52 protein-coding genes, 4 tRNA genes and 2 pseudogenes are annotated in these 57671 nt (G+C 41.4%); 29 read left to right on the top strand and 29 right to left on the bottom strand.

What is annotated here, in order from left to right; genetic code table 11:
• Positions 1-55: 55 nt before the first annotated feature.
• The 8 genes from B1202_RS06720 to B1202_RS06685 all read right to left on the bottom strand — a co-directional run bounded on the left by B1202_RS06720 (position 56) and on the right by B1202_RS06685 (position 8677).
• The gene (locus tag B1202_RS06720; protein WP_078189792.1) at positions 56-394 is read right to left on the bottom strand and encodes a chaperone modulator CbpM; all 339 of its coding nucleotides are present in this window, start codon (positions 392-394) and stop codon (positions 56-58) included.
• A 10-nt stretch (positions 395-404) separates the two neighbouring features.
• Positions 405-1367, bottom strand: a complete 963-nt coding sequence (locus B1202_RS06715) for a DnaJ C-terminal domain-containing protein (RefSeq protein ID WP_078189848.1) — start codon at positions 1365-1367, stop codon at positions 405-407.
• Positions 1368-1508: 141 nt separating this feature from the next.
• A complete protein-coding gene (locus B1202_RS06710) occupies positions 1509-1973 on the bottom strand; it encodes a DUF2147 domain-containing protein (protein ID WP_078189791.1) in 465 nt (154 codons plus the stop codon).
• 188 nt (positions 1974-2161) lie between these two features.
• On the bottom strand, positions 2162-2626 hold the full coding sequence (locus B1202_RS06705) for a DUF2147 domain-containing protein (protein ID WP_078189790.1): 465 nt from the start codon (positions 2624-2626) through the stop codon (positions 2162-2164).
• Positions 2627-2911: 285 nt separating this feature from the next.
• Positions 2912-3364, bottom strand: a complete 453-nt coding sequence (locus B1202_RS06700) for a DUF2147 domain-containing protein (protein ID WP_078189789.1) — start codon at positions 3362-3364, stop codon at positions 2912-2914.
• Positions 3365-3608: 244 nt separating this feature from the next.
• The gene (gene hslO / locus B1202_RS06695) at positions 3609-4484 is read right to left on the bottom strand and encodes an Hsp33 family molecular chaperone HslO (RefSeq protein ID WP_078189788.1); all 876 of its coding nucleotides are present in this window, start codon (positions 4482-4484) and stop codon (positions 3609-3611) included.
• 50 nt (positions 4485-4534) lie between these two features.
• Positions 4535-6376: a monovalent cation:proton antiporter-2 (CPA2) family protein gene (locus tag B1202_RS06690; protein ID WP_078189787.1), complete on the bottom strand. Its 1842-nt coding sequence runs from the start codon at positions 6374-6376 to the stop codon at positions 4535-4537.
• A 78-nt stretch (positions 6377-6454) separates the two neighbouring features.
• On the bottom strand, positions 6455-8677 hold the full coding sequence (locus B1202_RS06685; protein ID WP_078189786.1) for a primosomal protein N': 2223 nt from the start codon (positions 8675-8677) through the stop codon (positions 6455-6457).
• A gap of 150 nt (positions 8678-8827) precedes the next feature.
• Between B1202_RS06685 and gspF the strand changes: the two genes are divergently transcribed.
• The 4 genes from gspF (at position 8828) to B1202_RS06665 (ending at position 11697) form a co-directional block, all read left to right on the top strand.
• The gene (gene gspF / locus B1202_RS06680; protein ID WP_078189785.1) at positions 8828-10033 is read left to right on the top strand and encodes a type II secretion system inner membrane protein GspF; all 1206 of its coding nucleotides are present in this window, start codon (positions 8828-8830) and stop codon (positions 10031-10033) included.
• 57 nt (positions 10034-10090) lie between these two features.
• A complete protein-coding gene (gene gspG, locus B1202_RS06675) occupies positions 10091-10507 on the top strand; it encodes a type II secretion system major pseudopilin GspG (RefSeq protein WP_373683025.1) in 417 nt (138 codons plus the stop codon).
• A 283-nt stretch (positions 10508-10790) separates the two neighbouring features.
• On the top strand, positions 10791-11126 hold the full coding sequence (locus tag B1202_RS06670; protein WP_078189783.1) for a hypothetical protein: 336 nt from the start codon (positions 10791-10793) through the stop codon (positions 11124-11126).
• A gap of 232 nt (positions 11127-11358) precedes the next feature.
• A complete protein-coding gene (locus B1202_RS06665; protein WP_078189847.1) occupies positions 11359-11697 on the top strand; it encodes a tRNA-binding protein in 339 nt (112 codons plus the stop codon).
• Between the two features lie 83 nt (positions 11698-11780).
• Here the strand turns inward: B1202_RS06665 and lnt are convergent, their stop codons facing one another.
• Together lnt and B1202_RS06655 are read right to left on the bottom strand one after the other, a co-directional pair.
• A complete protein-coding gene (gene lnt / locus B1202_RS06660) occupies positions 11781-13340 on the bottom strand; it encodes an apolipoprotein N-acyltransferase (RefSeq protein WP_078189782.1) in 1560 nt (519 codons plus the stop codon).
• Entirely contained in the window at positions 13337-14176 is an 840-nt protein-coding gene (locus tag B1202_RS06655) for an HlyC/CorC family transporter (RefSeq protein WP_078189781.1), read from the bottom strand. Before B1202_RS06655 ends, lnt begins: the two co-directional genes overlap by 4 nt.
• Before the next feature lie 200 nt (positions 14177-14376).
• Between B1202_RS06655 and tusA the strand changes: the two genes are divergently transcribed.
• The 4 genes and pseudogenes from tusA (at position 14377) to B1202_RS06635 (ending at position 20033) form a co-directional block, all read left to right on the top strand.
• Complete coding sequence (gene tusA / locus B1202_RS06650) at positions 14377-14634, top strand: sulfurtransferase TusA (protein WP_078189780.1); 258 nt, start codon at positions 14377-14379, stop codon at positions 14632-14634.
• A 133-nt stretch (positions 14635-14767) separates the two neighbouring features.
• A pseudogene (locus tag B1202_RS06645) lies at positions 14768-17332 on the top strand (type VI secretion system Vgr family protein); the annotation flags it as partial.
• 1159 nt (positions 17333-18491) lie between these two features.
• Positions 18492-19418 carry a hypothetical protein gene (locus B1202_RS06640; protein ID WP_143221583.1) on the top strand — a complete coding sequence of 309 codons (927 nt, stop codon included), beginning with the start codon at positions 18492-18494 and terminating at the stop codon, positions 19416-19418.
• Between the two features lie 222 nt (positions 19419-19640).
• On the top strand, positions 19641-20033 hold the full coding sequence (locus B1202_RS06635) for a hypothetical protein (RefSeq protein WP_078189778.1): 393 nt from the start codon (positions 19641-19643) through the stop codon (positions 20031-20033).
• 241 nt (positions 20034-20274) lie between these two features.
• On the opposite strand, the gene B1202_RS06630 is transcribed toward B1202_RS06635, so the two are convergent.
• A complete protein-coding gene (locus B1202_RS06630; RefSeq protein ID WP_078189777.1) occupies positions 20275-21987 on the bottom strand; it encodes an electron transfer flavoprotein-ubiquinone oxidoreductase in 1713 nt (570 codons plus the stop codon).
• 194 nt (positions 21988-22181) lie between these two features.
• Here B1202_RS06630 and B1202_RS06625 point away from each other — a divergent pair, with 194 nt between their 5' ends.
• The 5 genes from B1202_RS06625 to B1202_RS06605 all read left to right on the top strand — a co-directional run bounded on the left by B1202_RS06625 (position 22182) and on the right by B1202_RS06605 (position 26623).
• Complete coding sequence (locus B1202_RS06625; protein WP_078189776.1) at positions 22182-22790, top strand: DUF1285 domain-containing protein; 609 nt, start codon at positions 22182-22184, stop codon at positions 22788-22790.
• 49 nt (positions 22791-22839) lie between these two features.
• Positions 22840-23727, top strand: coding sequence for a glutamate racemase (gene murI / locus B1202_RS06620; RefSeq protein ID WP_078189775.1), 888 nt, complete (start codon positions 22840-22842; stop codon positions 23725-23727).
• Positions 23728-23849: 122 nt separating this feature from the next.
• Positions 23850-24878, top strand: coding sequence for a DUF4062 domain-containing protein (locus tag B1202_RS06615; protein WP_078189774.1), 1029 nt, complete (start codon positions 23850-23852; stop codon positions 24876-24878).
• A gap of 65 nt (positions 24879-24943) precedes the next feature.
• A complete protein-coding gene (hemH, locus tag B1202_RS06610; protein WP_078189773.1) occupies positions 24944-25966 on the top strand; it encodes a ferrochelatase in 1023 nt (340 codons plus the stop codon).
• A 12-nt stretch (positions 25967-25978) separates the two neighbouring features.
• Positions 25979-26623, top strand: a complete 645-nt coding sequence (locus B1202_RS06605; protein ID WP_078189772.1) for an MBL fold metallo-hydrolase — start codon at positions 25979-25981, stop codon at positions 26621-26623.
• 94 nt (positions 26624-26717) lie between these two features.
• On the opposite strand, the gene B1202_RS06600 is transcribed toward B1202_RS06605, so the two are convergent.
• A complete protein-coding gene (locus B1202_RS06600) occupies positions 26718-26903 on the bottom strand; it encodes a DNA gyrase inhibitor YacG (RefSeq protein ID WP_078189771.1) in 186 nt (61 codons plus the stop codon).
• Positions 26904-26986: 83 nt separating this feature from the next.
• On the opposite strand from B1202_RS06600, the gene B1202_RS06595 reads away from it, so the two are divergent.
• From B1202_RS06595 to B1202_RS06585, 3 genes are all read left to right on the top strand, one after another.
• Positions 26987-27637 (top strand): DUF938 domain-containing protein, encoded by a 651-nt coding sequence (locus B1202_RS06595; RefSeq protein ID WP_171262609.1) that lies wholly within the window; start codon positions 26987-26989, stop codon positions 27635-27637.
• Positions 27638-27643: 6 nt separating this feature from the next.
• Positions 27644-28849, top strand: coding sequence for a TIGR03862 family flavoprotein (locus B1202_RS06590; RefSeq protein WP_078189769.1), 1206 nt, complete (start codon positions 27644-27646; stop codon positions 28847-28849).
• Positions 28850-28922: 73 nt separating this feature from the next.
• Complete coding sequence (locus tag B1202_RS06585) at positions 28923-29333, top strand: GFA family protein (protein WP_078189768.1); 411 nt, start codon at positions 28923-28925, stop codon at positions 29331-29333.
• Between the two features lie 127 nt (positions 29334-29460).
• Here B1202_RS06585 and B1202_RS06580 read toward each other — a convergent pair whose 3' ends face one another.
• Both B1202_RS06580 and B1202_RS06575 read right to left on the bottom strand, forming a co-directional pair.
• Complete coding sequence (locus tag B1202_RS06580) at positions 29461-30036, bottom strand: hypothetical protein (protein ID WP_078189767.1); 576 nt, start codon at positions 30034-30036, stop codon at positions 29461-29463.
• Between the two features lie 9 nt (positions 30037-30045).
• Complete coding sequence (locus B1202_RS06575) at positions 30046-30822, bottom strand: class I SAM-dependent methyltransferase (RefSeq protein ID WP_078189766.1); 777 nt, start codon at positions 30820-30822, stop codon at positions 30046-30048.
• Between the two features lie 116 nt (positions 30823-30938).
• On the opposite strand from B1202_RS06575, the gene B1202_RS06570 reads away from it, so the two are divergent.
• The 4 genes from B1202_RS06570 (at position 30939) to B1202_RS06555 (ending at position 34059) form a co-directional block, all read left to right on the top strand.
• Positions 30939-32210: a hypothetical protein gene (locus B1202_RS06570; RefSeq protein WP_078189846.1), complete on the top strand. Its 1272-nt coding sequence runs from the start codon at positions 30939-30941 to the stop codon at positions 32208-32210.
• A gap of 124 nt (positions 32211-32334) precedes the next feature.
• On the top strand, positions 32335-32526 hold the full coding sequence (locus B1202_RS06565) for a hypothetical protein (protein ID WP_078189765.1): 192 nt from the start codon (positions 32335-32337) through the stop codon (positions 32524-32526).
• 97 nt (positions 32527-32623) lie between these two features.
• A complete protein-coding gene (locus B1202_RS06560; protein WP_078189764.1) occupies positions 32624-33577 on the top strand; it encodes a 2-hydroxyacid dehydrogenase in 954 nt (317 codons plus the stop codon).
• A gap of 56 nt (positions 33578-33633) precedes the next feature.
• Positions 33634-34059: a hypothetical protein gene (locus tag B1202_RS06555; protein ID WP_078189763.1), complete on the top strand. Its 426-nt coding sequence runs from the start codon at positions 33634-33636 to the stop codon at positions 34057-34059.
• A gap of 30 nt (positions 34060-34089) precedes the next feature.
• Here the strand turns inward: B1202_RS06555 and B1202_RS06550 are convergent, their stop codons facing one another.
• From B1202_RS06550 to B1202_RS06515, 8 genes are all read right to left on the bottom strand, one after another.
• Positions 34090-34599: a hypothetical protein gene (locus B1202_RS06550; protein WP_078189762.1), complete on the bottom strand. Its 510-nt coding sequence runs from the start codon at positions 34597-34599 to the stop codon at positions 34090-34092.
• A 111-nt stretch (positions 34600-34710) separates the two neighbouring features.
• Entirely contained in the window at positions 34711-35199 is a 489-nt protein-coding gene (locus B1202_RS06545) for a hypothetical protein (protein ID WP_078189761.1), read from the bottom strand.
• A 261-nt stretch (positions 35200-35460) separates the two neighbouring features.
• The gene (locus B1202_RS06540; protein WP_078189760.1) at positions 35461-36108 is read right to left on the bottom strand and encodes a hypothetical protein; all 648 of its coding nucleotides are present in this window, start codon (positions 36106-36108) and stop codon (positions 35461-35463) included.
• A 351-nt stretch (positions 36109-36459) separates the two neighbouring features.
• A complete protein-coding gene (locus B1202_RS06535; RefSeq protein ID WP_078189759.1) occupies positions 36460-36849 on the bottom strand; it encodes a hypothetical protein in 390 nt (129 codons plus the stop codon).
• A 388-nt stretch (positions 36850-37237) separates the two neighbouring features.
• The gene (locus B1202_RS06530; protein WP_078189758.1) at positions 37238-37900 is read right to left on the bottom strand and encodes an EcsC family protein; all 663 of its coding nucleotides are present in this window, start codon (positions 37898-37900) and stop codon (positions 37238-37240) included.
• Positions 37901-38040: 140 nt separating this feature from the next.
• Positions 38041-40110: a glycine--tRNA ligase subunit beta gene (gene glyS / locus B1202_RS06525; protein ID WP_078189757.1), complete on the bottom strand. Its 2070-nt coding sequence runs from the start codon at positions 40108-40110 to the stop codon at positions 38041-38043.
• Positions 40110-41093, bottom strand: a complete 984-nt coding sequence (gene glyQ, locus B1202_RS06520) for a glycine--tRNA ligase subunit alpha (RefSeq protein ID WP_067666981.1) — start codon at positions 41091-41093, stop codon at positions 40110-40112. Before glyQ ends, glyS begins: the two co-directional genes overlap by 1 nt.
• Positions 41094-41161: 68 nt before the next feature.
• On the bottom strand, positions 41162-41638 hold the full coding sequence (locus B1202_RS06515; protein WP_078189756.1) for a hypothetical protein: 477 nt from the start codon (positions 41636-41638) through the stop codon (positions 41162-41164).
• A 151-nt stretch (positions 41639-41789) separates the two neighbouring features.
• Between B1202_RS06515 and B1202_RS06510 the strand changes: the two genes are divergently transcribed.
• Entirely contained in the window at positions 41790-42581 is a 792-nt protein-coding gene (locus B1202_RS06510; RefSeq protein ID WP_078189755.1) for a tetratricopeptide repeat protein, read from the top strand.
• A 120-nt stretch (positions 42582-42701) separates the two neighbouring features.
• Positions 42702-43814: an HPP family protein gene (locus B1202_RS06505; RefSeq protein WP_283774105.1), complete on the top strand. Its 1113-nt coding sequence runs from the start codon at positions 42702-42704 to the stop codon at positions 43812-43814.
• Positions 43815-43932: 118 nt separating this feature from the next.
• Here the strand turns inward: B1202_RS06505 and B1202_RS06500 are convergent, their stop codons facing one another.
• A complete protein-coding gene (locus B1202_RS06500) occupies positions 43933-44190 on the bottom strand; it encodes a PspC domain-containing protein (protein WP_078189754.1) in 258 nt (85 codons plus the stop codon).
• Between the two features lie 302 nt (positions 44191-44492).
• Between B1202_RS06500 and B1202_RS06495 the strand changes: the two genes are divergently transcribed.
• Entirely contained in the window at positions 44493-45146 is a 654-nt protein-coding gene (locus B1202_RS06495; RefSeq protein ID WP_228145137.1) for a hypothetical protein, read from the top strand.
• A gap of 123 nt (positions 45147-45269) precedes the next feature.
• Here the strand turns inward: B1202_RS06495 and B1202_RS06490 are convergent.
• From B1202_RS06490 to B1202_RS06465, 6 genes are all read right to left on the bottom strand, one after another.
• Positions 45270-45345, bottom strand: a tRNA-Lys gene (locus B1202_RS06490).
• A 262-nt stretch (positions 45346-45607) separates the two neighbouring features.
• A tRNA-Lys gene (locus tag B1202_RS06485) sits at positions 45608-45683 on the bottom strand.
• 49 nt (positions 45684-45732) lie between these two features.
• Positions 45733-45808 (bottom strand) — tRNA-Lys (locus tag B1202_RS06480).
• A gap of 21 nt (positions 45809-45829) precedes the next feature.
• Positions 45830-45905: transfer RNA gene (locus tag B1202_RS06475), tRNA-Lys, on the bottom strand.
• A gap of 140 nt (positions 45906-46045) precedes the next feature.
• The gene (locus tag B1202_RS06470) at positions 46046-47887 is read right to left on the bottom strand and encodes a long-chain-acyl-CoA synthetase (protein WP_078189753.1); all 1842 of its coding nucleotides are present in this window, start codon (positions 47885-47887) and stop codon (positions 46046-46048) included.
• A gap of 185 nt (positions 47888-48072) precedes the next feature.
• Complete coding sequence (locus tag B1202_RS06465; protein WP_078189752.1) at positions 48073-51501, bottom strand: Rne/Rng family ribonuclease; 3429 nt, start codon at positions 51499-51501, stop codon at positions 48073-48075.
• Positions 51502-51895: 394 nt separating this feature from the next.
• Here B1202_RS06465 and B1202_RS16760 point away from each other — a divergent pair.
• The 6 genes and pseudogenes from B1202_RS16760 to dmpG all read left to right on the top strand — a co-directional run bounded on the left by B1202_RS16760 (position 51896) and on the right by dmpG (position 57503).
• Positions 51896-52204: pseudogene (locus B1202_RS16760) on the top strand (hypothetical protein).
• A 55-nt stretch (positions 52205-52259) separates the two neighbouring features.
• The gene (locus B1202_RS06460) at positions 52260-53231 is read left to right on the top strand and encodes an RluA family pseudouridine synthase (RefSeq protein WP_078189751.1); all 972 of its coding nucleotides are present in this window, start codon (positions 52260-52262) and stop codon (positions 53229-53231) included.
• A gap of 151 nt (positions 53232-53382) precedes the next feature.
• Positions 53383-54051: an HAD-IA family hydrolase gene (locus B1202_RS06455; protein ID WP_078189750.1), complete on the top strand. Its 669-nt coding sequence runs from the start codon at positions 53383-53385 to the stop codon at positions 54049-54051.
• A gap of 690 nt (positions 54052-54741) precedes the next feature.
• Positions 54742-55539 carry a 2-keto-4-pentenoate hydratase gene (mhpD, locus tag B1202_RS06450; RefSeq protein ID WP_078189749.1) on the top strand — a complete coding sequence of 266 codons (798 nt, stop codon included), beginning with the start codon at positions 54742-54744 and terminating at the stop codon, positions 55537-55539.
• 36 nt (positions 55540-55575) lie between these two features.
• Positions 55576-56472: an acetaldehyde dehydrogenase (acetylating) gene (locus tag B1202_RS06445; RefSeq protein ID WP_078189748.1), complete on the top strand. Its 897-nt coding sequence runs from the start codon at positions 55576-55578 to the stop codon at positions 56470-56472.
• A gap of 11 nt (positions 56473-56483) precedes the next feature.
• Complete coding sequence (dmpG, locus tag B1202_RS06440) at positions 56484-57503, top strand: 4-hydroxy-2-oxovalerate aldolase (protein WP_078189747.1); 1020 nt, start codon at positions 56484-56486, stop codon at positions 57501-57503.
• Positions 57504-57671: the final 168 nt, after the last annotated feature.

The raw sequence follows: 57671 nt of genomic DNA, 5'->3' as shown, positions 1-57671 counted from the left end.
TCCTCTACAAGAAAAAAGAAAAACGCCCTGCAGGACAGAGCGTTCACGAATACATTTAGTGCGAATGAAGCTGTTGGTGTTTCACTTGGCGACGTAGTTGTTGGACTTCATCAATTAGGTCGAGCATCATGGCGACCGCAGTAAAACTGGCATCGAAATCTCGTTGAAGCCGATAGGCACGCCGTGCGCGAGATATATCATCGCCAAAAAATTGATGAATCCTGTCTTCTGAACGGCTAGGCAGAATATCGTATTCGAGTAGTTGCAGAACCCATTCTGGACTTTGCCCACAGGCAGAGGCAAAGTGTTGTAGATCAAAACTACTTTTTTCGTCTACGATTTCAGTCTGTTTACATCCGTCACAGACAATTTCACGATAATGAATTGTTGTCATGGTGCTCTCCTTAAGACTGTCGTGGATTAAATGACGGAAAAGCTTGAGCAAAAGCCGCATAAGCTTGTTGCTCTTGTTCTGTTTGTGCAGCTGGTATCACTATATTTAAAATCAGGTAAAGCTGTCCGGGTGTTTTGTTTGGTATCCCTTTGTCCTTTAATCGTAGCTGCTGTCCAGTACGCGCATTTTTAGGAATCTGTAGCTCTAATGTTTTGCCATCAGGACTGGTAAATGCAATTTTTTGACCCAATGCAGCTTCCCATGGACTGATATTCAGTTGTTGGAAAATATCCGCACCTTCTACACGGGTTTGCTCGGTTTGTTTATACAAAATTTCAATGTATAAATCGCCAGCGGCTCCACCGTTATAGCCGGCTTGCCCTTGGCCGGAGAGTCGAATTTGTTGACCTGATTTCATACCTGCAGGAATTTTAACTTGCAGGGTTTTACGTTGCACTTCAGGCTCACCATGTGCATTCAGGCTTGGAATCTGTAAGGTGATATTCTGGGTTGCACCATGAAAGGCAATCTCTAAATCCACTTCTAAACTGGCGTGTTGGTCTTCACCACGGAAGCTCTTGGTTTGGCGGTTTGCACGTTGATACTGATAGTCACCGCCACCAAAACCTTGCCCAAAACGACCAAACAAGTCTTCAAATCCACTAAAGTCCGCATGCTGACCATCACTCGTCGATTGGTGATAAAACTGAGATTGGTCAAAACCACCTTGGTTGCCAGCATTAAACCCAGCATATCCTTGTGGATGATCGAGTTCAAAATCATATTGTTTTTTCTTTTCAGCATCGCTCAAGGTGTCGTATGCAACATTAATCGCTTGCATGCGCGCTTCAGCATCAGCCTCTTTACTGACGTCAGGGTGATATTTACGCGCCAATTTTCGATAGGCTTTTTTAATTTGATCTGCCGAAGCATCTCTGGCGATCCCTAAAGTTTGATAGTGATTGTCTGGCATACTCTCTGTATAAATATTGATCATGTTTTAATCAATATAGAAGGGTTCATCAAACTGTCATAGGGGCAAACTGCAGCTTATTGTTTCAAAACATGACAATAAAAAAGCCTCACGAGGAGGCTTTTAAAAACACATTTAAAATTAGTATTTTATCCAAGTGACACTACGACCAATCACAGATACACCAACATAACCACGTAAAGTTAAATGTTTTCCTGAAGCACTAAGTCTTGCTTTGCCTTTATAGATTTTTCCACCAATCGGGTCCAGAACTTTACCGTTTTGGAATTCACGTGGATTTTTTGGATCTTGTTTAAAGTCCCAAATAAATGGCAAGCCGATAAAAGGTTTATTTTTCAATTCACCTGGGCAGTTATAGCAGACGCCCATTTTTTCAGTACCTGGGACATTACGAGTGGTGACAATGATGCCTTCATAGCTTCCATCGGCCTTTTTGCGAATTTCAACGTCTGCACGTGAATATCCTGTGCGGTCATCGACGGTTTTCCATTTCCCCACAAGCGGATCGGTTTCCGCAGCGATTGACAATCCTGACAAAGTGCTAAGTACTATTCCGGCAAATAATTGTTGATATATTTTTTTCATTTCATCCCCTGAAAATTCAGAATTGTGTTTTTAGAGTAAGTTGCCTAATTTATATATAAAGTCCTACAAAATCAATGTGATAGTTTGTGATGTATTTGGCAGAATTTTTTAAAACACTGCTTTAATATGGAGTTTTTACTCTAAATTTTAAGTTAAAAAAGGCCTTTAATGATTTAAAGGCCTAGTGCTTAGTTTTTGACCCAAGTGACATTGCGTCCAATTGCAGAGCCTTCAGTACGACCATTGATGATTAAATGCTTGCCATTATTCATCAAACGAGCGCGTGCATTGTAGTGCTTGCCTGATTTGGGGTCGAGCATCACTCCACCCACAAATTCATTGGGCTTTTCTGGATCAGCGCTTAGGCCGCTTAAAGTGGTTAAACCGACCATGGGTTTATTTTTCTGAGCACCGGTGCATTGCGTGCATTTCGAAACATTTGCCGTTCCGGGTACGCTTCGGCTTTGGATAATGGTGGCCGAATACAGCTCATGCTTATCTTTGCGAATCACCACATCGGCAAGGGAATAACCTGTTCGATCATCAATGGTTTTCCATGTCCCCACTAAGGGGTCAATCGCTGCAATAGCAGAGGATAAACTGCAGATGGAGAACATGCCGAATAGGATAGAAGAGAGGAGTTTAACAGCCATACAATTACCCACATTACACAAAAAACGGATGCCAAAAACTTAAAGGCATAAAAATATTATGGGTTTAATGTAGCCTGAAATAATATGAACATTCTAGTGATTTTTTAAGAATTGGTATTTATATTTTGAGCCAAAACATGAACGTGTTGGCGCTAAATGAGGTTTATGCTGAACGTCTACGCACTAGTAAAATAGTCGGAATTCATCTTAAATGTCGATTGTTATCGGCATGATGACCTCGTCTGGAGTTGAGTTCATCATGCCAATGAAAGCCGAATGGTCGCTTTAGTTGACGCGGATCCAAGATACCGTCCGGCCGAGAAGCGTGGTCCCGACATAACCTCGAAGTGTCAGGACATTGCCGCGCGCATTCAATTGCCCTTTACCTTGATAGGTATTGCCTGAAAGTGGGTCGATCACCTTGCCATCGGTATAGGCATTCTCTTTTGCATTATGTTTAAAGCCTGAGAATATCGGTAAACCAATTAAGGGTGCATTTTTGAGTTTACCTTCGCATTTTTCACAAATCGTGGTGACAGGGCGGTTGGGGATAGCATGCACTTTGGTGATTTTACCGCTATAGCTGCCGTCTTTTAATTTGGTGATTTGGACTTCAGCACGGGCATAGCCTGTTTTGTCATCTATGGTTTTCCATGTCCCGACAAGGTCTGCTGCATGTGCTGTTATTGGGCCAAAGCAGAACATGGCTAAAAGAATAGCGAGTGTTTTGAGTTTCATATTTTATCCAATTTTTTACATTATTTTTCTATTAAAAATAAAGCTTTGTTGGTTTTTTTGACTTTATTTCTGGCGCGATTCTACTCGAAAAAAAATTGATCGCAAATACAGCTGATCATGTTGATGCTTTATAGTTCGAACCCATTCGACTAAGCGCAAGAAAGTAGCTGGTCTCAATTTTGCGGGGACAATAAAAAAGCACCCCGAAGGATGCTTAGATTTAGGCTTTTAATCATGCAATGATTTAGCTAAGGTGTTGACCAAAAAGGGATAAAGCTTCTTCTGCCGTAAAGGTATATTTTGTATTACAGAATTGGCAGTCCATTTCAATTGGGTTTTGAAACTCTAAGGTTTCACGAACTGCAGCAACACCAATTTGTTCAAGTGCTGTCGCACAGCGTTCTTTTGAACATGTGCAGCCAAATTTTAAGGCTTCAGTTTCAGGTAGACGAACTTCTTCTTCGTTATATAAACGATATAAAATTTCATTTGCAGATAAAGACGTTAACTCTTCTGCTTTTAAAGTCTCAGTCAGCATGGTTAACCGTGGCCATAGGTCTTCATCGACACGGCGTTGTTCTTCTTCGCTGTTACGCGGTAATAACTGAATCAGTAAACCACCTGAACGGCTGTTGCTGCTCGCTAAGACGATACGTGTCGGGATCTGTGCAGAGAGATCATAATATTGCATCAAGCAACCCGCTAATGTCGGTTTGTCTAAAGGTACAATCCCTTGATAACGCTCACCAAATTCAGGCTCGATATTAATGAAAAGTACTGGGTTTACCAAGGCTTTCAGTACCGTGCTGCTGTCTTCAGCGGTTTGAAAGTGCGGGTCTTCTTCATAATCTGCAAGTGCGCGAACTTCACCGAGATGATTGCATTCCGCCATTGCCCATTTAAAAGTGCCTGCAGCCTGAATTTGTAAGCTAATACGACCTTTAATTTTTAAGGTACTGGCCAACAAGGCAGTCGCGCTGAGCATTTCACCCAAGAGAATTTGTACAGCAGGTGCATAGTCACGCTGTGCAAGAATCGTTTGTAGGGCTTCTTCAAGATGAACCACTTCTCCACGAACAGGGCTATCTTCAATAAAAAAGCGTTGGCGTAAATCTGACATAAAATTCTCCATAACCCTGCTTTAATGGTGACGATATTGTAAAACACAAGTCATTCATTATCATCTCTTGTGACATCAATACGATGACGTTGTAAGCTGCGTTGTAAATCAACACCTGTAGGTTTTTCACGGGCTTGCGCATCGCTTTCAAACAAATGTTCCAGTTCAGCTAAAGCGTTACGATGCGTTTCATAAATCTTTTGTTCATCGGTATAGATTTGCTGCTGTTGAGTCAGCAGTTTTTCATCATAATCACGGAACAACTCGATACTTTTATAGGCATCTTCATCGCTGATGCCTAAGTCGCACAGCATGTGATAGGCCATTCCTAAAGAGGATAAATAGGTTTCACGCCAAATATACTCAATCCTCAAATCACGCAGCAAATGCACTTGATGACGGTCACGCGCACGGACCAATAATTTTAACTGAGGGTAATTCAGGCGAATATGACGCGCCACATTCATCGAGTCTTCAATATCATCAATAGCAAGGACGAACACTTTGGCATGTTCAATGCCCGCAGCGCGTAAAATATCTGGTTGTGTGGCATCGCCATAATATAGATGACCACCATAATTACGTACGAAATCGACTTTGTCTAAGTTGCTATCAATGGCGGTAAAAGACAAATGCTGTAAATGTGCCACACGAGCAATGATTTGTCCAAAACGTCCAAAGCCCGCAATAATCACAGGATTATGTTCATCCGGAATGTCGTCATATTCTGGGATGGTTTTAGGATTAAAACGCGGCAAAATTTGTGATTGTATTAACCAGTACAACATTGGGGTCAACACCATCGACAAGGTGACGATGAGGGTTAATGGCTCCAAAATGGCTTGTTGTACGACATTTTCACTTTTCGCCACACTAAAGACCACAAAGGCAAATTCACCGCCTTGAGCCAAACAGGTCGCCAGTAAAATACTGTTGCGCCATGAATTTTTAAGATAACGCGCAATCGCGGTAAGTGACGCCATTTTGATGAGCATCAGTGCCAATGCACCACCGATAATGAACCATGGCATTTCAACGAATAATGACAGTTCCGTGGTCATGCCCACGGTCATAAAGAACAGACCAAGTAAAAGCCCTTTAAACGGAGCAATACTGGCTTCGAGTTCATGGCGGAATTCCGAGTCGGCCAATAGCACGCCAGTCAAAAATGCTCCGAGTGTGGTACTGATGCCAAGTACATCCATCAACACCACGACACCCAGCACTATAAATAAACCGACAGCGGTGATCAGTTCATGCGCACCACTTTTCGCGACGAAGCGGAAAAACGGTCGCATTAAGTATCGACTAAATAAAAATAAGCCTGAAAAAGTCGCAATGATGGCGGCGAAATAGGCGATTCCATGATGTGATGATTCTGTTCCTGCGAGCAGGGGGATGACTGCAATCAGCGGAATTGCGGCCATATCTTGAAACAGCAAAATCGAAAAGGATTGTTGCCCATAGGTGGTGTTTAATTGCTGTTTTTCACTCAGCATCTGCAAAACAAAGGCAGTAGAAGAAAGAGCGAGAGCGAAACCGATAACGATACTGGCTGCAATGCCTTGTTGTAAGGCAAAAAAACTACCTAGCGCTAAAAGCAGACCGGTCAGACCAACTTGTAAACTCCCCATGCCGAAAATAGAACTACGCATGCTCCATAGTCGCTGTGGACGGAGTTCGAGTCCGATCAGGAACATCAGTAAGATCACGCCAAACTCAGCGAGCTCTTGGATCGCTTCGGGATCACTGGCAATGTTAAAGACATCGGGGCCGAGCAAAATACCGGTGAACAGATATCCCAATACCGTTGCAATACCAAAGCGCTTGAGCAAAGGGACAAGCAATAAGGATGCGCCAAGGAAAATTGTGATCTGTAACAGTAGTGACATTTACTCGTCCTAGAGTTGTATTTTTGGTCGAAAGTTGCAATTCAGTATGACTGATTTTTCAGACTGAATTGTACGCGTTTAACTGAGTTCCTGTGGGTCTATATCGAGGCTCAATTTCATATTTGATGGCTTGTTATGCAAGATGTTTTGCCACCAATAACGCAGATAATAATGTAAGCGCGCACGATCTGTAGACAGTAAAACCATGTGGGATTGATAACGTCCCGCTTTGCGCTCCATCGGGGCAGGAATTGGCCCCCAAATGTCAATAATTCCAGCAGAGTCCTGACGCAGCAATTGGGCATGTTGCTGTAAAAATTCAGTATTGAGTTCTTGGTTTTTGGACTCACAGCGCACCAATGCGGCATAGCGAAACGGTGGCATTTGTGCCATTTCCCGTTCTTTCATAGTTTCTTTGGCAAATTTTCGATAGTCTTCATTGACCAAGATATTCAAAAGCGGATGGTCGGGTCTTAAGGTTTGTAAAAACACATCGCCTTTACGTTCACCACGGCCGGCACGACCTGTGACTTGTACAATGAGCTGTGCAGTACGCTCGATGGCACGGAAGTCCACACTCAGCAGACCTGAATCGATATCTAAAATCGCCACCAAGGTGACGTAAGGGAAATGATGTCCTTTGGCCAGCATTTGTGTGCCGAGTAAAATGGCAGGTTCGCTTTTTTGAATCTTGTCATAGATTTTTTGCCAGCTGCCGACCCGACTGGTGGAATCACGATCGACCCGTATAACGTCATGCTGCGGAAATAGCTCATTTAGGCTTTCTTCAACCTTCGCTGTACCCATACCCACGGATTTCAGTTCTCGGTGATTACACTGTGGACAATGCTCTGGCATACGGTGAATGGTGCCGCAGTGGTGACAATGTAGGTGTTGATAGGGTGTGCGGTGTACCGTGAAATTGGCATCACAGTGCGGACATTTGGCCTGCCATGCACAGCTTTCACAAATTAAAACTGGGGCATATCCACGACGGTTTAAAAACACTAACACCTGTTCTTTTTTTTCAAGGCGCTTACGGATTTCACCAATTAATAATTGGCTGATTCCATGCTGTTTCTGTGCCACTTTCAAATCAAGGATGTGCATTTTCGGCATGACCGCGGTGCCTGCACGTTGGTTCAATTCCAGTACGGTCATTTTTCCTTGTTTCGCCAGTGCATAACATTCGATGCTAGGCGTGGCAGAACCTAAAATTACGGGGCATTGTTCCAGATTCCCACGGTAAAGTGCGACATCCCGAGCGTGATAGCGAAAGCCTTCTTGTTGTTTAAAGGACAGATCATGCTCTTCATCAATCACAATTAAGCCCAAATTAGGTAGTGGTGTATAAATCGCAGAACGCGTGCCTAAGATAATAGACGCCTTACCCGTTTGTGCAGCTTGCCAAGCTTGCATACGTTTTGAATCGTTCAACCCCGAATGTAGCAAGGCAATATTGCAATGAAAACGTGATTGGAAACGGCTGATGGTCTGTGGGGTGAGTCCAATTTCAGGCACTAAAACCAAGACCTGTTTGCCTTGCTTTAGAACCTCTTGCATGATTTGTAAATAGACTTCGGTTTTACCACTGCCGGTCAGACCATCAAGTAAAAATGCCTGATATTGATTCCGCGCTTTTAACACCCGATCAATGGCTTTCTTTTGCTCCGGATTTGCTGTGAGTGGCATCTGCGCCATGCTCATGGGCATCGGGCTAAAGTCCTGTTCCGCCAAGACACATTGGCAGATACCTTTTTTCTCTAATGCTTTGAGTGTGGCGGTTTCCACACCTGCCAAATTGAGTAAATTTTCCCCAGTTCCAGTTGGATGTAATTTTAAAATTTTATAGGCTTCTTGTTGTCGTTCCGAGCGCTTAATTTTGTCTTCGGCATGGAGGTCGAGGAGATTCCATGTACGTGCCAATAAATTATAGGGTTTCCCTTGGCGTAACAGCGTTGGAAGGGCACTTTGCATTACTTCACCAATTGGAAATTGGTAATACTGTGCAGACCATGTCAATAAATTTAAAACTTTCTCATCTAAAATGGCGCGATCATCAAGAAGTTCGGTAATGGCCTTGAGTTTAAAGCTTGAATCGAGTGGTGCATCGGGTGCAATTTTTTCCACGATGATGCCGGTCAAATTTTGCCGACCAAAAGAGACAGCAACGCGTGCACCTACTTCAGCTTGTTGGTATTGCTCTTGGCTTAAGCTGTAATCGAAGCAGTCGTATAAATATACCGGAACGGCGACTCGAACGCGGTAAATAGGTGTTGCAATGCTCGCTGAATTTGCCATAAAACGTGGATAAGTTCCTGATTAAATTTCGTCGTGATCGTAAAGGAGTTGTGTTAGAGTGAGCTCATATTTTATATCTAAGAATATGAATGATTTTGATGGTCAGACGCAACTGCGCTGATAGAAATTTTGGAAAATTAGAGCATTACAATGCCTGCATATCAGTTTACTGCCATAGACGCTTCAGGGAAGCAGCAGAAGGGTGTACTTGAGGGTGATTCTGCGCGTCAAATTCGTCAACAGCTCAGAGATCAGTCACTCATTCCAGTTGCTGTCGATCCGATTGAGCAAAAAGACAAACACGCGCAGCAGCGCTGGTTTCAAAAAGGGCTGAATGCCTATGACTTGGCTTTATTGACTCGCCAACTTTCAGTTTTGGTTGCCGCTGCGATTCCATTAGAAGAAGCGATCCGTGCTGTGGGAAAACAAAACGAAAAAGCCCATGTGCAAAATCTGTTGATGTCGGTGCGTTCTAAAGTTTTGGAAGGACATTCTTTAGCCAACGCACTACAACAAGCAGGACGTTTTCCTGAACTGTATATTGCCACGATTGCAGCAGGTGAGCGTTCAGGTCATCTCGATCTCATACTCGACCAACTTGCCGATTACACCGAAAACCGCTTCGCCATGCAAAAGAAAGTGCAGGGTGCGATGATTTATCCGATCATCCTGATGTTAATGTCTTTCGGTATTGTGATGGGACTCATGACCTATGTGGTCCCAGATATTGTCAAAACCTTTGATCAAAGCAAAGATGCCTTGCCGTGGATAACGGTCGCTTTAATGAAAGCCAGTGACTTTATCCGAATGGCCTGGCCATTTTTATTGGTCGGTAGCGTGGTCTCGATTTTTCTCTTGGTTCGATTCCTCAGAACAGCGGCGGGACATTATGCGTTTGACCGTTTGACCTTGAAACTACCGTTATTTTCCAAACTGTCTAAAGGCATTAATGCCGCTCGTTTTGCCAGTACCTTGTCGATTTTAACCAAGTCTGGCGTGCCTTTGGTCGATGCTTTAAAAATTGGCGCAGCGGTCAGTAATAATTGGGTGATTCGAGATTCGGTCAACCTTGCGGCAGAGAAAGTAACAGAAGGTGGTAATTTAGCAACACAGCTTGAGCGAAGTGGTTATTTCCCACCGATGATGGTACAAATGATCAAAAGTGGTGAAAGTTCAGGCGAATTAGATCGGATGCTCGAACGTGCGTCGACAATGCAAGACCGAGAAGTGACGACCTTAATTTCAACTTTATTGGCGTTGCTTGAACCGCTGATGTTGGTATTTATGGCGAGCATTGTACTGGTGATCGTGATTGCTGTGATGCTGCCAATTGTGAATATGAATAATATGATTTAAGACATTCTAACAATGATGTGAACAGAGATTTATAACATGCAAGTGAAGACAAAAAATATGAAGCAACAGGGTTTTACTTTAATTGAAGTAATGGTGGTCATTGTCATTTTAGGTGTTTTGGCAGCGCTGATTGTACCGAACGTGATGGGTCGTGGTGAAAAAGCCAAAGTCGATACCACTGCGATTACTTTAAAAAGTGTCGCTGGCTCATTAGATCAATACAAAATGGACAATGGTAAATTCCCTTCAATGCAAGACGGCGGATTAAATGCTTTGGTCACTAAACCTGAGTCTGCTAAAAACTGGTTGCCAGGTGGCTACATCAAAGGTGGCTATCCAAAAGACAGTTGGGACAATGACATCCAATATGTGATTCCCGGTTCTGAAGGCCGTCCTTATGATCTTTATTCATTTGGTGCGGATGGTCAGTCTGGTGGTGAAGAAAATGATGCCGATATTTACTATAAACACTAACTGAGAATAATTATAAATTCAGTTTTAATGGAATTAATCACTTCACTTAATAGGATGTTTCAATATTGAGTGAAGTGATAATAAATCTTAATTATAAAATTAATATTAAGTTATTGAATTTGCTTTAAATTACATAATATAAAATATGTGATATTTATAATAAGAATTATTCCCAATTTTATTGATTACAATAATCGCAAAATATGAATAAATATAGGCTTTTCATTTAAATAAAACCGAGCATAATATCTTTTATGGTACTTTTTTAGCCATGGAGGATAGTATGAAAGCATTATTATTAACGGATGAAATTAACCAATTTCATTGGTCTATGCTGAAATCTGTTCTTTTGATTTTAAGTATTCTGCCGATCAGTCAAGGCATTGTGTATTTATGGCAAAGCACTGAGGGCAGTAGCCAAATTATGGTGGGCTTCTTTGCCATGAGCTTAATGAGTTCATTACTGGCTTTAAGTTTTTGGTCTGCATTAAAAGCGACTGTGGCAAATTTAAAACAAGAACATGCATCTGCCATCGAACAAATGGTTGTTCGTCTTTATCGATATATTCCAATGGTGTCTTTAGCTGCCATGCTTTCCTATTTAGTAACGCAGTTATAAACCACAATCAAACCTTCCAAACTGGAGCTTGCTCCAGTTTTTTTATGTCTCGTGCAAATGAACAGTTAGCCTAGATCAAAGCGTACATTAATGTGATACGCGCTCTAAGATGACCTTACTTTGTCCGTTTAGACGCATCGAATGTCTGTTTCACATATCGTCAGCCTGAATGAAATTTTTATAATGCATAGATAGCCAGATGAAGTACAACAAAGAAAAGAAAGAGGGAAAAATGCAACAGATCGATTGGCAAGATTTTATGAAAGTTGAATTACGTGTAGGGAAAATTGTGCAGGCTGAAGTCTTTGAGCAAGCGCGTAAACCCGCGTACATTCTCCATGTGGATTTTGGAGAGGAACTGGGCATTAAAAAGTCCAGTGCACAAATTACACAGCTGTATCAGCCGGAAAATCTATTGGGAAAATTGGTCGTTGCCGTCGTGAATTTTCCAAAAAAACAAATTGGGCCGATCCAGTCAGAGTGTTTGGTCACAGGTTTTCATAATGCAGAGGGGCATGTTGCTCTTTGTGTACCCGATGCAGAGATTCCCCTCGGCACTAAGTTGCTTTGAAAAAGTAAGATGAGCTGGCACGTTGAACGTTTATCAATAAAAAACCGAGCCAAAGCTCGGTTTTTTGATCTTTTGTAGCGGAATTAACGGCGTGATTTAAAAGAAATATCAACTTTACGTGGTCGATAAATCCAACCGAGAACCAATAGCAAGAATGAGAAAATCAACACAGGCCAATCACTTAAGCGAGTGTAAAGCGTTTCGCCTTGCATGGCAGGTAAATCACCACGCAGTACTGCATCTTTATCCATCGGTGCCTGTTTCACAATGTGACCATTATGATCAATAAAGGCAGTAATACCTGTATTGGTTGCACGGATAAACCAACGGCCATTTTCTTTGGCACGCATTTGAACCATTTGTAGGTGTTGATGCGGGCTCGCTGTTCCAGTAAACCATGCGTCATTGGAAATAGTCACTAGGTAGTCACTTTGACTGGCATTACGGCGCGTTAAGTTGGGATAAGCCACTTCATAGCAAATCGCCGCACCTAAATCATGACCTTTAACATTCAAAGGCTTTTGGTTGTTTGCGCCACGTGAAAAGCCACTCATCGACGGGTCATTTTGTAGGGCAGGTAGTACCCAACTTAACATCCCTGAAAGCGGAATGTATTCACCAAAGGGGACTAGACGTTGCTTCTTGTATAGACCAGAAGATTCATCACCAGTTGCCATGATGGTGTTGTAATACATAGGGTGTTGGTTTTGCTGTGATTCTGCCAAATCCCAATAGGGAATACCTGTCACCCAAGCCGTACCTGTTTTATTGGCTTGGACTTTCATCGCATCCAAAAATGGCTCAATATCGGTTTGGAACATTGGAATGGAGGATTCTGGCCAAACAATGACATCACGGCCCCATTCGGTCCGACTTAATGACGCATATTTCATTAAGGTTTGAGCTTGGTATTCTGTTAACCATTTTAAATCTTGTGGAATATTGCCTTGAATTAAGGAAACACTCAGCGGTTTTTCATTTTTAGGCTGAACAAATTGCAGTTGCGCTGCACCCCATGCGCCGAGCAAAACAAGGGCAGAGGGAACAATCCAGAAGATGCGTTTACGCAGGATTTCAACCAATGCACAGGCCAATACAATGACCGCAAAAGATACCCCAAAGATCCCGAATAATGGCGCATAGCCATCGAGGAATCGTTCAGTAAAGGCATAACCTGCAAACAGCCATGGAAAACCGGTAAAGACCCAAGTTTTACTCCACTCGAAAAACACCCACAGTGGCGCAAAGGTCAGTGGGGTTTCTGGAAAGAAGCGGCGGTAGAGCCAACTCTGAACTGCGGTAAACAGCCCCATCACAATCGCCATAATGGCAATCATCAAAACACTGAGTGCTGAATTGGTATCACCATAGACATGGATCGAAGTATACAGCCAAAAAGCCCCGACAAACCATAAGCCAAAGCCATAAGCTAGACCAATGAAAAACGATTGTTTAGGGGCACGCTGACTTAAGCATGCATATAGCAGGGCTGGAGATAAAATTGCCAACCACCAATAATGATAAGGTGCCAGCGACAAGCTGAAGATGGCACCTGAAAATAATGCAATCAGCAAAGGATAGATGAAAGGTAGCTGTTTTTTTTGTTGTGAGTGGTTTAGCAGCTTATCAAAGTAGGTTCTCATTTACGGACAGCTCGGATCAGATGAATAGTACGTGCATCTGCCTCCAAAATGGTAAATTCCCAGTTTTCAAGTTCAATCACTTGACCTTGTAAATCACTGACCAAGCCCATTTCTTGTAGCAGTAAGCCGCCCACAGTTTCTACTTCATCATCTGAAAAATCAGCATCTAAAAGATTGTTAAAGTGTTCAATTGGTGTAAGTGCTTGAACCAACCATGTATTTGCACTTAGTGGGTCTTCATCTGGAATGATAAATTGAGCTTCTTCATCGACTTTGTCGTGTTCATCTTCAATTTCACCCACAATTTCTTCAAGAATGTCTTCTAAAGTCACTAAACCTGAAGTTGTGCCATATTCATCAATCACAACAGCGATATGGGTTTGGGTATTTTTTAACATCCGTAAAACTTGGTCAGAACGCGCGCTCTCAGGTACAAATAAGGGTTGACGCATTAATGCACGAATATCGACTTTGGTGGTCGGTTCTGTCAAAAATGGCAACAAATCTTTGGCCAAGAGAATACCGACGACATTGTCAGGTTGGTCTGAGGAAAAGACGGGGAAACGTGAGTGTGCAGATTCAACAAGTACATGCAAAATATCCAATAGCTCATCATCTTCTTGTAAGCTGATCATCGCAGTACGGGGTGTCATGACCTCGCGGATTTTAGTTGCAGGTAAGTCGAGTACCCCTTCGAGCATGGCAACTGTATCGGGTTCTAAGAAGCGACGTGAATCTTGTACTAACTTCAACAGTTCGTCACGGGTTTCTGGTGCAGTGCCCAGCCATTTACGTAAGCCGCGCATGCCCCACGACGGGCCGGATTCCTCTTGCATGATCTTTCCTAAAGACTCTTAATATCTAATAAATGATGATTTTATCATACCGTAGAAAATACAGTTGTCTATTGTTAATGTTGATCTAGATGATGAGCGATCAAGTCATTTTAAGACGCTATCGTTTGCATTTTTCAAGCTAACATTCGGTCGTCAGGATTATGCTAAAATAGCCCTAGATTTTAATACTGAGTTTTCTAATGTCTGAGCCTTCTGTGCCCCCATCAATTCAATTAAACACCCGTGGCTTACGTTGCCCTGAGCCTGTGATGATGTTGCATCAAGCCATTCGTAAATCAAAATCGGGCGATATTGTTGAGGTTTTTGCAACAGATAATTCGACTTCTTGGGATATTCCGAAATTTTGTATGCATTTAGGTCATGAGCTTTTGCTTCAAGAAGAACGTCTTGATGAAAATGGAAATAAAGAATTCCATTATTTGGTTCAGAAAGGTTAATTTAAGAGATTGTAAAAAATAATAATTATTAAGATGTTACATTTTTATTAATAAAATAGGCTGGTCAAGTCTGATGGCTAGCCTATATCATTCGCAGCATAATTATACAAAGTTTAAAAAACAGACTTTTAAAATGTTAAATTCGATTGCTCTTATACTTGAAAAATTAGGCTTATCCGCCCAAAAACGTGCCATTCATGTGCAATTTTCCAACCCTGCGTTGAATGAAGAGCTTTTTATTCAACGTATTGATGGGGAGCATGTCTTAAACCAAGGCGTGCAAGCGACTTTGATTTGCCTATCTACTAATGCACTTATTCCACTAAAACAATTTATTGGCGCACAAGTTGCCGTTGATCAAGTGACAGATCAGGGTGAACTCTTCCGTACTACGGGTATTATTACCGAAGCCACCCAAGGCCAGAGTGACGGTTCACTCACGCTGTATAAACTCACTTTAGAAGATGCAACGTCGCTATGGCATAAACGCCGCAACAGCCGTGTGTTTATGAACAAATCTGTTCGCGATGTCAGTGAAACTCTCTTTAAAGAATGGCAAAGCAAAAGTCCGCTCTTTGCTGCCAGTCTAACGCTAGATCTAAGCGGTTTAGGCCAACACTATGACGTCCGACCTTTCATCATGCAATCGAATGAAAGCGATTATGACTTTTTAACCCGACTTTGGCGCAGTGAGGGTATCAACTGGCTCATCGATGAAGCGCAGCTGAAAGTGCCGCATTCTTCAGCGCCAATTGAAAAACAAAAACTCCGCCTGATTGATGACAATAGCCAATATCAAGCGCTCAGCCGTCGTAGTATCCGCTTTCATCGCTCTAGCGCCACTGAAAAACAAGACAGCATCACCAGCTTGATCGGTGAACGTAGCATTCAGCCGACTGCGGTCCATGTACAGCGCTGGCAAGCCGATGGACTCAGCCAAGAAGAAGGCGCAGGCTCAGTTCAAAGTAAACATCAGCATAGCCAAAGCCAAGACAATGCCAGCTTAAGTCTAGAGCAAGCATGGCATGTCAGCCCTGCATGGATGCAAGACTTAAAAGGCGAAGACCAAGCTACCGCTTCATCCAATAGCCAAATTGAAAAACTGAATCAAAACCTAACGCGCTATCACGAGCTGCAATCTAAAAAATTCAATGCGCAATCGACCGTGCGTGATACCCAAGTGGGTTATTGGTTTGAACTGAATGAACACCCTGAAATTGATCAACACAGTGGTGCAGACAAAGAATTTTTAATTACAGAAAAGAAATTCTATAACCAAAATAACTTACCCAAAGACCTCACCGAACAAGTCAATCAACTGATTGAACAAAGCCAGTGGAATATTAAACCCATCCATGAACAGGCCGAGCGTCAGGCCAATCAGCTCACATTACAACGCCGCAATATTTCGACTGTTCCTGAATATAACCCACTCGAACACCGTCCAAGCACCCATCCGCAACGTGCTAAAGTCGTTGGGCCAAGCGGTGAAGAAATACATGTCGATGAATGGGGGCGTATCAAAGTCCGCTTCTTATTTACCCGTGGAGATGACCACAGCCATGATGGCGGTGCGGGCAGTAATGACAATGATACGGACTCTGCATGGGTAGATGTACTGACTCCATGGGCAGGTGAAGGTTATGGCGCACGCTTCTTGCCACGCATTAATGAAATCGTGGTCATCGATTTCTTTGACGGCAACATCGACCGACCATTTGTGGTGGGGCGTATACATGAGGCACAGCGCAGTCCGACCCAATTTGATGGTAAAGGCAAACTGCCAAACACCAAAAAACTAGCTGGAATAAAAAGTAAGGAAGTCCAAGGGGAAGGCTTTGGACAACTGCGCTTTGATGACAGCACAGGGCAAATCTCAACACAATTACAAAGTACCCATGGTGCCACCCAGCTCAACCTAGGGAACCTCAGTCATCCCAAAGAAACCGCAGAAAGTGCAGGGCGAGGTGAAGGTTTTGAACTGAGAACCGACCAATGGGGCGCAGTACGTGCAGGACAAGGGCTTCTTGTCAGCACACACCCACAACAACAAGCAGCGGCAATGCACCTCGACGCACAAGCGGCGAAAGAACAAATCGAAGCCAATTTAAACAGCAGTAAAGCCTTAAGTGAAGTGGCGAAAAATCAACAAACTGACCCACTTGAAGTCTTAGATAACCTGAAAAACTTCCTTGGCCAAATCGAAAAAGGCAGTAAAGAAAAAGCCGACGCTTTTAAACAAGCCTTAATGATTTTATCTGCACCAAACTCAATTGTTGTGAGTAGTCAGGAAGATATTCATCTTTCAGCAGATGGGCAGATCAGCCAAAGTGCAGGCGATAGCATCAATATCAGCAGTCAAAAATCCTTAATTGCCCATGCACAAAGCAAGATCAGTCTATTTGCAGCTCAGGAAGGTGCAAGGCTGTTTGCTGGCAAAGGCAAAGTTGAAATCCAAGCCCAAGGAGATGGGGCTGATTTGATTGCACGAAAGGGTATTCAAATTATTTCCACGGAAGATAAAGTTGAAATCAAAGCGAGCAAAAAAATTGTTTTAGTTGCGGGTGGTAGCCAGATTGAAATTAGTAGTGCGGGTGTATTGCCTACTACGGCTGGAAAGTTTGAGGTGAAGGCGGGGCAGCATAAGTTTGTGGGGGGGAACAAGATTCCCAATTTGAATGTAAATTTACCTGCACTGAAAATCAAAGAAAATTCAGTGAGCGAATGTCCTATAAGGTTAAAACAATCAAATTCAAATACCGAATATATATCTAATGCTGAGTCATCCAAGGCGTTGAATGATTCAGCATTACATGGAAATAGTTGTTCATCTTTATTACAACCAATTAGTATAGTTGATTATCTACCAGAAGCTCTTTCTGGGAAAATTGTAGATACGGATCAAAACGGAAATTTAATATCAATAGGTATAGAAAAAAATGAAACTTTAGAAGATGGTTATGTTGACTATTATGAAAATTCAAAGAGGTATAAAGTCAAATTTTATGATTATTCAGAGATAAGCCAACCATTTGATATTAAGTTTGATCCACTTAAAAACCTCTTAACAGTAACAACAAAGATATCTTTTAAAGGAAAAAAGCGTGTCTTAGTTGATAATAATAACCAGATAGTTACTAATAAAAGTGGTATAGAAGTAGAATTACCATATGATTCTAGCTTAGATTTGCAAAATTCCATGTTTTCTTTTGAGGATATAGAAATTCCATATAAAGATTGGTTTGACTTTAATAAAGCTAAATCTGAAATTGAGAAAATTTTAAATAAAAATAATTTTTATTTATATCCGAAAAACTGTGCTCAATCAAAATGTACGTGTAAAGTTCCAGTTTGGTTAGAAGTTGTAGAAGCACAAGATGGTCATGAAGTTAATATATACAAATTAAGTACTCGTGCGGATTCAAGTAATTGGTCTATAAATGCTACAGCAGAATACAAAGCATCGAAAAAACAGGTAACTGATTACTATCAAATTTATGAATTTATTGAAAACTCAACTTCATTAACTGATTTTCAACAATATGACTTCGGATGTTGGAAATTTGAGCCAAGTTGGATGTCGAATAATATACATGCGCATGAGTCTGGTCATTTATTTAATTGGCCAGATGAGTATTTTGCTTATGGGGGAGCAGTAAATCAAAGGTATACTTTAGCTACAAGTAATCCACCATATCAAATAGATCTTAAGATTACAGAGCCTGCAGATTTTTGGAAAAGAAATTCAAAAAATAATTTAATGGGTGAAGGGACTTTAATTAAAAATCCACAAATGCATGAATATTATCTGCATCAAATTCGAGATTGGTTTGAAAAAGAAACAGGGATTAATTGGGATGTTAAATCTTAAATTTATAATGGTTTCAATTTTATTTATGAGTACTGTATCAATGGCGAAAAATAATGAAGAGTTTTACACGAGTACATATCCAAATTATTGGGGTAATCCTCTTATAGAAAAATTTTGGGCTAATAATGGTAAAGAATTTTATTTGAAAAATTCTACAGTAGATAGAATTGGTAGTAAAAATAATAAAATAAACGGAGTCGGTTTGATTGTTAAAAGCTTAACCGAAAAAGAGGCTGAAGATTATGATAAATATGGAAAAAAAATTTTCTTGCTTAATAAAAAATATGATGTCAAAAGTAGCAAAGATAAGAAGCTAAATTTTAGATTTTTTGAAATTTCAGGTGAGAATACTGTTTCTTCAATACTTTTTAATTCAAAAGACAGTAATGGGCAGGAAGTTTTAAAATGGTTTAATGAAAAAAAAATAAATTTTATTAATTCCAGTGACAGTAAAATGGAAATTGGATTTAATATTGTTACTAAAATAAAAAAAAGTGAATCTGATTATGTTTTAGAATTGATATTTGAGAATTTATCTAGGCAAGATATATTAATCACTGGGGTTAATGATTGGGAGGTGAGTAATGAAAATAGAAGAAGTAAAATAATATCAAATTTAGTGATTAGGGATGGTTTGAATGCATCTTTTAAATTTAATTTGAATAAATATAATTTGATAGAGAAAAATGAGGATTTATTAAACAATCTAATATTACCTGGGAAAATGAAAAAAAATATTCATTTCAAGTTAGATAAAAATGAAATGGATAAGCTAGAAGAATATCAAAAAAGTATAGATGATGCAGAGCTAAAATATTATGTTGTTATGGATCTTAGAGTGCTATCGCCAAGTATTATTGCAGGTGATTTTCATTATTTAACTAGTTTGAATGAATTTATTTATTCTAAATGAATTGCATGTCGTATATTTGGTTTTTTCACATTTTTTTGTGCAAGGGAATTGTATTTTTAATGTTTGAAGTAATAATTTTGTAGGCGGAATTTTATTCTGATAGTTTAATTATTTAAACTTTCTTGCAATGGTTTTTGTTGATATTGATTTTTTAATTTTATTTAGTTGGTTTGATTTTAGAAAAATTATGTCTTTTATTTTTAATCAATAAATTGAGCTATGATGAATTTTGTTAGTGTTTTTAGATTGTTATTTATAGTGCTCATTAGCTCGCCTGTATATGCTGAAGAAGAAAAAATAGCATATTTATACGAGAAAAATAAACAATCGATTTTTTTAGGGGGTTGTAATAGGGGAGTTTTTCCATTTAATAGTACTGATTTTTCTAAGATAAAAGATCTGACCTTAAAATATAAGTTGGAAAAAAATCATCGAAATCATCAAGAGACTACATCGTTTAATTTTCTGATTGAAAATAAGGAAATTACAATGTACGGTGGAGGAGATGAAGTTGTAAGTAAGCTTTGTAATATGGAAAAGTCTAGAGAAATTAAAATTAATTATTATAAAATTGAAGAATCTAAAAGAATATATTACTACATAGATGAAATTTAAATTTGTATTTAGGCTTAGTGAGATTATTTCTTTTAATTATTTATAAAATATCTAAATCTAGTGGCTATAAAATAACACATTGATAATTCTTTAAAATAAACTATTTATGAAATTCATTTTTTATAGGGATTAGGTTTTTTGTAATAATATTTTTTAAAGAATGTGATCGTATATTAAAAAATAAACCCGCACTAAGCGGGTTTATTTTTATCTCAAAAGAGATTACATGTTCGGGTACTAATTACATGTTCGGGTAATTAGGACCACCGCCACCCTCAGGTGTTACCCAAGTAATGTTTTGAGACGGATCTTTGATGTCACACGTTTTACAGTGTACACAGTTGGCCGCGTTAATTTGGAAACGCTTAGAACCGTCATTCTCTTCCATAATTTCATAAACACCAGCAGGGCAATAGCGCTGAGCAGGCTCATCCCATTTTGGTAAGTTTACATTTACAGGAATAGACGCATCTGTCAGTTTCAAGTGAGCAGGTTGGTTCTCTTCGTGAACGGTATTCGATACGAATACTGAAGACAAACGGTCAAATGTAATTTTACCATCTGGTTTTGGATAATTCGGTTTGAAGTTCGCAGCATCAACCGTTTTTAAAGCACTGAAGTCTGGCTGTAAGTCATGCAGTGTGAATGGCACTTTAAAAATGTTTTGATCAACAAAGTTGAACGCACCACCCATCCATTGACCAAACTTATGCATAGCAGGGCCGAAGTTACGAGAGTTATATAACTCTTCTTTCAACCAGCTGTTGTTGAACTTGTCTGTGTACGCGGTTAACTCTTTAGCGAAGAAGTCTTCACCTTCAGTCACACGTGCAATGGCAAGGTCACCACCTTTTTCCACACCCGCAGCAATCGCTTCAAATACAGCTTCACCACAAAGCATGCCTGATTTCATTGCTGTATGAGAGCCTTTGATTTTTGCAAAGTTTAGGAAACCTGCGTCATCACCAATTAAGCTACCACCAGGGAAAGTGAATTTAGGTAGTGAGTTGAAACCACCTTTTACAACCGCACGTGCGCCATAAGAAATACGTTTACCACCCTCAAGATATTGCTTGATCAGTGGATGTGTTTTCCAACGTTGCATTTCCATAAATGGATACATGTGTGGATTTGTGTATGACAAGTCAACGATCATACCCAACGTCACTTGGTTGTTTTCAGCGTGGTATAACCACCAACCGCCTGAAGAACCTGTTTCACTTAAAGGCCAACCTGCACCGTGCATCACCAAACCTGGCTTGTGCTTAGCAGGATCGATTTCCCAAAGTTCTTTAATACCAATACCGTAATGTTGCGGATCAGCATCTTTATCTAAGTTGAACTGAGCAATCAGACGTTTACCCAAGTGACCACGGCAACCTTCAGCAAATAATGTGTATTTTGCATGAAGTTCATAGCCAGGGGTGAAGTTATGCGTTGGTTCGCCATCTTTACCAATGCCCATGTCACCAGTCTGAATACCTTTCACAGTACCATCTTCATGGTAAAGGATTTCAGACGCAGCAAAGCCTGGGAAAATAGACACTTCTAATTCTTCAGCTTTGGTACCTAACCAACGAACCACATTACCTAACGAAATAACATAGTTGCCATCGTTATGCATGGTTTTTGGCACCATCCAATGCGGTGCTTCTTGTGATTTTTCATCAGACAATAAGAAGAAGGTTTTATCTTCAGTCACAGGCACATTTAAAGGCGCGCCTTGTTCTTTCCAGTCTGGGAACAATTCATTCATCGCGCGAGGTTCAAGCACAGCACCCGATAGAATATGCGCACCTACTTCGGAGCCCTTTTCCACGACACAAACGGACAGATCGTTTAGGTTATTTTCAATTGCAAGTTGACGAATTTTAATCGCAGCAGATAGGCCGGCAGGACCTGCACCGACGATAACTACGTCAAACTCCATCGATTCACGTTCGATGTGTTCCATGTAGGACTCCTCATATTTCGGAAGGTGGCATCCATTCAATTCATTTAAATGGTGCTGCCATGAGTGTTCTTAATGCCCAGACACAATTTTTCTATCGTGTCTTTGATATTGTGGGCTAGTATAGTTTTAAACCGAGTTCTAGCCAATTGGCTGAATCATATTATTTTTCCGTCACTAAGGTATTTATTAGGCGGATGAAGCAGCAATTGAACGAAAACCCGACGAAAAAATTCATTAATAGGGATGATAGAAATTTAATGAACATTGCACAATACTTAAAAGATGGACAGTCCGGTCACAAAAGGTCAATCCCCCCATTAGATCAATGGCATCCAAAGCATTGTGGTGCAATGGATTTGAAGGTTTTAGCCAATGGAGAATGGTGGCACGATGGTCAATTGATCAAGCGACAAGCGCTCATAGATCTGTTCTCAACCGTGCTTTGGAAAGAAGATGGGAAATTCTATTTAAAAACCCCTGTGGAACAAATTGAAATACAGGTGGAAGATGAGCCTTTATTTGTCAATCAGGTGGATCAAGTTGAGATTGACGCTAAACACTATATTCAATTCACCACAACCACCCAAGACCTGATTATTGTTGATCAGGAACATCCGATTTTTATGCGCGAATATCAGGGTGAACTACGTCCTTATGTGCATGTTCGTTTTGGTATAAATGCCTTAATTCAACGTGCAGCTTTTTTTCATTTAGTTGAGATGGGTGAGCTGCTTGAAAATGAGCAAGGGGAGTCCATTTTAGTGTTACAAAGTGGTGATTTGCACTTGCAATTAGGCACCTGAGGTTTAAGCTTTCCACCTTGTCATTCTGAATCTAAATTAAAGTGACCCTATGACCGCCATTCATCCCATTTACCCCTTAAATGTACCCATGCCAAAAGCGACTGCTGATGCGCCTATTGGGGTATTTGACTCAGGTATTGGTGGTTTATCTGTTGCATTGGAAATCGCACGTTATTTACCAAATGAGCGGATTGTTTATTTTGCAGATACGGCACATGTTCCATATGGCCCGCGTCAAGATCAGGACATCCGTGAATTGACTGCGCATGCGATCGAGTGGTTATACCGTCAGGGGTGTAAAGTCGCGGTGGTGGCATGCAATACGGCATCGGCATTTAGTTTGGATTATTTGCGTGAACACTACGGTGAAAATTTTCCGATTATTGGCTTGGTTCCAGCCTTAAAACCCGCGGTATTACAGACCAAAAGTAAAACTGTGGCTGTCCTCGCAACGCCTGCGACTTTTCGGGGTAAATTAATCAAAGATGTCATGCAGCGATTTGCTGAACCTGCAGGGGTGCAAGTTTTGTCAGTGACTTCTTTGGAATTGGTGCCCTTTGTTGAAGCGGGGGCGCAAATGACTGAGCCTTGCCTGCAGACATTAACTGAGATATTACAGCCAGTTGTAGATGCAGGTGCAGATTATTTAGTGCTTGGATGTACGCATTACCCCTTCCTAAAATCGGCAATTCAGTATATTTTTGGTCAGAAGCTGACATTAATTGACTCAGGATTTGCGGTTGCACGACAAACAGCCCGAATTTTGATTAAAAATGAGTTATTATTTGAGCATAACCGCCAAGATTCACTGCGTATTGAATGTTATGTCAGTGGAAATAATGCGGAAAACTTAACACCTGTGGTAGCACGCTTAATTCAAGATGATCAAATCACTTGGAAAATCTGCAATATTCAGGCGGCAAGTTTAGAATTTTAATCATTGTGATTGAACGATTTTAGATAAAACAATTTAAATCTATTTGGGGTAGTCATGCTGTATGTTTCAGCAACCACTTTTTTGAGTGCTGGATATAGCGTGCAACGGGAAGAGGATCTCTAATGCTCGATAAGCGTTATCAAGTATTCATTTCCACATCTGGCAGTGAAATGCAGCCAGAACGGATCATATTGGCACAGACTCTTGTAGGGATGGGTTTTTTCTCTTGGGGGTTGGAACAGCGCACACCATTAAGTACGGCTTTTGCGCGTCGTCAAATTGATGACTGTGATTATGTGGTGATCTTACTGGGTAGTCAGTACGGCGAGCAGTCTGTTTCAGGTGTGGGTTATATGCACCTTGAATATATTTATGCAGTGACGAAACAAAAGCCGGTCATTGTGTTTATGCATGAAGATCCAAATTCACGTGATCTTTCTTTGCATGATGAAAAGCCTGAGCTACGTGAAAAATTCAAAGACTTTCGTAAGCTATTGCAAAATGAAGTGGATCAAGTCTTTAGCTATCGAACCTTGCGTGATTTAGAAATGGCAGTGCGATTGAACATGCCGCAAATGCTAGAGCGCTATCCTGTTTCAGGTTGGGTTCGTCCGCAAAATACCCAAGCTTTGCATGATGAAATTGATCGCTTAAAAGCAAAATTGGTACAGCTCGAAACAGAATCAGGAAAACGAGAAGTCGACCCATTCCTGAGCTTACCGAAAGTCTCGATGCATGAAGTGTTCTCTTTTGAGTATCGTATGCATGCCTATCAAGACGGCAATTTTAAAGAGCTGAAAGTTCAGAAAAAAATGACTTGGGCACAGTTGCTTTCGATTTTGGGTTCAACTTTTGTCAATCCGACCCCAGAAGAGTTTTTCTCTAAACGCATGAATGAATTTCTAAACGAAACAGGTTTGGAAGATGCCCGATTAGAAATGCCTCGTGCGCATGCGGTTGCTCGTGCTCAGGTGAATATTCGGGCTTTGCATAGCATCAAGAGCCAAATGCGTCAAAATGATTGGATCATTCCAAATGGACGTGATGACCGTCAACGCATGTTGTGGCAAGTCACTTCGAAAGGTCAAAAACTACTGGAAAGTAATTTGTTAGATAATGATCGGGTTTTTCAATTTAAATCTGCATATTAATCTGTTTTATAAAATGGATAAAAAGCTGCTACATTAGCGTCATTCAAATTGATGGAAAAAGTGTAATGTTGTCTGCCGAAAAAGCTAAAGTCACCATTATTCTGGCGAACTTAGGCACGCCTGATGCACCTTCTGTGCCTGCGGTACGTCGTTTTCTGCAACAGTTTTTATCTGATCAGCGTGTCATTGAAATTCCAAAACCAATTTGGCAATTGATTTTGCGTTTGTTCATTTTGCCATTTCGACCAAAGCGTGTGGCGCATGCCTATGAAATGGTTTGGGGCAATGATTCGCCGATGCGTGAAATATTGTTGGCGCAAGTTGACGCTGTAAAAGCACATTTAACTCAAGCGTATCCAGAGTTTGAACTGAAGGTGATTCCTGCCATGACCTATGGCAACCCAGGCATTCATGCAGCTTTAGATCAATTGGCGCAGCAGCCACAAGACCACATCGTCCTGTTTCCGCTATTTCCACAATATTCAGCCACATCGACTGCACCGCTATATGATGCGATCGCACAATGGATTCCGCAGCAACGCAATTTGCCGGGCTTGAGTATTATTCGTGACTACTATCAGCACCCGCTATTTATTCAAGCTTTAGCGCAAAGTGTGCGTGATTATCAAGCGGAGCATGGGGTCGCGGATAAGTTGCTGATGTCTTTTCATGGCATTCCACAGCCTTATGCAGACAAGGGTGATCCCTATGCTGACCGTTGCCGTGTAACAGGGCACTTGGTCGCGCAAGCGCTTGGTTTAAATGAAGATCAATATGAAATCAGTTTCCAATCGCGCTTTGGTAAGCAAGAATGGGTGAAACCTTATACTGATGCCACGTTGGACGCGTGGGGCAAACAAGGCGTGAAATCGGTACAGGTTATGAGCCCTGCATTTTCAGCGGATTGTTTGGAAACGCTAGAAGAGTTGGCGCTGCAAAATGCTGAAATTTTCCAAGCAGCAGGTGGTGGCGAATATGGTTATATTCCCGCATTAAACGCGCGGGATGATCATGTTGCATTGCTCAATTTATTACTTCAAGCTAATCTTGATGCCTTAAAGCAAACATTAGCCCATTCATCGCCTTGAGGTTTTCGCCCTATGTTGCAAGTTAAAATCGTGCCCGTTACGGCATTTCAACAAAACTGTTCCATCGTTTGGGACTCTGAGTCGAAAGAAGCGGTCTTGATTGATGCAGGGGGAGAGCCGGAAAAATTAAAAGCCGAAGTTGAAGCGCTCGGTTTAACGGTCAAAGCCTTGTGGTTAACACATGGCCATTTAGACCATGCAGGTGCGGTTGGGGCATTAACCCAAGCTTGGAATGTTCCAGTGATTGGCCCGCATAAAGAGGATGCATTTTGGTTGGACATGATTCAGGAAGTTTCTGCGAAATATGGTTTCCCGATCCCTGAAAATGTCCATGTGACCCAATGGTTGGAAGGCGGCGAAACCTTGAAGCTGGGTGCAGAAGAGTTTGAAGTGCGTTTTGCACCGGGGCATACACCAGGTCATGTCATGTTCTATAACGCAAAATATGCCGTGCTTTGGACGGGTGATGTGTTATTTAAAGGCTCGATAGGCCGGACAGATTTTCCACGTGGTAACCATCAACAATTACTCGACTCCATTCAGCGTGAATGTTTTAGCTTGCCGGATGACACGCAGTTTATTTCAGGGCACGGTCCAATGAGTACCATTGGTTATGAAAAACAACATAACCCTTTCGTTGCTGGTAAAGCGGGTTAAGCAACAAGATAGAGAAAATTGAATTAACAAAAAAAGGAATCCAAACGGATTCCTTTTTTATTTACCTAAATAATAGGTTTATGCACTTGAGTCCTTAGAATTGGTCTTCTTCACGGCCGCCATCGGCCTGAGGTGCATCTTGTGTCGGCAGACGATATTCATCATTGGCCCATGCACCGAGATCAATCAATTTACAACGATCTGAGCAAAACGGGCGATATTCATTATTTTCCCAAGTCGTCAATGCGCCGCAGCGTGGACAATTCATGGTGGTGGGCATGCTTAACTCCAGCAAAAACGGATGATTCAATTAGGCAAATACAGTCGCAGTTGTTAGACTTATGCCGTTCTGTTTAGTTTGATCTGTTTATGCCTATTCGTCAATTTCAAGCGCAGCGTATGCGAGCTCCCCGTGATTTTCAGCCGATTGATTCCACACCGATTTGTGTGGAAATTGGGGCTGGTAAAGGTAAACACGCATTATTGTTTTCAGCCAATCATCCTGAATTTCAATTGATTGCTGTTGAGCGTACACGTGAAAAATTTGTGGCAATGCAAAAGCAGCATCAACTTGAAGGGCAAAACAATTTAACTCCAATTCATGCTGATGCATTGCCTTGGGTAGTACATGCTTTACATCCTGCGCAAGTGCAGCAATTCTTTATTTTGTATCCAAACCCTGAACCGCATAATCCTGCACAGCGCTGGTTAAATATGCCTTTTTTTGAATTTCTATTGTCGCGTTTGCAGTCGGGTGGTCAGATTACCTTGGCCAGTAATATTCCTGAATACATTGAGGAAGCGCAGCAGCAGTTAATCGATGTTTGGAAGCTGCCTTTTGTCAAAGAACGCATTGCAGAGACTTCAGCACGTACACACTTTGAGATTAAATATCTAGAACGTGGTGAACTCTGTCAGCAGTTAATCATTACCAAGCCTGTAGATTACACCACACGTTTTGATGATTTTCAGCCGCTACAAGGCAAGCAACCCACCGAAGTGTCTGCGGAATAATTGGGCATGACTCAGCGTATTGCAATCATTGGGGCAGGGCCTGCGGGATTGATGGCGGCAGAAGTGCTTAGCCAATTTGACTATGACATTCATGTTTATGAGCAAAAACCATCGGCAGCCCGTAAATTTTTAATGGCTGGCAAGACGGGGCTGAATATTTCGCATGCAGAACCCATTGAACAATTTGTGCAGCGCTATGATCAAGTGGAATGGCTGAGCCCATGGGTTAAGCAGTGGGATGCAGCATGGATTCAACAATGGATGATGGGGCTAGGTATTGAAACCTATATTGGTTCATCAGGTCGGGTCTTTCCTATTGAAATGAAAGCTGCGCCTTTGCTGCGTGCCTGGTTAAAACGTCTTAGTCTAGACGGGGTACAATTTCATTATCGACATCAAGTTTTGGACTTACAGTCCAATCAGCTGACAATTCAAAACCTTGTTGATGGATCAAATCAAGCGCTTGGCTTTGATGCGATTATTATGGCATGTGGGGCTGTGTCTTGGTCACGTTTAGGCAGTGATGGCGCATGGCAAAAATGGCTGCAGCCTGAGAGTATTGAAGCTTTTCAGGCCAGTAATGCCGGTGTGGAACGCGTTTGGTCGAAGTTCATGCAGCCCGTGTTTGGACAGCCCTTAAAGCGAGTCAATGCATGGGTCGATCAAGCCGAGCCGACCCAAGGCGATATCATCATTTCACACTATGGACTGGAAAGTGGATTGATCTACAAACAAGGTCGAGCACTGCGTCAACAGGTGAAATCTGCTCAGCCTATGCAGCTGACTTTGGACTTATTACCAGATCAAAGTGTTGAGCAATTGGCTAAGAAATTACAGCCTTCGAAGAAGCAGTCTTTAACCAATGTTTGGCGTAAAGCCGGTGTAGATGCGGCGAAAGCTGCGCTGGTCCGTGAACTGGTGGATAAATCTTTGTGGCATGAGCCGGCCTTACTTGCTGTGAAAATTAAACATTTAGATATTCAACTTGACGGATTCCGCCCGATAGATGAGGCGATTAGCTGCGCGGGTGGTGTGAAGCGTTCAGTCCTAAATGATGGCTTACAATTGAAGAGCAATCCTTTTGTATTTGTCTGCGGAGAAATGTTGGATTGGGATGCGCCTACTGGGGGCTATTTGCTGACAGCATGCCTTGCGACCGGTCGGGCAGCGGGTGAAGGGGTTCAAAACTATTTGGTTTCTTTGCAGAACTAAGCGCTTCAAATTGTCACAATCTTGCTGATGAGTTGTGATATTTTGAGATGAAATTCTTCTAAGAAAGACCACTATGCGCGTACAAGAACAATATACCGGAAGCTGCTTGTGTGGAGCGGTTTGTTATGAGATCAATGGTCCGATCGGTGAGATCGTGCAATGTCATTGTTCTCGGTGCCGAAAAGCCAATGGTACAGCATTTGCGACCAATGCCCCGATTGCCAAAGCAGATTTTAAAATTGTGGCCGGTGAGCAGTTTCTGAAACAGTATGCGTCCACGGCCACCACGCAGCGCTGTTTTTGTAGTGAGTGTGGTTCGCCAATCATCAGTATTAAGGCTGAAACGCCTGATTATTACCGCCTACGTATAGGCACTTTAGACACGCCTCTGACACAGAAACCGACCTGTCATATCTTTGTCGCATCCAAAGCTGAATGGGATGATATCGCAGGTGATTTACCGCAATATGCTGAACGACCATAGCGCAAATTAAGATTGAGCAATCATCTCAAGGGCATGAATGTGCCCTTGAGGTTGAGTTTTAAGCTCGTGTCGCCTTCTCATTCATCCATGTTGAATTTGGGTAAATAGATTGCAAAGGGTTGGAAGATTAAGGCTGACGAGTTTTTTGTAGTTCAGGATATTGTTCCTGCCAATGTCCCAATTGTTCTTGTGCATGAATAAACTGGCCGAGACCTTTGACACTATCACTAGGATTTTTTAACTCGCCATCGGCTGCTTGATTTTTCTCACGATAAATTTGTGATTGATTGTCCCAGTACTGATACATCAAGCCTTGAATATAACGGCCTTGCTCAGTTTTCATTTCGAGTTCTTTGAGCATATTCAGTGCTGACTGGATGTTGTCACGCTTACGCTGTGTAGCAAATTCATCAGTGAGTTTGCCTTCCTCACGCAGTTTCATCAGTTCATCTTCCATCTCATCGCTAATTTGACTAAAGCTCTCGTCATATTGCGTCAGTAGCGTGAGGTCGTGTAGATCATCTGGGGTCTTGGCAAAGTTTTTAATAGGATCACTATTCAGTTCTTTCATGATTTGATCGTCGGAACTGATTTCACTATTTTGTTCCACCGTTTTTGATGATTTTTCACATGCAGTGAGTCCTAGCACCGTACCCATGAGGAAGATGACACTGAATTTTTTTAAAGAGATTGGCAAGAGCATAATCGTATCCTAATGTGTTTTTCTAAAGATATAGACATGCGTGATATACGGAAAATCAATGAAATCCTGTGCAGTCTTTTGGGTTGATTCAGCCACGATATTTTCAAATTGTTGTTTCAGTTTTTGTTGTTCATCCGGGCTTAACGCTGCAATAAAACTGGTGGACAATAATCGTTTGGAAACCACGTGTTCCACTGTACCATGATGCAATTGTTGAAAGGTCGTTTCGGCAATTAATTTAAATTTTTGCTGCTGCTCAAACACTTTTTGCCATTGCCCACTATGATAACGTGGTGTGTCACCTTCGAGCTCACTCAAGACATCAGCGAGTTGTTTGACCCAATTGACTTGGATATCACGTTGGTTCCAAATCAATACAAGATCCCCATTGGGAACTAAGATACGACTGATTTCATTGAGGGTTTCAGGGGTGGCAAACCAATGAAAAGACTGGGCACAAAATACCGCTGCCACAGAATGATCATGCAGTGGAATCTGATCACTTTGGGCGGCTAAAGTTGCAATATGCGGATGTTTTTTCTGCAATTGTTGCAGCATTTCATGCACAGGTTCGATCGCGGTGATATTTTCACTGAGTGGGCGAATATACTCGAGAAATTTGCCTGTACCTGAGCCTAAGTCCACCAGATGGGCTTGAGGGGCTAAAGCTAAATGTTGTTGTAGCCACGCACTGATTTCAATCGGGTAGTCAGGGCGGGCTTGTTGATAGAGTTCAGCTGCAGAGCTAAAGCCTTGTTGTGCGGCAGGATGTATTGAATGTGTCATATTCTGCACTTTTTAATCTGTATGGCCTCTATAAAATAGCATATTCGGAACAAGATAAACTTTGAATGCAACAAGGAAGGAAAAGCGTGACGCAACAAGGACTGGAGCAAAGCACAATGGAAAAGCACATCATTTTTGAAGATGATCAAATTCGTGTCATTTTTCAGCCCGGTAGTTCTCGTGAGCTTATTTTCTCCTTCGGTGATCTGATTACCCGTGCCAAGGGCTTGAGCATCAATGCCGAGAAGTCTTTGCAAAAATATGATTTTAATGTGATCGGTGTGATGCCGAAACAAAAATCGTGGTTTCCAGCATCATCAATGCAACCGATGTATCAAGCCATCAAGCCGATCCTTGATCAATTTGAGCTGCGTATTGCCTATGGCGGTTCCATGGGCGGCTATGCTGCCATTAAGTATGCCAATTTATTTGGTTTTCAGCGCGTGGTCAGTATGGTGCCGCAGTACTCCATAGACCCTGAAGACATCGTCGATACACGCTATGGCATGTTCTTTCAACCCAATCTGCATGCCAATATGCGGGTACTTGCTGAAGACGTATCGACTACACGTGAATATATCGTGGTGTATGATCCTTATTGTCGAGAAGATCGCGCGCACTTTGAAAAATTACAGGCTTTAATTCCGCATGTGCATGTGTTGCATTTGCCGTTTACAGGGCATGATGCCATTGCGGTATTGGCGAGTTCAGAACTGTTAAATGATTTCTTGAGACATCCTTTTGATGCACCGTATTTTTATCAAAAAATGCGTCGGGTTAAGAAAAACAGCAAATTTTATTATCGAAAAGTCATCGAAAATTTACTGACACGCCATCGTGATGCCTTGGGTGAAATTTTAAAAAGCAATTCGTTTCAGCTTGACCCTCAATTTTTTGATGCCAAACAAAAACAGACCTTATTACGGGTATTGTTTAATAACAAACAAGTCAGTGAGCAAGATCTGCAAAAGTTGGGAATCACGACCTTTTTACCTCAGGAAAATCGTAGCCTGTTACTCGACCAGTTTGATCATGGTTTAGTATTTAACGTGATTAGCCAAAAAATTGAAAGCTATGCAGCCGGTGTGATTGCGCTGAATCACAAGTTTTTGATCCCTTTGCAGCCGAAGGGCACAGGCCTGGTATATGTACAAGTCCAAGATGAGCGTTACATGGTGGTGATGAATGACCGTCAGGTAATGAAATTGGTCTTAGCTCAAGATGAACTGGCGACAGGTATGCATCCGATTTTAATGCAGAAATATGTGGGCTATTACACACTGAACTATAAAGAACTGCGTTTGAGTAGTGATGAATTTGGTCAAGTCTTCTTTGTCGAAAACGCCGATGCGTCTTGCCAGTTCGTGGTGCAGCCTGAACAGATTTAAGCTCGGCATTTGTTTGAAAATCCAAAGCTTGCTAATTTGTAGGAAGGGATTATGATGAGAGAAAGGTAGTATAAAAAACAATCATACTGCCCAAAACATCATAAGGAATATGAGGGGTATCAGTATGCATTCAACGCAGATGCTTGCTGTATTATTCATCTTAGTGCTGACCATGGGTTCAGCCTATGCACAGGGGGTTAGTTCAAGCATACTGATTTTTAGCAGCAGTATGTTGTTACTTACGATACTGACCATTTATGTCATACTCAAAATTCGAAATTCACTGCAACATCATCTCGATAAACCCGCGAAATAGCGGGTTTTTTTATATGCTGTTCGATTGCACTTTGGTGCATCACAGGTTTTAATCATTCACAATCGAATCTTTATAATCGGCCAGAAGGGAAGCAGCCATGAAAGCGGTATTTCTAGATTATCAGTCTCTAGATAAACAGGACTTAGATTTTAGCGGACTAGAAGCACAGTTTGATGAATTGATACTCTATCCCGCAACAACGGCTACAGAGGTTGTTCAGCGCATACAAGGGGCTGATGTGATTATCAGCAATAAAGTACACATCAATGCTGAGCACATGCAGCTCAATCCGCAATTAAAACTGATCTTAATTTCTGCCACTGGCACCAATAACGTTGAGCTTGTACACGCACAGCAACAAGGAATCGTGGTGTGTAATTGCCAAGCTTATGGCACCGCTGCAGTCGCACAGCATACCTTGATGTTAATGTTGAACTTGGCGACATCATTTCGACAGTATGATCGGGCGGTTCAAGAGGGAGATTGGCAAAAAGCGGATCAGTTCTGCTTACTAGATTTTCCAATTATTGAGTTGGCTGGTAAGACTTTGGGGATTGTCGGCTATGGCGAATTGGGGCAAGCCGTGGCACATTTGGCTAAAGCTTTTGGCATGAAAATTATGATTGGTGCGCTACCGAATCGACCTATGGTGGCTGAGCGAGTGGCATTTTCTGAGATGTTAGCGCAGGTCGATTTTCTGAGTTTGCATTGCCCTTTAACTGATGAAACTCGTGATTTACTCAATCATGAAAGCTTGGCTCAAATGAAAGCATCGGCCTTTGTGATCAATTGCGCACGAGGTGGTGTTGTCAATGAATCGGCATTAGCCGAGGCATTAAAATCAGGAACGATCGCAGGCGCAGCAACCGATGTCTTGACGGTTGAGCCACCAAAGCAGGGCAATGTGCTGCTCGACCCAAGTATTCCAAATTTAATCATTACCCCACATAGTGCATGGGGAAGCGTCGATGCGCGACAACGTATTGTGCAGCAATTGGTGGAAAATGTAGAAGCCTTTAAAGCGGGGATGGTCATTCGACAGGTGAATTAAAATCGAGTTTAAGGAATATTATTTTTGAAAAAAGCTCCATATAAATAGGGATGTCTATGCAGGTCGATCTTGCCAATAAAAAAAGTTTAAGATTATTTTGCATGCTGATTCTCTTTACCGCATGCATCACTTGGGCATGGTACAGTTATGTACTAAATATCAGTGAAAATTATTTATTGCAGAACCCTGATTTTGAAGTTCATAAATTCATGCCGACCTTACAAGTTGTGCTGGTTTCGGTATTTTTTATTGCGCATTTCGTCTTAGCACTTATTGATTTTTTGAATCGCTATTGGTATTGGGGACTATGGCTTGTTGTGGTGCCTATTATTGTGGGGCAGGTCTATTTTTCTGTCTTTGGAGAGGTTGCTCATATTGATCATTTATCAGTCTGGGTTGACTATCCATTTTGCCTGTTGATGCTTATTCAAATCTGTACAGCATCGTTTGTACGTAGGCGATATCTCAAGCCTACTGCTTAATGCATTAATGCTTAATTTAATAGTTAAATTTCAGCATTTTTTTAAAAATTTAGCATTGAAATGATTTTTGATCCGCTCAAATTCAAGTTCAGTCTTGATACTGTTTGGCATCATGATTCGTAAATAACTTTTTTCGAGTTTAAAAGGCTCTTTGGTATTGGGTACAGGATTAAAGCCACCATTTGGGTAGATCAAATTTGTCTCATAGGCACGTAAAATCTGATCATTGTGAAAATAATAACTTGTTAGGGATTGATTGGATTCTCCAAAAAGATAAAGATTAATTTTGCATTGACCATCAAGTTGATACAACGTCGCTTCATTGCCTTCAGTCGATTTGTATTCTTCGTCATCTAGCATCTCTAAGGTTTGTAATAATTTACCTTCGGCGTCATGGTTATATTGGTATGAATCGTACAATTGGGGAAAAATAGTCTGCAACTGTGGATAACTTTTCAACAATTGTGGAAAACGTTGTAAGCCAATCACAGAGCCAACACAGAGCAGAATGCCAAGCAAGATACCAAATAAAATTCGCATTTTTTTCTCATTAATTCATTGTTTTTATAGGCATAGGCCAAAGACCAAAAGCATTCAATTTTGTTTTTAAAAAAGCCCAACCAAAGTTGAGCTTTTAAATGTGGTGTTAAATTATAAATCAGTCACTGGATACGTCGTAGACGTCGAACTCGATGGATAACTACTTTGTGGATATTGATTGTTATTTTGCCCCGCATTGTTGCTTGGAGCCGTATTAATCGTATTACCTGAAGACGGTTCACTCAACGACTGTTGGCTAATGGGCGCAGGTTGGCTGGTTTTGCCTGTGATATTTTCACGGGTTTGCTTCAATTTTTCATTGACGTTTTGGGTGGCTTGCTGTGCGCCCTGATCAACCTGTTGTACTGTATTTTGTGTAGCAGTTTTTGTATTGTCCCAAGCTTGGTCAACCGAAGGCTTAATTTTAGAAATCCCACGTTCAGTCATTTCGCCAATATTTTTAGCAGCACCGACCACGCCTTCTTGGGCTTTATAGGCCCAAACATGCAATAAATTTGGATTATCACCATAAGGGCTCACAGGCTTTTTCGCTTGTTGCTCAGTACTTTGCGCTGCTGTGTTATCTTGTGCCCAAAGCATGGGTGTCGTGAATATTAAGCTTAGGCATAACGTTGCTTTTAATGAAATCTTCACAGCTTCACCTCTGAATTTTATAGATTTTCTATCTGATGAATGGTTTTAACGCATTATAGGAAAAATTGCAGCGAAAAAAACTTGCCGTAGCAAAATCAATACAGCAAATGACAGCTTTGTACATGTTTGTATTTTGCATAAGGCAAAAAAAGGCCCACCGAAGGGTGAGCCTACTCTCTGGAGGAGAGGGTATGAAAGCCAGTTTACTTATTTGTGAGCGCCTAAGCTGGCTTCATGTGAGCTATGAATTTCAGCTTGTGCGACAGGCGTTTGCAACTGTACATTGCTACTGCCACTCACATTGGCTTCTTGACCTTTTTGGAAATTCGCTTTGGTTTGTTGCCATTTTTCACTGGCAAAATGGCGACCTTCCTGAGCTTTTTCACCTAAATAGCTCTTGGTTTGATCAACTTTGTTGTCGACATTGCTTTTACGTTCATCGAGTTTTGCTTTGTCTTTTGCAGCTTTTTCATCGAGCTGTGCTTTACGCTCATCAAGCTTGGCTTTGTTTTGCTCAGCTTTGGCATCGATCTTGGCTTTAGCTGTATCTGATTTTTCATCTTTAGACTGTTTTAGGTCAGCCCATTTATTTTTAGTATCTTGCTTTTTGTCTGCACTGAATTCTTTGGTGTCTTGCCATTTTTCTTGGGTGAATGTTTTGGTCTTATCGACGCCTTTTTCAATTTTGTCACCGGCTGTATGCGCAGACTGATTAATGTCTTGTTTTAGATTTTGCAGTACAGACGGTTGCTGTGTTTCAACTTTCGCATTGGCTTCTACTGCGGTGTTCGCAAATAGTGGAGTGGTTGCGAATAATGCTGCTGTGATCAGTGTTGTTTTAAATAAAGGTTTCATCTTTGCATTTGTCCTCTTTTATTGAACGCTGCTGTTGCACTCAGCATTTGCGCTTTTGGAGCAGAGGACATCTTAAGAGTAAAAAAAAGCAAAAAGTGGTTTTGTGCGATAAGTCACACAATGCAATAACAGCTCAGATACGCGGAAGTTTGAAGTGTGGAAACTTGGTTAAGTTGACGCAGTATTGTAATTTTATGAAAATACAGAGGCTTATATGTGTTTTGCGCGTTGCTGTGGTGTGGTTCTAGTTACGATCTTCATCATAAAAAATTATGGGTTTGAAGAATTATTGTTCAAGATTCAAGGAAAAATGAAACCATACCTCCATTTTGGAGATATGGTTTTTATTATTTATTCACATTGTGTAAGCGCATCTTTTGCAAAATGACCACGTAATGCAAGGAAGTTTTTCTGTACATCCGCTGCATTTAAATCAAAATTGTGCGCTGAACTTGTGCCGTCTTTAGCAAAGGTTGCTGTACCACCTGAAATGAGGGTTAAGCCTTTAAATGACCATTGTTCAACCGATTTTGCTTCTTCTAAATTGCCTGTAAATTCAATCACGCATTTATCTACAAATTTAGTTAGTTTTGCTTTGTTATCCGTAGTATCTGGGTAGACATCAATGTTTTGAACTTCTTGTAATACACCTGTTTCAAGTTGTGGAATTGTTGGTGCAGATGTACATGCAGAAAGTGTTAGACCCGCAAGACCAGTCAAAAGGAATGCTTTCAATTTCATAAGTTTCATTCTTGTTGAGTGTTGTTGGTTTGAGTATAGGGAATTGGGTGAAAATTGGCTATAGGCTTAAGGTTTCGGTCTAAGATATTCATGCCATTCGATTTTACGGATCGGTGGATTGATCTCATTTTGATGCTTTTTATTTGATGTAAAACCATGTGTTAATGGTGATCACTTCATAGCTAAAACATAATGCTAAATAGCGTGTTGAGCTTTTGGGTTTATTAAGAGCTTAATGAGTGTTTGAGAAAGATGCGCTATGAATCAAATATAGGGTGTGTTATGTATAGTTAGATTTTTTATAAAAGGTGGGTCTGAAGTCAGAAATATCCCTATATTCAATTTTTTGTAAATGGGTGTACAAAAATGAATACAGGGAGGTAAAAAGTTAGCTTACATCTCTCATATTTGAAGACCAAGTAGCATTAGGAGAAAATAGGTCACGTGCTGTATTACCTACTATATTAGTAGATATGCCATCAACAGTACCACCAATCAAACCACCAACCAAAGGAATTGCTTTGCCTAAGTTGATAGCTCCTTTTGTACCAAATTTTGTTAGTAGTCTGAACCCTACACGTTTGTTAATGTCAGTTATAACTTTACCAGATATATTTTGAATAATATTTTTAGTTAGTTTAGTCCCAATAATAATACCCACGTCTTTAAGCATATCTTTGATGGCATTCCCTGTAAGGCATGCATATACAAAAGTTTTGACTTGGTCATCCTTAATATCATAACCACACATATAGGCAATTGCTGCAGTCATACGAATTTGTACAAACATAACACTAGCAAAGTTTGCAGGTACAGCAATAGGCATTGTAGCCAAACCTCCAACGCCTGTAAGGAAGCCAGAAGTGGCTGATTTAGTGTTTTGCCATCTGATTAAGGAGTTAATTTGCTCCTCTAAGGAGCCTTTTTCCTTTAAGTAAGATTCAGCAAGATCTTGAGCTGAATCAATCCCCATTCCACCTTCTAAAACCTTATCGTAAGTCCAATCAAGAACTTCCAAAATTTTACGCTCAGTCAAACTTTTATCAGACATTTTTCCCCCTCGACTTTATTTGTATAAATTGGTTCTGGTAGTAATTTAAGTATTAGTTAAGATGATAATTTTAAAGTAATTTAACATTGATTGATATTAAAAAACCCGCTTTAAAGCGGGTTTTTAATTAATGCTTAAACTTAGTGTTGAAGCACCGAAATATCAGCCACTTTCGTGAACAAGTCACGAAGCTGTGCAAGCATACGTAAACGGTTCGCTTTTAGCTCGCTATCATCTGCCATCACCATCACACCGTCAAAGAACGCATCAACAGGCGCACGAAGTGCAGCAAGTGCAGACAACGCAGCAGTGTAATCTTTCGCAGCAAATAACGGCTCAACCACAGGTGTGATTTTCGCAAGTTCAGCGAACAATGCTTTTTCAGCATCTTCAACCAAGTTTGCTTCAACGACATTTCCTTCAGGAGCAGCTTCTTTTGCAAGAATGTTTGCAACACGTTTGTTTGCAGCAGCAAGCGCAGCAGCTTCGGGTAAGTCACGGAAATGATTTACCGCATTTACACGTTTATCAAAATCAAGTGGCGATTTTGGAGAAAGTGCTTGAACGGCTTGAATCACATCTACAGCCACGCCTTGGTCTTCGTATTTCGCACGGTAACGACCTTCAAGGAATGCAACAGCATCCGCTAAAGTTTTATCGTGATCTTTTAATACATCGCCATAAGCAGCAAGTGCAAGTTTGATTAGGTCTTCAATCGAAACGTCTAAATCATTTTCAGTCACAAGACGCAAGATACCAATTGCAGAACGACGTAATGCAAACGGGTCTTTAGAACCTGTAGGCGCCTGACCAATACCAAAAATACCTGTGAGCGTATCTAAACGGTCTGCAAGCGCAAGCGTTGTACCGGTCTTAGTTTTTGGTAAAACGTCACCTGCAAATTTAGGTAAGTATTGTTCACCTAAAGATTCAGCAACTTCATCATTTTCGCCTTCAATACGTGCGTAGTATGTACCCGCAATACCTTGAAGCTCAGGGAATTCACCCACAAGTTCAGAGGTTAAGTCGCATTTTGCAAGGAGCGCTGCTTTTTCAGCATCTGCTGGGTTTGCACCAGTGATTGCAGAAAGTGCAACAGCCAAAGTCGCGATACGTTCAGACTTATTCCATAGTGTGCCAAGTTCTGCTTGGAAGACCATGTTTGCAAGTTTCTCTTTACGAGATGCAAGCGGTTGCTTTTGATCTTGTAGGAAGAAGAATTCAGCATCTGACAAACGTGGACGAACAACTTTTTCATTACCTTCAATAATTTGAGAAGGATCTTTCGACTCAATGTTTGACACAGTAATGAAGTACGGTTGCAGTTTATTGTCGCTATTCACTAAGCAGAAGTACTTTTGGTTGTCCTGCATCGTCGTGATGAGTGCTTCTTGAGGCACTGCAAGGAAGCGTTCTTCAAAGCTTGCACGAAGCGCAACTGGCCATTCAACCAATGCTGTTACTTCGTCACGTAAGTCCGCAGGAACAATCGCAATGGCATTCACTTCATCAGCCAAAGCTTTCACTTGTTGGTCGATGATTGCTTGGCGCTCTTCAAAGTTTGCAATCACTTTTGCAGTACGAAGGGCATCAAGATAAGCATCGGCATTTGCAAGTGTGATTGCTTCAGGGGCATGGAAACGGTGACCATAAGTCACGTTGCCTGCTTGGTGATCCTGAATCGTTGCTTCAATCACATCACTGTCTTTCAACAACACAACCCATTTTACAGGACGTACAAACTCAGTACGGCTTGCAGCAGAACGCATGCGTTTTGCAATTGGCAAGTTGTCTAAAGCGGCTTGTAAAATTTGTGGAAGTAAAACATCAAGGCTTTGACCTTTTACATCTTTTAAGTAGCACACTTTTTCAACTTTACCTGCTTGGAAAGTTGATACTTGATCAACCGTAATGCCTTGACCGCGCATAAAGCCTTCAAGTGCTTTGGTCGGTTTGCCTTCGGCATCAAACGCTGCTTGTTTCGCAGGGCCATCAAAACGTTTTTGTGTGTCGGCTTGTGCAGCATCGACATTCACAATTTTAAGCGCAAGGCGGCGTGGTGCTGCATAAGCTTCGATTGAATCGAATGCTAGACCTGCGTCTTTTAAGCCTTTTACCGTTTCTGCATGTAGTGCATCACGTAATTTTTTTAAGCTTTTTGGTGGAAGTTCTTCGCAGCCTAACTCGAACAATACTGTATGTTTAGACATTATTTGCTCTCCTTAGATTCTACTTTTGCTTCCGCTTCAACTTGAGCTTTGAGTTGAGCAAGGACTTCGTCACGTAAAGCAGGTTCTGCCATCGGGAAGCCAAGCTTCGCACGCGCAGCGACATAGCTTTGGGCAATAGCACGAGCCAATGTACGTACACGTAAAATATAACGTTGACGTTCAGTTACTGAAATCGCGCCACGTGCATCAAGTAAGTTAAAGCTATGCGATGCTTTAATTACTTGTTCATAGGCAGGAAGTGGAAGTTCAGCTTCCATTAAACGAGTCGCTTCAGCTTCATAGAAGTCGAATAATTCAAACATTTTTTCTACGTTGGCATATTCAAAGTTGTAAGTCGATTGTTCAACTTCGTTTTGGTGGAATACGTCGCCGTAAGTCACTGTACCAAATTGACCTTTCGTCCAAACCAAATCGTAAACTGAGTCTACACCTTGGAGGTACATCGCTAGACGTTCTAGACCGTAAGTGATTTCACCTGTCACAGGGTAGCACTCAACACCACCGACTTGTTGGAAGTAAGTGAACTGAGTCACTTCCATACCATTTAACCAAACTTCCCAACCTAAGCCCCATGCGCCAAGTGTTGGAGATTCCCAGTTGTCTTCCACGAAACGAATGTCGTGAACAAGGGTATCAATACCAATGGCTTTCAATGAATCTAAGTACAACTGTTGGATGTTGTCTGGGTTTGGTTTCAACACCACTTGGAACTGGTAGTAGTGTTGTAGGCGGTTTGGGTTCTCACCATAACGGCCATCTTTTGGACGGCGAGATGGCTGAACATAAGCAGCGTTCCAAGTTTCAGGGCCTAAGGCACGTAGGAAAGTTGCAGTGTGGAATGTACCCGCACCCATTTCCATATCGTATGGTTGAAGAATTACACAGCCTTGTTCAGCCCAGTAGTTTTGTAAGGCAAGAATTAAGCCTTGGAAGGTATCAATATGCGATATGGCGCGACTCATGGTCATCCACTTAAAATTAGATAAAAATTGGCTCTAAGTATAAGGATTTTGCAGAGGAGTGGCAAAGGCTACTTGGTTCCTTTTAAAATTTTAATAGCGCTATTTATTTTTTTGAGTTTTAGCTTTGGTTGCAATGTTGAAAAACTCCAAAAAATAATGGAAAGAACAAAACTAACGATCGCTATGAATAAGGAAAATGCTGTGTCCCATACTGTTCGACCAACAGATTCGAAAATTGGAAATCCATAGTAGAAATTTTGAAAAGTTGTAATGAAAAAGTAGATCATGACTAGGGTTAGATGCGCACCTAACCATATAAAAGGAAAAATAAATAATTTTTTGGCTATAAGAATTTGGCAAATTTTAAGTAAAATTGGATACAAGATAACGTAATAAATTCCAGCAAAAGTTCCTACAATTTCTAAAACATCAAGCTTGAATGAACCATTAATTAAAAAATATCCAATGAAAAGTAGGATAGGAATAAGTGGTGATAAAATAAGTGCTTCTTTAGGTTTGAAATTAAAAGGTTTTTCTGTATTCATTATCTGTATTTTATATAATTTTTCGATTTAAACATTTTAAATTTTAAACAAGTGATTGTCTAGATAATGAATCTTATACATAATGAACCGTGTTTTGATGAAATATATGTAAATAAAATTTAAAAATTATTTGAAAAAAATCTATAAAATTATGAGCTTAAAAAAATATTACCTCCTACTTGGTGTCGTTTTTCTGATTTTTATCGGTTTTTCGAGTGTAAAAAATAACCTTAACTATCTAAAAGCTGCTTTTAAATACAAGACACAGGAACTTAAAGGCGATGATTTAAATCGCTATGCTGCTTTACTCTACTATAAAAATATCTATGAAGGCGTTAGAAATCGAGATGAGGATGAAAATGATCAGCCGACTGAACAAGACATAAAAATCGAAAAACTATTTGAAAAAGCATCTCAGCAAGGAAGTCCACTCGCCAAATTAAATTTAGCAAGACTTTATGCATATAAGCATGATCCAGAGCTATATCCTGAAATTTTTAGATTAGTAAAAGAGTCTGCCGAGTCAGGTAATGCTGATGCACAGTTTAAACTTGGAGAGTCCTATCATTCAGGATTAGGTACAGAAGTTGATTTTCAACAAGCTAAATATTGGTATGAAAAGGCGATTGCTCAAGGTAATCCAGCAGCAATGAACAATTTGGGTGTACTTTACCAAAGAGGATTAGGAGTTGAAAAAAATGGAAAAATCTCAACCGAATGGTACATTAAGTCAGGTAATTTAGGATATTCACAAGGTCTTGAGAATATGTTTCAAAATTATTATCACGGTTTAAATGGACTGCCTCAAGATGAGGAAGAGGCGATAAAATGGCGTGAAAAATGCTATTACAGAACGGATGAAATACCGATTCAACCTGTCTTTGGTCTCAAATTGGAAGAAGAAGAAACTTATTTAAATAAATGCAAAAATATTGTGGATTAGTAAGAGGGTAAAAGCTATGGGATATGAACGTTAAAATAGAATAACCTTAAAATTCCATCTGATGCTGATGAAATTTTAGGACTAAATCTCCTATAATTTCTCATCCTCAAAAAATCAGGCATGACCGTGTTTCACGCAAAATCAGCTTGGCTCAATACACTTAAACCCAACTTTAAAGTTCTGCCTTTAAAAGACCGCATCCTATGTGGGATAGGTGCTTTGCTGGGCTTGAGTATTTCATCGCTGATCAGTTGGCTGGCGCTAGGTGACTTAAATGCATGGTATATCGCCCCGATGGGCGCATCGTCTGTGCTGCTCTTTGCTGTACCTGCCAGCCCATTGGCACAGCCGTGGAATATGGTGGTTGGTAATAGTCTTGCGGCCTTGATAGGCGTGACGTGTGCGATGTTTATTCCTAATTTAACCGAAGCTTTTAGTATCGCGGTTGCATTAGCAATTATCTTAATGATGACCACAGACTCATTGCATCCACCAAGTGGGGCGGTGGCGATTACAGCGGTATTGGGCGGTGAGGCTGTCCATGATTTAGGCTATGCCTTTCTTTTCTATCCAGTCCTTTTAAATTCGGTACTGTTGATGGTGGTTGCTATCATTTATAACCGATTACTAGGCAAGCAGTATCCACAAAAACCACAAGTCAATACACGGACGACAGATCCAACACCGACACAAAAAGTGTCGATTCAGCCTGCAGATATTCAGCAAGTCTTAGAACAGCAAAGTCAGTTGCTGGATATCAGTGAATACGACTTACAAAAAATTATTTTAGAAGCACAGCAATTAGCCAGTCGTCGTGGCCTAAGCCAGTTTCATTGTCGTGACATCATGAGTCAGCAAGTGATTACCCTGCGTGCAGAAGATGATATTCAGTCAGCGTTGGAAAAGTTTAAACAAGTCAATTTGATGAGTTTGCCTGTGGTGAGTGATTTGGATCGCTTGGTGGGAAATTTGGCTTTATATGATGTGGTGGAATGGTTTAAACGGGCCGCAGACCCCAAAGCCAGTTGGGAAAATCACGTTTATCAAATTATGAATCCCAAAGTGGTGACCGTGCAGCCTGATCAACCGATTGAAGATTTGGTGCCATATTTTGTGGAAAGATCTTTTAATTATATTCCAGTCGTTGAGCAAAAACGGTTGGTGGGAATGATTAGCCGTGCCGATATGATTGCCGCCTTATATCAACAGTTAAATCAGCAAACAAAATCTTAAGCTTTAAACTTTGATTTAAATTCATCAGACTTAAATATGGCTTTGCCAATATGTAGGCAAAAAAAAGCTACGGAATCTTGGGGGAGAAACCGTAGCGACCAAACTGGGTCAAGGGATTTTAACGTCTGTCATCATTCACAGTACGAATCGGGTCTGAATAGCCATTGGTACGGAAAAAGTTATCTTGTGCTTTTGGCATGACTAACCATAAAACCAAGTACACCAAAATACCGGGAAAGGCTGCGCTTAAGCATGATACAAAGATAAAAATAATACGCAGTAAATTTGCGTTCCAACCAAAACGTTCAGCAATACCCCCCATCACACCAGCAATCATGTTAGAGCGGTTTGAGCGATATAAACCAACATTGGCCATTCAGGTCTCCTTCAAAAAATAGAATAAATTTGAATATTTCCAAATTCATATTATAGAAATGGTGACAAGCTTTACGATTTAAAGGGTGCAGAAAAAAAATTAAGTAAAGTTATGTAATTTGAAGAATTGGTTTGATTAGTTTGCCTTTAAAATAGCTTGAGTATTAATTAAATATCAACGATAACAATGAGATATGATTAACATATATCGCAAATATATGTATACAGCGTTGATTTTTTGATTACAATATTAAGTCAGCAAGAACTGAAAAAACCAATGAATGATTGGTCTTGGCATATTATATGAAAACATCGGCTTCACCTTTTTTGATGAAATTTGCATATCTTTCAGTGTTTGCAGGAGTGTTTAGCCTCTCTTTTATTGGCTGTAGTCCAACGCCTCAACCCGCAGCGGATAAGGGTGAAAGTTCGGCATCAACTGTCGCATCGGAAGTTCAAGCGAAGCAAGACCATGGGAAAAAATTAACCCAAGTAGCAGGGCAGGCGACATTACCGAATGACGATGAAATAAAGTCAGCTCCTGTTCCTGAGCATGCCAAAATTTTTATTGGACGTTTTCATGCCAAAGTAAAATGCGATGACAGTTTTATTCCATGCCCAGAAGGCGATGCGGAGTTCATCCTCAACTTATTACCAGATGGCACGGTACACCGCAGTATTATTCAAATTGGAAAAGTATTTGCTGAAAAAACCAATACGCCAGGCATTAATGTGAAATACCGTAAGGATACGTGGAGTGTCAATGAAGCACATACCGAGCTGGTGGTTCATCGAAAAGAAGGCGTGAATTTTTATTATCACGTGATTAATGAAAATAAAATCATTATGGATTTGGACAAAATTCGTCAAGGTGAAGTTGACCGAAATCAGGAATTATTTTCTAAAGGTTATCCTCAGCCTCAACATGCCTATACTTTGGTGAAAGACCCAAATTAAATGCTGCGAATGAAGTAAATAAAATTATGAATTGCGTTTGAGCGTCGGCGTGAAATTCGCAGACATTGGCTAATTGAATGTAACTAGCTTATAAAAAATTGAATTATTAATACGATATAGAATTGGTGGGTTGTGTGGGGTTCGAACCCACGACCAATAGATTAAGAGTCTACTGCTCTACCAACTGAGCTAACAACCCTGAGAAAATTTTAAAAGAACATTTTAAAATTTTAGCAAGATAAACGAAGCGCGTAGTTTTGAATACTAGGGAATATTTGTTATCTAAAATTTTTTAGGTCAAATACTTCATCTAGCAAGACAAGAATGATACTTCGCAACATCGCTATAGCAAAATTTCGAGAATGGCGAATCAAAACCAATAATGGTGATGGTTTGTCTTGGTCGGAACCTGCAGGTTTCTTTTTCTTCAACTGCCGGAAGAAAGAAGCCCTAAGAAAGAATGGTGGGTCGTCCGCGACTCGAACGCGGGACCAATAGATTAAAAGTCTACTGCTCTACCAACTGAGCTAACGACCCTTAGGGGGTATGCACAAGATTGTAATCTAAAACTGGCATTTTAGAAAGATGGTGGGTCGTCCGCGACTCGAACGCGGGACCAATAGATTAAAAGTCTACTGCTCTACCAACTGAGCTAACGACCCATCTTGTGGTATCGAAGGAAATGGTGGGTCGTCCGCGACTCGAACGCGGGACCAATAGATTAAAAGTCTACTGCTCTACCAACTGAGCTAACGACCCATTTCGCTTGATGGTGCGTATTGTAGCAAGATCTGCTTCAAGCGCAAGTAAAAAATCATAAACTTGCTTGTGTTTGATTATAAATACAACAATGTGGCTCATTTTGACGGGTGATTGTCGTCAAAATGAGCAAGTTTGATTTAGAAACGGTATTGATAGGCCTGAATATTGTTATAAATTTCAGGGGTCAAGTCACAATAAGCACTCGCGTTCGGCAGTAAAACCAAGATTCGCTCATCTGTTTGCTTGGGATCAAAAGCTTGTTCTTTCAGCTTATTTTTTTGGTATTTAAACGTACCTGTGGTTTCGACTTTTTTCTGTACACGTAAAAATACCGGTACAGCATACGCTGGTAAGCATTTTTTAAATTGTAGAACCATTTCACTACAATCTTGTTCGTTGAGTTCGGCACCATCGGTGAGCGTGATGGCAGCCATACCTGCACGTCCATTGGTATCTGGAATTTCTACGCCATAAACCACAGCTTCAGCAATTTTATCGTACTCACTCACCATGTTTTCAACTTCAGTGGTTGAGACGTTTTCACCTTTCCAGCGGAAAGTATCGCCTAGACGGTCGACAAATTGTGCATGTCGGAAGCCAATGTCACGGACCAAGTCGCCAGTGTTGAAGTATGAATCACCATGCTTGAACACATCTTTCATAATGACGGATTTGTTTTTTTCCGTATCGGTATAGCCATCGAAAGGTGAGCGACGGGTAATTTTACCGATGAGTAAGCCGACTTCGCCTTTTTTCACTTTAATGCAGCGACCTTTAGCATCATGTACAGCTTCATTTTTTTCTTTATCAAACTGAATAATCGCATAAGGCGTTGGTGAAAAACCAACAGTATTGTCGAAGTTAAACACATTACTAAAGCCGACATTGCCTTCACTTGAAGCATAAAGTTCAAGGACTTCTTCGACTCCAAAGCGTTCTTTAAACTTATCCCAAATGTTTGGTCGCATGCCGTTACCAATCATTTTTTTCACACGATGGCCTTTTTCAAGGTCTGAATGTGGAGCATCCATTAAATAGCGGCAAAGTTCGCCCACATAGCCAATGGCTGACGCATCAAATTTTTGTACATCTTTCCAAAACGATGAGGTTGAAAACTTGCGACGCAGGGCAAGGGTGGCGCTACCGGCAATCACCCCACACCAACAAACTACAGTGCCTGTAGCGTGATAGAGCGGCAAGGTCACATACATCACATCATCTTTGTTCAAATTGAGGACGTGACCATATGTTCCATAAGCCAAAGTCCAACGGCTGTTGGTGAAAATCACCGCTTTAGGTAAGCCTGTTGTCCCAGAGGTGTAGATATAAAATAGGCCGTCTTTGCCTTTTACACTTGCAGTGGTGGGTGTATTGAATTTTGGAAATTCATCAATCGCTTCTGCAAGGTTTAAGAAGCCTTTAGGTGCTTGACCAGCATCCACTCGAGTGGCCTGATCTGCGAACCAATGTAAACGATCTGCAGCCACACTGAGATCATTACGAATCTCTTCTACGGCTTGACGGCATTCTTCGCCCACAATCACCGCAATTGGGTTTACTAAGTTGATGCTGTGTGTCAGCACTTTGCCGACTTGTGAGGTGTTGACCAAAGCACTGGTGACGCCAATTTTGGCTAGTGCCACGATGGTTGCCACGAGTTCAGATCGGTTCTCGATCATCACTGCAATCACATCGCCTTTTTTTGCACCGAGTGCTAGGTAATAGTGACCAATTTGATTGGCCCATTCATTTAATTCGTTATAGGTATATTTTTGCTCTTCAAAATAAAGTGCATAACCTTTGGGATTACGCTTTACTGCTTTTTCAAATGCAATTCCTAAGCCTGCGGAAGTATTTGGGGTACGTAAATAGGCTTGCTTTAGACCACTCAACAGGTTGGGTACTTTGCTAATGAACGCGGGAATTTTTGCTGCAACATCAGCAATCCCAATAAGGTCGTGTTGTGTAGTTTGGCTCATGTGAATCCTATTTATTTTTCGTAATCCGATACGGTCTATTTCTTTGCAATGAAATTTGCAGCAAATTCTACAATTGTCTTTTAATCGTTTCGATCTAGTGCAATCAACCTAATTTGACAAAAGTATCAAAAAAAAACCAGTCACCGAAATGACTGGATTTTTTTATTCACCTGCAAAATAGCAAATTACTGCTCAGTTGCGGTGTTTGCTTTTTTCGGTGGACGACCGCGAGGACGACGAGGGCGTGCAGGTTTTTCACCTTCAGCGGCCGAGTTTTCGTCTACAGGAACCTCAACTTTCTTTTCCGATTCAACGGCTTGAGCTTTTTCTTCTACTGGTTTAGTAGGAGCTTTAGACACTTCTTCCGTCTTTTCAGGCTGCGCACTCACATCGAGTTCGGCTTGAACGGGTGTCGGTACTTCAGTTTGAGGCGGTTCAGATGTTTCAGTTTGAACTGCAACGTCGGATACATTGGCTTCAACTGTAGCAGCTTCAGCTTCTGCAACTACAGGCGCCTCAACAGCAGTGTCTGCGACAGGAGTAGCTTCCACTTCAGCATGTGCTTTTGCTTGGTCTTGTTTCGCTTGTTCAGCGGCAAGTTTAGCAAGGCGACGACGCTCACGTGGGTCATTAGCAACACGTTTATCTGATACAGGTTTTGGTGGCGTTAAATCCAACATTGGCGCTGGTTCAGCTTCAGGTGCAGCTTTTGCAACTTGAACATCACGAGTAACAGGCTTTTTCTCTACAGCTGTTTCAGCTGCAGGTGCAGTCAAAGTTGCGGCATATTCTTCCGTGAATTTTTGCAATGCACGGTTGAATGTTGGAATTAAGCCAAATTGCTCAATCAGTACAGAGCAGTCTTCACCGTATACATGCTTAATCAAGCTGCTTACAGTGTATTGACCTAGTGTCGGCACTTGAGATGGCGCAATTTTCGGAGCCTGTGCTTGTTGAGCACGAGCTGCACGCTGTTCACGGCGGCGTTGACGTGGGTCATTGCTTGCACGAGACGGTTTTTGCTGCGCATGCTGTGGTTTATGCACAGCATCTTTTGTTTCAGTCGCAGGTTTTTCCACTTTTGCTGCTTCAACGACAGCGGCCTTTTCGACCACTGGGGTTTCTACAGGTTTTTCAACTGCTGGAGCAGTATTCAGCGCTACGATTTCGCTTTGAGCTTGATCAACATTCACCACAAGTGCTGTTGGCATCACGTCTTGACGTGGTGCATCAACAACTTCAACTTTAGGTTGACGTTGATTGCGATTTTCAGGTTGTTGCTCAGTTGCAACTTCCTGAGCAATCGCTTGCTCGTTCAATACGCTTTGATCGCGGTGGCGATTTGGGCGATTTGGACGTTGTTGGTTGTTGCGGTCACGACGTGGAACAGACTGCGGTTGTTCATTGTTTTGAACATCTTGCTGTACTTGTTCGTTGTTGTGTTGACGACGTGAGTTACGACGGTTTTCACGTTGGTCTTGACGGTTGTCTTGGCGCGGTTCTTGACGTTCAGAACGTTGCTCTTGGCGTTCGTTTTGACGTGCTTCGTTATTACGCTGTTCTTGACGGTCTTGACGTGAAGGTTGTAACACTTCTTCATGAACTTGATGCGGTTGAGCTTCTTGTTCACGTGGTTCTTTATGCTTAGTACGCTTTTTGTTGTGACGTTTTTCTTCACGGTCAGCTTTTTCTGAATGGCTGTCACGTTCTTGTTTGTGCACAACAGAAGAAGGCGCAAGGTAAGCATTATTGTCTGCGACAACAGCAGGCGCTGCCGATGCAGGGGTAATTTGACCAAACTGGCCACGGCTTGCAGCACCGCCATTTACCATTTGTTCAATTGCAGCAGCGGCATTGTTTGCAGTACGCGACTGGTCAACGGTTGCAGCTTGTTTTTGAACAAATAAGTTTTCTAACCATGCACATGGACTAGATGATGCAGCAGGAGCGGCAACTTGTGCAGGTGCTTGTTGAGCAGCAACGGGTTGTTGCTTATTCTTTTTGTGGCCTTTTTCTTGTTGTTGTACAGGTGCTTGTTGCTGAGCAGCAGCGGCCTGTTCTTCACCTAAATGCCACTCAGATGCTTCGTAACCTAATTCTTTTTCGCTAGAACGTGTTGCTTCAGTACGTTCATAGCTTGTCGGTGCAAAGCCTTCAGGATTATACGAAATTTCGTAATGTGGTGTTTCTAGGTGAGGGTGTGGAAGTACAGTCACACGTACATTTGAAGTTTGCTCAAGATATACAAGGCTGTGACGCTTTTCATTCAATAAGAATGCAGCAATTTCAACAGGCACTTCAACTTGAACTTCACCATGACGTTCGCGTAGCGCAATTTCTTCCACTTTACGCATAATTGAAAGTGATAAAGAGCGTAGGTCACGTACCATACCTGTACCATGACAGCGTGGGCACACATAACCTGTGGCTTCTTCAAGCGATGGACGTAAGCGTTGACGGCTCATTTCCATCAAACCAAAGCGTGACAATTGACCGAATTGGATACGCGCACGGTCGCTTTGTGTTGCTTCACGAAGTTTAGCTTCAACCATACGTTGGTTACGGTCTTTGGTCATGTCGATGAAATCGATCACTACCAAACCACCGATATCACGTAAACGTAATTGGCGAGCAATTTCTTCAGCAGCTTCAAGGTTGGTATTCAGCGCTGTATCTTCTACATCGCTACCACGTGTTGATTTTGCAGAGTTAATATCAATGGAAACCAATGCTTCAGTTTGGTCAATCACAATTGAACCGCCAGAAGGAAGTTTTACTTCACGTTCATAGGCCGTTTGGATTTGACTTTCGATACCAAAATGAGCAAATAACGGTTCATTTAACGTATAAGTTTTTAACTTGTCGATTTGACGTGGCATCACCGCTTTAACAAAGTTATAGGCTTCGTTATACGCTTGCTCAGAGTCAATTAAAATTTCAGCAACATCATCACGTAAATAGTCACGAATCGCACGTGTAACCACACCGGCTTCTTGGTGAACCAACATTGGTGATGGACCTGAACTTGATGTGCTTTGGATTTGTGCCCAAAGGTCCAGCAAGTGTTGAAGGTCAAGTTGCAGTTCTTCTTGAGAACGACCAATACCAGCTGTACGTACAATCACGCTCATGCCACGAGGGACATTTAAAGACGCCAACATTTCTTTCAATTCTTCACGAACTGAACCTGAAATTTGACGGCTAATACCGCCACCTTTCGGGTTGTTTGGCATCAAGACCAAATAACGACCAGCAAGTGAGATAAATGTAGAAAGGGCAGCACCTTTATTACCACGTTCTTCTTTTTCCACTTGAACCAAAAGCTCAGTGCCTTCAGTGATCAATTCGCGGATGTTTGAAGTTTGGCGAGGATCTGCTTTGTAATAAGAATTAGCAATTTCGCGCATCGACAAGAAACCTTGACGACCTGCACCGTATTCAACAAATACAGCTTCTAAAGACGGCTCTACGCGAGTCACATGACCTTTATAGATATTCGATTTTTTTTGTTCACGGGTACGATTCTCTAAGTCAAAATCGTAAAGACGCTGACCAGTGACAAGTGCAACGCGAATTTCTTCGGCATGTGTTGCATTAATCAACATACGTTTCATGGGTGTAACACCTAATAGTGATACACAGAAGAACATCGCCTGACTCGTAGCGAGCATCAGATAGCATGGATCAAGTTACACAGATCGAAAAACATCCTCTGTGCATGTGTACCGACCTTCTTTGGGTGGGCAACGGTTTTTGATTCACGTATTGATGATGGCAATACGGCTTCAATCTTTTAAACGATTAAAGTCACCTGAACGCGTTTCACTGGCGGACAAACGGTGCATTGGATGTGAGTAACTTTCACTGTCACATTGCTCGAAGAGCATCCATTCATATCTGATAGAGCGTCTTGATACGGAATTATCATCGTACCTTTACAAACTGTGCAGATCCAATGCATCAAACGTTGTGGCCTGAACACGATTTCCAGGGAGCGACTGGTCTGATGTGTATCAGTTTACGTTTAAAAACCAACCTTGGTTGGCACATATTTTTTTGGGGCAAACTGTTTTATGTGCCTACGGCACAATTAAACGCAACAGTTTGCAGTTTTGCCGATATAATAAGCCTTCGGCGTCGGCATAATTCTTTTGGGACCTTTCCGAGCTAAATGAGTAATTGCTTGAAAGTTCAATGACAGTAAATACTGAAATGAATCAACTTTTACTCAGTTACGGTGGTTTCCGTGCGCTGACTATATCAAACCTTGCATCATCTGCCTATGGGCTAAGCTTATGTTTCTTGCGAAAAGTATAGCTTAAATGATCATTTTTTAATCAATTTTAGTATTTTTTTAGGTCACAGTAACTGTATGAATTCTACGCAAGAATGGCAAAGCGTCACCTGGTTTGAAGTGGACGAGCATCAGGCGGGTCAACGTATTGATAATTTCCTGTTTAGTCGTCTGAAAGGTGTGCCTAAAAGTCGCATTTATCGTCTGATTCGTGAAAGCCAAGTCCGCGTCAATAAAAAACGTGTCAAAGCAGAAACCAAACTCAATATTGGTGACCAAGTTCGAGTTGCTCCAATTCGTTATGAGCAAAAAGATGAGTCTGCGGTTCCCGTATCGGACAAAGTCGCGCAAAGCTTACTGAGTCGTGTGGTGTACGAAGATGAAGGCTTAATGGTAGTGAATAAACCTTCGGGTATTGCTGTTCACGGCGGTAGTGGTGTGGCGTATGGCTTGATCGAAGGTTTACGTGCCGCAACAGGGAAGAAATACCTAGAGCTGATTCACCGAATTGACCGCGACACTTCTGGTTTGGTGATGATTTCGAAAAAACGTAGCGTGTTAAAAAGCTTACAAGACATGCTACGCGAACACAAAATCCAAAAAACCTATGCTGCTGTGGTGAAAGGCGTGGTGAGTTTGGATAAGCAACTGATTGATCAGCCTTTGCATCGTTATGAATTGGCGAATGGCGAGCGTCGTGTACGTGTATCACCTAAAGAAGGTAAAGAGTCGAAGACGCTGTGGAACGTGAAAGAACGTTTTATGCATGCCACATTGGTGTATGCGTCGCCACTTTCGGGTCGTACGCATCAGATCCGTGTGCATGGTTTAAGTATTGGTCATCCATTGGTGGGTGATGAAAAATATGGTCATGAAACTGAATACCGTGGTCCAAAGCCACGTCGTTTATGTCTGCATGCCATGCGTTTAGAAATTCCAGGTTACCAAACCATAGAAGCGCCATTGCCAGAAGATATGCAAAGCCTTGTGGCGCAGCTACGCGCGCAAAAAGCCGACAAAGTGGTGAAGTCTTCGGAAGATGACGAGTAAGTTTTAAATATTAGACTTCTCTCTCTGAGCAGGACTGCTTCGCAAGTTTTCTTTCTCCCTCTCCATTAAGGAGAGGGCCGGGGTGAGGTAAATAAATTGATGCACTCCAGAATCTGAATTACCAAACACTGAATCAAATCTAGGAAAACGTATGAACTCAGCTGTAAAACTAGTCATTTTCGATTGGGATGGCACTTTATTTGATTCTGTGGGTCAAATTGTGGCGAGTTTAAAATTTGCAGCAGATCAATATTCACAGCCACTGACCGATGCTGATGCGAAAAGTATTATTGGTTTAGGTCTGCCGGAAGTCGCACAGCGTTTATTTCCGACGGTTCCTGAATTGCACAGCGAAATTTTGCAAAGCTATGCCGATCACTATGTGGCCCATTCCAAAGGGGATATGTGGTTTGAAGGTGTCGCTGACATGTTGCAGGAATTACGCGATGCCGGTCTACAATTGGCTGTTGCAACAGGAAAAAGCCGTAAAGGGCTAGACCGTGTCTTGGCTCAAACCCAAAGTCATGAGTTGTTTCGTGCGACTCGTGCAGCCAGTGAAACCAAATCTAAGCCAGATCCGTTGATGTTGGCAGAAATTTTGGCGGAAACAGGGCTACGTGCCGATCAAGCCATTATGGTCGGTGATACGTCGTATGACTTGGAAATGGCACTGAATATTCAGATGCCGCGTGTAGGCGTGAGCTATGGGGTGCATACGGTAGAAACGCTGCAGCATTTTCAGCCCTTACATATTGCACATACAGTTAATGATTTGACGGAATTTCTGCTGGAACACGTGAAATTGCGTCTCGCTGTTTAGTTGCAAATACAAACGAGTAAAAAGGTGAAACTGGTTTTCACCTTTTTTATTGCTAAAGAAATGGCAACGCATCCTCTGTATTTTTTGAAATGTATTGAGCTGAATTATCTTAAAAAACTGATAACACTAGATTTTTTAACAATAACAAGCAGACCTTAAGCGGACACAGCTCTGTCGTTTGGCGCGGCTATTAGTTGTTTTATTACAAGCTAGGATCGTTTTTCACTTGGATGATTGATTTTATCTTGTTGTTATTTATTGGATTATTTTAAAAATAAAAAATTATAAAACTAAATTGTATAAAATTGAACACTATTGTATAAATTATAGCCTGACGCTAAAATAATCTTTCAATCTTATCTTTTAGTCGTATAAGCCAAGTTTTTTGGTCGAGATTCAGATTTAAGGACGAAAAAAATCGTGAATTCTATTTATTTATTTTGATTTAAGTTTTTGATTATTAATAATAAATAGTGATTAATTTATAGCTAATAGCTATAGTCATAAATAAAATAAGTATTGGTATTCACTTTCTAAAATCTCGATGCTAAATGCATCTAAACATAACGTGTAGCGTGTCGAGTGAAATGCGTTAAGCGAATCCTGGCATGACTTTCATCACTTTGATTTTGATGGTGATCGGGATGAAACACGTTGTGCATCCAATTTTTGCAGTTTAAGGAAACATTGATGTCGAATTCTGCTGTTGTTGAATCAGTTGCGCAAGCATTACGCGATGCGGAAGTAAATCAGGCTGCGATTGCACCGATCCGTCCACAACTTGGTGGTGAAAGTGCTGATGTAGATATTGCTTATGCCGTTCAAGAAGTGAATACCAAACGTGCGGTGGCAGAAGGTCGTCGCCTTGTAGGTCGTAAAATTGGCTTAACTTCAAAAGTTGTACAAGCGCAGTTAGGCGTTGATCAACCTGACTTCGGTATGTTGTTTGCTGACATGGCGTATGGCGATGGTGAAGAAATCCCTGCTGGTTTATTGATTCAGCCAAAAGTTGAAGCAGAAATTGCTTTGGTGATTAACCAAGACTTGACCAAAGAAAAACACACTTATGCAGACATTATTAGTGCAACAGAATATGCACTGCCTGCCATTGAAGTGGTCGATAGCCGTATCGAAAACTGGAAAATCTCGTTGATTGATACTGTGGCAGATAACGCATCTTCAGCAGGTTTTGTACTGGGTTCTAAGCCTGTAAAACTTGCAGATCTTGACCTTGTAAATTGCAAAATGGTCATGACTCGTGGTGAAGAAGTGGTTTCACAAGGTGTGGGTAAAGCATGTCTTTCTAACCCATTAAATGCAGCAGTATGGTTGGCTGACGAAATGGTTCGTCGAGGTCGTCCATTGCTTGCAGGTGACATCGTATTGACCGGTGCTTTAGGCCCAATGGTTGTGGCAAATCCTGGTGATGAATTCAAAGTTGAAATTGAAGGCTTTGGTTCTGTGACTGCAGCATTTGCAGCGAAATAAGCTTGGGTTTTACGGAATTTTTAAGAGTACACATTCATGAAAAAGATTAAATGTGCATTGATCGGTCCAGGGAACATTGGTACTGACTTGCTTTACAAACTTCAACGCAGCGAATTTTTAGAACCAGTTTGGATGGTTGGTATTGACCCGACGTCTGAAGGTTTGGCTCGCGCTGCTAAAATGGGTTTGAAAACCACTGCTGAAGGCGTAGATGGTTTACTTCCACACGTGCTTGAAGACGAAATCAAAATCGCATTTGATGCAACTTCTGCCTATGTTCATGCTGAAAACAGCCGCAAATTAAATGAACTTGGCGTGTTAATGATTGACTTAACACCTGCTGCAATCGGTCCATTCTGCGTACCACCAGTAAACTTAGAAGCGTTATTGGATGCAGGTGAAGTTCCGAACGTCAACATGGTGACATGTGGTGGTCAGGCAACGATTCCTATGGTTGCTGCGATTTCACGAGTTCAGCCTGTTGAATATGGCGAGATCATTGCAACAGTTTCAACAAAATCTGTGGGTCCAGGTACACGTAAAAACATTGATGAATTTACTCGTACAACTGCCGGTGCTATTGAAAAAGTGGGCGGTGCGAAACAAGGTAAAGCGATCATCATCATTAACCCTGCTGAGCCACCACTGATGATGCGTGATACTGTTCACTGTCTTGTGGAAGGTGAGCCGGATCAAGCAGCAATCACAGCATCTGTGCATGCGATGATTCTTGAAGTTCAAAAATATGTACCAGGTTACAAACTTGTAAATGGTCCTGTATTTGACGGTAACCGTGTTTCAATCTTCTTAGAAGTTGAAGGTTTAGGTGATTATCTTCCTAAATATGCAGGTAACCTCGACATTATGACTGCGGCAGCTGCACGTACTGCAGAAATGTTTGCAGAACGCGTTTTATCCACTGTTGAAGCTTAAGGAGTAGCCACATGTCTAAGGTTATTATTCACGATATGACTTTACGTGATGGTATGCACCCAATGCGCCATCAAACATCAATCGAGCAAATGATTGCTATTTCAACTGCGCTTGATGATGCCGGTGTACCGCTGATCGAAGTTACTCATGGTGACGGTCTTGGTGGTAACTCAGTGAACTACGGTTTTGCTGCAGCAACTGATGAAGAATACCTAAAAGCCGTTATTCCAAACCTAAAACAAGCGAAAGTGTCTGCACTTTTACTTCCGGGTATCGGTACGGTTGATCATTTGCATATGGCACATGATGTCGGTGTATCGACTATTCGTGTGGCAACACATTCAACTGAAGCAGACGTTTCTGAACAGCATATTACGGCTGCGCGTAAACTCGGCATGGACACTGTGGGCTTCTTGATGATGGCGCACATGGCTACACCAGAGAAATTACTCGAAGAAGCACAAAAAATGGTGTCTTACGGTGCAAACTGTATTTATGTAACAGACTCTGCAGGTTACATGCTTCCTCAAGATGTAACTGACCGTGTAGGTATCTTACGTGCAAACTTGGGTTCAGAGATTGAACTCGGTTTCCATGGTCACCACAACTTAGGTATGGGCGTAGCAAACTCTGTTGCTGCTGTTGAAGCGGGTGCGATCCGTGTCGACTTGGCATCTGCGGGTCTAGGTGCAGGCGCAGGTAATACACCACTAGAACTATTTGTTGCAGTGGCGAACCGTATGGGTATGGACACTGGCGTAGACTTGTTCAAAGTTCAGGACGTTGCTGAAGAATTGGTTGTACCAATGATGCATCAACCGATCCGTGCTGACCGTGATGCAGCAACTCTAGGTTATGCAGGTGTGTATTCTTCATTCCTATTGTTCGCAAAACGCGCTGAAGCGAAATACGGCGTATCTGCTCGTGAAATCCTCATGGAATTGGGCCGCCGTGGTACTGTTGGTGGTCAAGAAGATATGATCGAAGACTTAGCATTGACTATGTCTAAAGCAAAAGAAGCCAATGCTTAATTTGCTTTAAATCAAAAAGCGCCCGAAATGGGCGCTTTTTTATGCCTCAAGTGGCTGTATTGGTTTGATTTTAAGTTGAAATTAACTTGAGATTGATTTGAGGCATGAAAAGCGGATTGAAATTGGAAAAGGTGAGCGAACCAATGGCCGATTTCGAGCAGTCATGGT

Origin of the sequence: Acinetobacter amyesii (assembly GCF_002018365.1) — a bacterium.
GTDB classification, from domain to species: Bacteria; Pseudomonadota; Gammaproteobacteria; order Pseudomonadales; family Moraxellaceae; genus Acinetobacter; species Acinetobacter amyesii.
Note: the sequence above shows the minus strand (reverse complement) of the source record. Positions and strands in the feature narration are given on the sequence as shown.

Coding starts and splice junctions, on each gene's coding strand:
- B1202_RS06720 (WP_078189792.1), bottom strand. CDS start 394: ATGACAACAATTCATTATCGTGAAATTGTCTGTGACGGATGTAAACAG.
- B1202_RS06715 (WP_078189848.1), bottom strand. CDS start 1,367: ATGCCAGACAATCACTATCAAACTTTAGGGATCGCCAGAGATGCTTCG.
- B1202_RS06710 (WP_078189791.1), bottom strand. CDS start 1,973: ATGAAAAAAATATATCAACAATTATTTGCCGGAATAGTACTTAGCACT.
- B1202_RS06705 (WP_078189790.1), bottom strand. CDS start 2,626: ATGGCTGTTAAACTCCTCTCTTCTATCCTATTCGGCATGTTCTCCATC.
- B1202_RS06700 (WP_078189789.1), bottom strand. CDS start 3,364: ATGAAACTCAAAACACTCGCTATTCTTTTAGCCATGTTCTGCTTTGGC.
- hslO (WP_078189788.1), bottom strand. CDS start 4,484: ATGTCAGATTTACGCCAACGCTTTTTTATTGAAGATAGCCCTGTTCGT.
- B1202_RS06690 (WP_078189787.1), bottom strand. CDS start 6,376: ATGTCACTACTGTTACAGATCACAATTTTCCTTGGCGCATCCTTATTG.
- B1202_RS06685 (WP_078189786.1), bottom strand. CDS start 8,677: ATGGCAAATTCAGCGAGCATTGCAACACCTATTTACCGCGTTCGAGTC.
- gspF (WP_078189785.1), top strand. CDS start 8,828: ATGCCTGCATATCAGTTTACTGCCATAGACGCTTCAGGGAAGCAGCAG.
- gspG (WP_373683025.1), top strand. CDS start 10,091: ATGAAGCAACAGGGTTTTACTTTAATTGAAGTAATGGTGGTCATTGTC.
- B1202_RS06670 (WP_078189783.1), top strand. CDS start 10,791: ATGAAAGCATTATTATTAACGGATGAAATTAACCAATTTCATTGGTCT.
- B1202_RS06665 (WP_078189847.1), top strand. CDS start 11,359: ATGCAACAGATCGATTGGCAAGATTTTATGAAAGTTGAATTACGTGTA.
- lnt (WP_078189782.1), bottom strand. CDS start 13,340: ATGAGAACCTACTTTGATAAGCTGCTAAACCACTCACAACAAAAAAAA.
- B1202_RS06655 (WP_078189781.1), bottom strand. CDS start 14,176: ATGCAAGAGGAATCCGGCCCGTCGTGGGGCATGCGCGGCTTACGTAAA.
- tusA (WP_078189780.1), top strand. CDS start 14,377: ATGTCTGAGCCTTCTGTGCCCCCATCAATTCAATTAAACACCCGTGGC.
- B1202_RS06640 (WP_143221583.1), top strand. CDS start 18,492: ATGTTAAATCTTAAATTTATAATGGTTTCAATTTTATTTATGAGTACT.
- B1202_RS06635 (WP_078189778.1), top strand. CDS start 19,641: ATGAATTTTGTTAGTGTTTTTAGATTGTTATTTATAGTGCTCATTAGC.
- B1202_RS06630 (WP_078189777.1), bottom strand. CDS start 21,987: ATGGAACACATCGAACGTGAATCGATGGAGTTTGACGTAGTTATCGTC.
- B1202_RS06625 (WP_078189776.1), top strand. CDS start 22,182: ATGAAGCAGCAATTGAACGAAAACCCGACGAAAAAATTCATTAATAGG.
- murI (WP_078189775.1), top strand. CDS start 22,840: ATGACCGCCATTCATCCCATTTACCCCTTAAATGTACCCATGCCAAAA.
- B1202_RS06615 (WP_078189774.1), top strand. CDS start 23,850: ATGCTCGATAAGCGTTATCAAGTATTCATTTCCACATCTGGCAGTGAA.
- hemH (WP_078189773.1), top strand. CDS start 24,944: ATGTTGTCTGCCGAAAAAGCTAAAGTCACCATTATTCTGGCGAACTTA.
- B1202_RS06605 (WP_078189772.1), top strand. CDS start 25,979: ATGTTGCAAGTTAAAATCGTGCCCGTTACGGCATTTCAACAAAACTGT.
- B1202_RS06600 (WP_078189771.1), bottom strand. CDS start 26,903: ATGCCCACCACCATGAATTGTCCACGCTGCGGCGCATTGACGACTTGG.
- B1202_RS06590 (WP_078189769.1), top strand. CDS start 27,644: ATGACTCAGCGTATTGCAATCATTGGGGCAGGGCCTGCGGGATTGATG.
- B1202_RS06585 (WP_078189768.1), top strand. CDS start 28,923: ATGCGCGTACAAGAACAATATACCGGAAGCTGCTTGTGTGGAGCGGTT.
- B1202_RS06580 (WP_078189767.1), bottom strand. CDS start 30,036: ATGCTCTTGCCAATCTCTTTAAAAAAATTCAGTGTCATCTTCCTCATG.
- B1202_RS06575 (WP_078189766.1), bottom strand. CDS start 30,822: ATGACACATTCAATACATCCTGCCGCACAACAAGGCTTTAGCTCTGCA.
- B1202_RS06570 (WP_078189846.1), top strand. CDS start 30,939: ATGGAAAAGCACATCATTTTTGAAGATGATCAAATTCGTGTCATTTTT.
- B1202_RS06565 (WP_078189765.1), top strand. CDS start 32,335: ATGCATTCAACGCAGATGCTTGCTGTATTATTCATCTTAGTGCTGACC.
- B1202_RS06560 (WP_078189764.1), top strand. CDS start 32,624: ATGAAAGCGGTATTTCTAGATTATCAGTCTCTAGATAAACAGGACTTA.
- B1202_RS06555 (WP_078189763.1), top strand. CDS start 33,634: ATGCAGGTCGATCTTGCCAATAAAAAAAGTTTAAGATTATTTTGCATG.
- B1202_RS06550 (WP_078189762.1), bottom strand. CDS start 34,599: ATGCGAATTTTATTTGGTATCTTGCTTGGCATTCTGCTCTGTGTTGGC.
- B1202_RS06545 (WP_078189761.1), bottom strand. CDS start 35,199: ATGCTTTGGGCACAAGATAACACAGCAGCGCAAAGTACTGAGCAACAA.
- B1202_RS06540 (WP_078189760.1), bottom strand. CDS start 36,108: ATGAAACCTTTATTTAAAACAACACTGATCACAGCAGCATTATTCGCA.
- B1202_RS06535 (WP_078189759.1), bottom strand. CDS start 36,849: ATGAAATTGAAAGCATTCCTTTTGACTGGTCTTGCGGGTCTAACACTT.
- B1202_RS06530 (WP_078189758.1), bottom strand. CDS start 37,900: ATGTCTGATAAAAGTTTGACTGAGCGTAAAATTTTGGAAGTTCTTGAT.
- glyS (WP_078189757.1), bottom strand. CDS start 40,110: ATGTCTAAACATACAGTATTGTTCGAGTTAGGCTGCGAAGAACTTCCA.
- glyQ (WP_067666981.1), bottom strand. CDS start 41,093: ATGAGTCGCGCCATATCGCATATTGATACCTTCCAAGGCTTAATTCTT.
- B1202_RS06515 (WP_078189756.1), bottom strand. CDS start 41,638: ATGAATACAGAAAAACCTTTTAATTTCAAACCTAAAGAAGCACTTATT.
- B1202_RS06510 (WP_078189755.1), top strand. CDS start 41,790: ATGAGCTTAAAAAAATATTACCTCCTACTTGGTGTCGTTTTTCTGATT.
- B1202_RS06505 (WP_283774105.1), top strand. CDS start 42,702: ATGACCGTGTTTCACGCAAAATCAGCTTGGCTCAATACACTTAAACCC.
- B1202_RS06500 (WP_078189754.1), bottom strand. CDS start 44,190: ATGGCCAATGTTGGTTTATATCGCTCAAACCGCTCTAACATGATTGCT.
- B1202_RS06495 (WP_228145137.1), top strand. CDS start 44,493: ATGAAAACATCGGCTTCACCTTTTTTGATGAAATTTGCATATCTTTCA.
- B1202_RS06470 (WP_078189753.1), bottom strand. CDS start 47,887: ATGAGCCAAACTACACAACACGACCTTATTGGGATTGCTGATGTTGCA.
- B1202_RS06465 (WP_078189752.1), bottom strand. CDS start 51,501: ATGAAACGTATGTTGATTAATGCAACACATGCCGAAGAAATTCGCGTT.
- B1202_RS06460 (WP_078189751.1), top strand. CDS start 52,260: ATGAATTCTACGCAAGAATGGCAAAGCGTCACCTGGTTTGAAGTGGAC.
- B1202_RS06455 (WP_078189750.1), top strand. CDS start 53,383: ATGAACTCAGCTGTAAAACTAGTCATTTTCGATTGGGATGGCACTTTA.
- mhpD (WP_078189749.1), top strand. CDS start 54,742: ATGTCGAATTCTGCTGTTGTTGAATCAGTTGCGCAAGCATTACGCGAT.
- B1202_RS06445 (WP_078189748.1), top strand. CDS start 55,576: ATGAAAAAGATTAAATGTGCATTGATCGGTCCAGGGAACATTGGTACT.
- dmpG (WP_078189747.1), top strand. CDS start 56,484: ATGTCTAAGGTTATTATTCACGATATGACTTTACGTGATGGTATGCAC.